Annotated in this window: 51 protein-coding genes (2 of these 51 cut by a window edge); 18 read left to right on the top strand and 33 right to left on the bottom strand. The window is 71.8% G+C overall.

Annotation, left to right across the window (positions count from 1 at the left end; all coding sequences use genetic code 11):
• The 3 genes from ACN28C_RS06055 to ACN28C_RS06065 all read left to right on the top strand — a co-directional run.
• Positions 1-113 carry the end of a hypothetical protein gene (locus tag ACN28C_RS06055; RefSeq protein ID WP_422772579.1) on the top strand. 1,195 nt of this gene lie to the left of the window's left edge, so the window shows 113 of its 1,308 coding nt (coding positions 1,196-1,308); its start codon lies off the left edge, out of view; the stop codon is at positions 111-113.
• Positions 113-742, top strand: a complete 630-nt coding sequence (locus ACN28C_RS06060) for a hypothetical protein (protein WP_422772580.1) — start codon at positions 113-115, stop codon at positions 740-742. The genes ACN28C_RS06055 and ACN28C_RS06060 overlap by 1 nt, the downstream gene beginning before the upstream one ends.
• 198 nt (positions 743-940) lie before the next feature.
• Positions 941-1,888 (top strand): DUF1963 domain-containing protein, encoded by a 948-nt coding sequence (locus ACN28C_RS06065; protein ID WP_422772581.1) that lies wholly within the window; start codon positions 941-943, stop codon positions 1,886-1,888.
• 699 nt (positions 1,889-2,587) lie between these two features.
• Here the strand turns inward: ACN28C_RS06065 and ACN28C_RS06070 are convergent.
• The 18 genes from ACN28C_RS06070 to ACN28C_RS06155 all read right to left on the bottom strand — a co-directional run bounded on the left by ACN28C_RS06070 (position 2,588) and on the right by ACN28C_RS06155 (position 21,712).
• Positions 2,588-3,493 (bottom strand): DUF5926 family protein, encoded by a 906-nt coding sequence (locus ACN28C_RS06070; RefSeq protein WP_422772582.1) that lies wholly within the window; start codon positions 3,491-3,493, stop codon positions 2,588-2,590.
• An 82-nt stretch (positions 3,494-3,575) separates the two neighbouring features.
• Positions 3,576-4,019 (bottom strand): ATP-binding protein, encoded by a 444-nt coding sequence (locus ACN28C_RS06075; protein ID WP_422772583.1) that lies wholly within the window; start codon positions 4,017-4,019, stop codon positions 3,576-3,578.
• Positions 4,020-4,074: 55 nt separating this feature from the next.
• The gene (locus ACN28C_RS06080) at positions 4,075-5,535 is read right to left on the bottom strand and encodes an ATP-binding protein (RefSeq protein WP_422772584.1); all 1,461 of its coding nucleotides are present in this window, start codon (positions 5,533-5,535) and stop codon (positions 4,075-4,077) included.
• Between the two features lie 71 nt (positions 5,536-5,606).
• Complete coding sequence (locus tag ACN28C_RS06085) at positions 5,607-5,942, bottom strand: rhodanese-like domain-containing protein (protein ID WP_422772585.1); 336 nt, start codon at positions 5,940-5,942, stop codon at positions 5,607-5,609.
• A 92-nt stretch (positions 5,943-6,034) separates the two neighbouring features.
• Positions 6,035-6,982, bottom strand: coding sequence for an LCP family protein (locus ACN28C_RS06090; RefSeq protein ID WP_422774545.1), 948 nt, complete (start codon positions 6,980-6,982; stop codon positions 6,035-6,037).
• Between the two features lie 245 nt (positions 6,983-7,227).
• Positions 7,228-8,481, bottom strand: coding sequence for an LCP family protein (locus ACN28C_RS06095; protein ID WP_422772586.1), 1,254 nt, complete (start codon positions 8,479-8,481; stop codon positions 7,228-7,230).
• Positions 8,482-8,635: 154 nt separating this feature from the next.
• Positions 8,636-9,901 (bottom strand): LCP family protein, encoded by a 1,266-nt coding sequence (locus tag ACN28C_RS06100; RefSeq protein WP_422772587.1) that lies wholly within the window; start codon positions 9,899-9,901, stop codon positions 8,636-8,638.
• 97 nt (positions 9,902-9,998) lie between these two features.
• On the bottom strand, positions 9,999-10,979 hold the full coding sequence (locus ACN28C_RS06105; protein ID WP_422772588.1) for a GDP-mannose 4,6-dehydratase: 981 nt from the start codon (positions 10,977-10,979) through the stop codon (positions 9,999-10,001).
• A gap of 192 nt (positions 10,980-11,171) precedes the next feature.
• The gene (locus ACN28C_RS06110) at positions 11,172-12,863 is read right to left on the bottom strand and encodes a solute symporter family protein (protein ID WP_422772589.1); all 1,692 of its coding nucleotides are present in this window, start codon (positions 12,861-12,863) and stop codon (positions 11,172-11,174) included.
• The gene (locus ACN28C_RS06115) at positions 12,860-13,243 is read right to left on the bottom strand and encodes a DUF485 domain-containing protein (RefSeq protein ID WP_422772590.1); all 384 of its coding nucleotides are present in this window, start codon (positions 13,241-13,243) and stop codon (positions 12,860-12,862) included. Before ACN28C_RS06115 ends, ACN28C_RS06110 begins: the two co-directional genes overlap by 4 nt.
• A gap of 204 nt (positions 13,244-13,447) precedes the next feature.
• A complete protein-coding gene (locus tag ACN28C_RS06120) occupies positions 13,448-14,677 on the bottom strand; it encodes a hypothetical protein (protein WP_422772591.1) in 1,230 nt (409 codons plus the stop codon).
• Entirely contained in the window at positions 14,670-15,155 is a 486-nt protein-coding gene (locus ACN28C_RS06125; RefSeq protein WP_422774546.1) for a sigma-70 family RNA polymerase sigma factor, read from the bottom strand. The genes ACN28C_RS06120 and ACN28C_RS06125 overlap by 8 nt, the downstream gene beginning before the upstream one ends.
• A 236-nt stretch (positions 15,156-15,391) precedes the next feature.
• Positions 15,392-17,035, bottom strand: coding sequence for a cation acetate symporter (locus tag ACN28C_RS06130; RefSeq protein WP_422772592.1), 1,644 nt, complete (start codon positions 17,033-17,035; stop codon positions 15,392-15,394).
• A 1-nt stretch (position 17,036) separates the two neighbouring features.
• On the bottom strand, positions 17,037-17,450 hold the full coding sequence (locus ACN28C_RS06135; RefSeq protein ID WP_422772593.1) for a DUF485 domain-containing protein: 414 nt from the start codon (positions 17,448-17,450) through the stop codon (positions 17,037-17,039).
• 84 nt (positions 17,451-17,534) lie between these two features.
• Positions 17,535-19,277, bottom strand: coding sequence for a DUF4153 domain-containing protein (locus ACN28C_RS06140; protein ID WP_422772594.1), 1,743 nt, complete (start codon positions 19,275-19,277; stop codon positions 17,535-17,537).
• Positions 19,270-20,358, bottom strand: a complete 1,089-nt coding sequence (locus ACN28C_RS06145) for a HAMP domain-containing sensor histidine kinase (RefSeq protein ID WP_422774547.1) — start codon at positions 20,356-20,358, stop codon at positions 19,270-19,272. The genes ACN28C_RS06140 and ACN28C_RS06145 overlap by 8 nt, the downstream gene beginning before the upstream one ends.
• Before the next feature lie 29 nt (positions 20,359-20,387).
• Positions 20,388-21,074: a response regulator gene (locus tag ACN28C_RS06150; protein ID WP_422772595.1), complete on the bottom strand. Its 687-nt coding sequence runs from the start codon at positions 21,072-21,074 to the stop codon at positions 20,388-20,390.
• Between the two features lie 86 nt (positions 21,075-21,160).
• The gene (locus ACN28C_RS06155) at positions 21,161-21,712 is read right to left on the bottom strand and encodes a phosphoribosyltransferase family protein (RefSeq protein ID WP_422772596.1); all 552 of its coding nucleotides are present in this window, start codon (positions 21,710-21,712) and stop codon (positions 21,161-21,163) included.
• A 204-nt stretch (positions 21,713-21,916) separates the two neighbouring features.
• On the opposite strand from ACN28C_RS06155, the gene ACN28C_RS06160 reads away from it, so the two are divergent.
• The 4 genes from ACN28C_RS06160 (at position 21,917) to ACN28C_RS06175 (ending at position 26,363) form a co-directional block, all read left to right on the top strand.
• Positions 21,917-22,555: a septal ring lytic transglycosylase RlpA family protein gene (locus ACN28C_RS06160; protein ID WP_422772597.1), complete on the top strand. Its 639-nt coding sequence runs from the start codon at positions 21,917-21,919 to the stop codon at positions 22,553-22,555.
• Positions 22,556-22,753: 198 nt separating this feature from the next.
• Positions 22,754-23,881 carry a PP2C family protein-serine/threonine phosphatase gene (locus ACN28C_RS06165; RefSeq protein ID WP_422772598.1) on the top strand — a complete coding sequence of 376 codons (1,128 nt, stop codon included), beginning with the start codon at positions 22,754-22,756 and terminating at the stop codon, positions 23,879-23,881.
• Positions 23,882-24,035: 154 nt separating this feature from the next.
• Positions 24,036-25,949, top strand: a complete 1,914-nt coding sequence (locus tag ACN28C_RS06170) for an acyl-CoA dehydrogenase (protein WP_422772599.1) — start codon at positions 24,036-24,038, stop codon at positions 25,947-25,949.
• 144 nt (positions 25,950-26,093) lie between these two features.
• A complete protein-coding gene (locus tag ACN28C_RS06175; RefSeq protein ID WP_421496141.1) occupies positions 26,094-26,363 on the top strand; it encodes a DUF6458 family protein in 270 nt (89 codons plus the stop codon).
• 32 nt (positions 26,364-26,395) lie between these two features.
• Here ACN28C_RS06175 and ACN28C_RS06180 read toward each other — a convergent pair whose 3' ends face one another.
• Positions 26,396-26,959, bottom strand: a complete 564-nt coding sequence (locus tag ACN28C_RS06180) for a SixA phosphatase family protein (protein WP_422774548.1) — start codon at positions 26,957-26,959, stop codon at positions 26,396-26,398.
• Between the two features lie 388 nt (positions 26,960-27,347).
• Here ACN28C_RS06180 and ACN28C_RS06185 point away from each other — a divergent pair, with 388 nt between their 5' ends.
• Positions 27,348-27,614: a DUF6458 family protein gene (locus ACN28C_RS06185; RefSeq protein ID WP_422772600.1), complete on the top strand. Its 267-nt coding sequence runs from the start codon at positions 27,348-27,350 to the stop codon at positions 27,612-27,614.
• A 138-nt stretch (positions 27,615-27,752) separates the two neighbouring features.
• On the opposite strand, the gene trhA is transcribed toward ACN28C_RS06185, so the two are convergent.
• From trhA to pdhA, 7 genes are all read right to left on the bottom strand, one after another.
• Complete coding sequence (gene trhA / locus ACN28C_RS06190; protein ID WP_421496139.1) at positions 27,753-28,430, bottom strand: PAQR family membrane homeostasis protein TrhA; 678 nt, start codon at positions 28,428-28,430, stop codon at positions 27,753-27,755.
• Between the two features lie 110 nt (positions 28,431-28,540).
• Entirely contained in the window at positions 28,541-30,379 is a 1,839-nt protein-coding gene (locus ACN28C_RS06195) for an NHL domain-containing thioredoxin family protein (RefSeq protein ID WP_422772601.1), read from the bottom strand.
• A 97-nt stretch (positions 30,380-30,476) separates the two neighbouring features.
• Positions 30,477-33,203, bottom strand: a complete 2,727-nt coding sequence (locus ACN28C_RS06200) for a hypothetical protein (RefSeq protein ID WP_422772602.1) — start codon at positions 33,201-33,203, stop codon at positions 30,477-30,479.
• A gap of 355 nt (positions 33,204-33,558) precedes the next feature.
• On the bottom strand, positions 33,559-33,696 hold the full coding sequence (locus ACN28C_RS06205; RefSeq protein ID WP_421496136.1) for a hypothetical protein: 138 nt from the start codon (positions 33,694-33,696) through the stop codon (positions 33,559-33,561).
• A 239-nt stretch (positions 33,697-33,935) separates the two neighbouring features.
• Positions 33,936-35,414 carry a dihydrolipoamide acetyltransferase family protein gene (locus ACN28C_RS06210; RefSeq protein ID WP_422772603.1) on the bottom strand — a complete coding sequence of 493 codons (1,479 nt, stop codon included), beginning with the start codon at positions 35,412-35,414 and terminating at the stop codon, positions 33,936-33,938.
• Positions 35,415-35,419: 5 nt separating this feature from the next.
• Positions 35,420-36,409 (bottom strand): alpha-ketoacid dehydrogenase subunit beta, encoded by a 990-nt coding sequence (locus ACN28C_RS06215; protein WP_422772604.1) that lies wholly within the window; start codon positions 36,407-36,409, stop codon positions 35,420-35,422.
• Positions 36,409-37,593, bottom strand: coding sequence for a pyruvate dehydrogenase (acetyl-transferring) E1 component subunit alpha (gene pdhA, locus ACN28C_RS06220; protein WP_422772605.1), 1,185 nt, complete (start codon positions 37,591-37,593; stop codon positions 36,409-36,411). Before pdhA ends, ACN28C_RS06215 begins: the two co-directional genes overlap by 1 nt.
• Positions 37,594-38,052: 459 nt before the next feature.
• On the opposite strand from pdhA, the gene ACN28C_RS06225 reads away from it, so the two are divergent.
• Entirely contained in the window at positions 38,053-38,823 is a 771-nt protein-coding gene (locus ACN28C_RS06225) for a hypothetical protein (protein ID WP_422772606.1), read from the top strand.
• Positions 38,824-38,949: 126 nt separating this feature from the next.
• Here the strand turns inward: ACN28C_RS06225 and ACN28C_RS06230 are convergent, their stop codons facing one another.
• On the bottom strand, positions 38,950-39,645 hold the full coding sequence (locus ACN28C_RS06230; RefSeq protein ID WP_422772607.1) for an NUDIX hydrolase: 696 nt from the start codon (positions 39,643-39,645) through the stop codon (positions 38,950-38,952).
• 390 nt (positions 39,646-40,035) lie between these two features.
• Here ACN28C_RS06230 and ACN28C_RS06235 point away from each other — a divergent pair, with 390 nt between their 5' ends.
• On the top strand, positions 40,036-41,571 hold the full coding sequence (locus tag ACN28C_RS06235) for a M28 family metallopeptidase (RefSeq protein ID WP_422772608.1): 1,536 nt from the start codon (positions 40,036-40,038) through the stop codon (positions 41,569-41,571).
• 151 nt (positions 41,572-41,722) lie between these two features.
• On the top strand, positions 41,723-42,337 hold the full coding sequence (locus ACN28C_RS06240; RefSeq protein ID WP_422772609.1) for a Uma2 family endonuclease: 615 nt from the start codon (positions 41,723-41,725) through the stop codon (positions 42,335-42,337).
• A gap of 12 nt (positions 42,338-42,349) precedes the next feature.
• Here ACN28C_RS06240 and ACN28C_RS06245 read toward each other — a convergent pair whose 3' ends face one another.
• The 3 genes from ACN28C_RS06245 to ACN28C_RS06255 form a co-directional block, all read right to left on the bottom strand.
• Positions 42,350-43,579: a hypothetical protein gene (locus ACN28C_RS06245; RefSeq protein ID WP_422772610.1), complete on the bottom strand. Its 1,230-nt coding sequence runs from the start codon at positions 43,577-43,579 to the stop codon at positions 42,350-42,352.
• A 135-nt stretch (positions 43,580-43,714) separates the two neighbouring features.
• Positions 43,715-45,430 carry a GTPase gene (locus ACN28C_RS06250; RefSeq protein ID WP_422772611.1) on the bottom strand — a complete coding sequence of 572 codons (1,716 nt, stop codon included), beginning with the start codon at positions 45,428-45,430 and terminating at the stop codon, positions 43,715-43,717.
• Complete coding sequence (locus ACN28C_RS06255) at positions 45,427-47,295, bottom strand: ABC transporter (RefSeq protein WP_422772612.1); 1,869 nt, start codon at positions 47,293-47,295, stop codon at positions 45,427-45,429. The genes ACN28C_RS06250 and ACN28C_RS06255 overlap by 4 nt, the downstream gene beginning before the upstream one ends.
• Before the next feature lie 269 nt (positions 47,296-47,564).
• On the opposite strand from ACN28C_RS06255, the gene dnaK reads away from it, so the two are divergent.
• From dnaK to ACN28C_RS06290, 7 genes are all read left to right on the top strand, one after another.
• The gene (dnaK, locus tag ACN28C_RS06260) at positions 47,565-49,457 is read left to right on the top strand and encodes a molecular chaperone DnaK (protein ID WP_422772613.1); all 1,893 of its coding nucleotides are present in this window, start codon (positions 47,565-47,567) and stop codon (positions 49,455-49,457) included.
• 57 nt (positions 49,458-49,514) lie between these two features.
• Complete coding sequence (gene grpE, locus ACN28C_RS06265) at positions 49,515-50,498, top strand: nucleotide exchange factor GrpE (RefSeq protein WP_422772614.1); 984 nt, start codon at positions 49,515-49,517, stop codon at positions 50,496-50,498.
• A gap of 146 nt (positions 50,499-50,644) precedes the next feature.
• Positions 50,645-51,832 carry a molecular chaperone DnaJ gene (gene dnaJ, locus ACN28C_RS06270; protein ID WP_422772615.1) on the top strand — a complete coding sequence of 396 codons (1,188 nt, stop codon included), beginning with the start codon at positions 50,645-50,647 and terminating at the stop codon, positions 51,830-51,832.
• 84 nt (positions 51,833-51,916) lie between these two features.
• Positions 51,917-52,312: a heat shock protein transcriptional repressor HspR gene (locus ACN28C_RS06275; RefSeq protein WP_422774549.1), complete on the top strand. Its 396-nt coding sequence runs from the start codon at positions 51,917-51,919 to the stop codon at positions 52,310-52,312.
• Positions 52,313-52,892: 580 nt separating this feature from the next.
• The gene (locus ACN28C_RS06280; protein WP_422772616.1) at positions 52,893-53,510 is read left to right on the top strand and encodes a DUF4360 domain-containing protein; all 618 of its coding nucleotides are present in this window, start codon (positions 52,893-52,895) and stop codon (positions 53,508-53,510) included.
• Between the two features lie 247 nt (positions 53,511-53,757).
• On the top strand, positions 53,758-54,405 hold the full coding sequence (locus ACN28C_RS06285; RefSeq protein WP_422772617.1) for a DUF4360 domain-containing protein: 648 nt from the start codon (positions 53,758-53,760) through the stop codon (positions 54,403-54,405).
• A gap of 187 nt (positions 54,406-54,592) precedes the next feature.
• Positions 54,593-55,231 (top strand): DUF4360 domain-containing protein, encoded by a 639-nt coding sequence (locus ACN28C_RS06290; RefSeq protein ID WP_422772618.1) that lies wholly within the window; start codon positions 54,593-54,595, stop codon positions 55,229-55,231.
• 366 nt (positions 55,232-55,597) lie between these two features.
• Here the strand turns inward: ACN28C_RS06290 and ACN28C_RS06295 are convergent, their stop codons facing one another.
• From ACN28C_RS06295 to ACN28C_RS06305, 3 genes are all read right to left on the bottom strand, one after another.
• A complete protein-coding gene (locus ACN28C_RS06295; protein WP_422772619.1) occupies positions 55,598-56,029 on the bottom strand; it encodes a hypothetical protein in 432 nt (143 codons plus the stop codon).
• Between the two features lie 192 nt (positions 56,030-56,221).
• On the bottom strand, positions 56,222-57,424 hold the full coding sequence (locus ACN28C_RS06300; RefSeq protein ID WP_422772620.1) for a cation:proton antiporter: 1,203 nt from the start codon (positions 57,422-57,424) through the stop codon (positions 56,222-56,224).
• 5 nt (positions 57,425-57,429) lie between these two features.
• Positions 57,430-57,443, bottom strand: the 3' end of a protein-coding gene (locus tag ACN28C_RS06305) for a cation:proton antiporter regulatory subunit (protein ID WP_422772621.1). 487 nt of this gene lie beyond the right edge of the window; only the last 14 of its 501 coding nucleotides appear in the window; its start codon lies beyond the right edge, outside the window; its stop codon occupies positions 57,430-57,432.

A 57,443-nucleotide genomic window follows, 5' to 3' on the forward strand; every position in this document is an offset into this window, starting at 1 on the left:
CGTCACCGGAAGCGCGAGAGTTGACCGCCATGAGCGCCGAGCAACTCGGCGCGTTCGTTCAGGTCAACCAGGAGTTGATCAGGTCGTGCCGTCTCTCCGCCGCACTCAGGTGATGCGAAGCCGCGTTGCAGGGCTGTGGCAGGTCCGTGGTGGCCCACTCGCGGCCACCGTCATCGTCGTCGCCCTGCTGTTCACGGTGTCGTTTCCCGAGCTGAGCCTCTCGGTGAGCGTCGTGTTCGACCTGCCACCCCGGGGCGTGGGCACCCCGGAGATCGTCGCGGTCGCACTGGCCAGCGTTCTGCCCGCCATCACCGTCCCCCGGTTCGACGGCCGTGAACTCACCGCCCGACTGTCGGCCCGGCTCGGGCACCTGGCCTATTCCGTGGCCGCGCTCGCCGCACCCCTGGCCGTCCTGCCGATCTGGTACTGGACAATCACCGCACGTCATCCCGACGAGCAGTTCCCACCCCTGCACGGGCTGATCGGCAACGTGGTCGCGTTCTCGTGCGTCGGTGCCATGCTGTGCCTGGCTCTCGGCCCGCTGGCTTCCGCCGTGGTCACGCCGGCTCTCTTCGCCGGCTTCGTGGTCGCCCAGCACGCGGTGCCGGACTCGGTTCTCACCGGCCACTTCGCCACTGGCCGTTCCTGGCACACAAACTACTGGGTGACCACCGCCTTGGCACTCCTCACCCTCGCTTTCACGTGGTGGCTACGAGGCATTCCCCGGCCTGAGCGCCCGTGACCTCCCCACTCAGAAGGCGATCCAGGAACAACCCGCGAAGCCCGACATCACGTGCTCGCTGCCGGCCCGGCATTGACCGATGTCGCGGGCCATGGCCAGGGGAGCGGTCCAGCACGCGACCCGCAGAGAGGCGACGTACGTCGCCGAGGTCGACGGACGCGAAGCCTTCCTGGTTGTCCGGCTGTGAACCATCCGCTCATGATCAAACGTGAAACGCTCCGTCGCAGGGCGGCCGAGGCCGGCATCCCTACGGAACAGACGGAGGCGTTCCTTGACCTCGCGCGGACCGCATTGTGCCTGACCCCGAAGCACGTCGGACCGTTGGTTGGCCGGTATGGTGGCGTGCCGCCGCTCCCGCCGGGGGTGGCCTGGCCAGTGCAGCACACCGAGTATGCCGAAGGAATCCCGCTGCGATTCCTGGCGGAGATCGAGTGCGCGAAGTTGCCACGCCCCGCCGACCTCGACGTCACCCTGCCCGCGACCGGCAGTCTGCTGTTCTTCTCCAACCTTGACGTCTATACACTGTATGAAGAGCCGGAGAAGGACCTCACCGCGGTTATGCACGTCGAGACCGACCCGGCGGCCGAACCGCCGGCCGTCCCCGTCATCGAACCGGACGAGGGCTACGAGGGCGCCCAGGGAATGGTCGTGATCGAGCCCACGCCGCTGTACGCGGCCGTGTTCCTCGACCTGCCCAACTGGGAAGCCTTCAGTTACCGATACAGAGATCTCGAAGGCGACGCCCTTCTCGCCGAGGCCCATGAGGACTACGACTTGCAGCGGGATTTCGTCCTGCGGGTACCTCGTTACGCCGAACTGATCGACATCAGCGATGACCTGTGGGACTCGCCACCTGACAGATATAACGGGGAAATGCCGAGCGCTCTCTACATAGGCGGTTACTCAACGCGGGAACAGGACCCCACGGAGTACGACGTTTCCCACGAGGCCGGGTTGGATCCGGGCAACACGATGTCGGAAGCCGAGTTGTTGAGAACCGTCCGCCGCGATTTCGCGCTGCTGGCCGAATTCTCCCTTCCGGGTCCAAATTCTGATTTCGTCAAGGCGCGCTACCACATCAGACGCGCAGACCTGGCGGCCGGACGTTTTGATCGCGTCGTGCCAGTGTCGATCTTCACGGAATAGGTCGTTCAGGCCAACCGGCCGGTGTCAGGTAGGCGGAGACCCCCGGACCGATACGGGGTCTCCCTCCTGACTTCTCGCCCTACAGAGCCGACGAACCTGCTCCGCTCTCCCGGCTTGGGCCATTTGGTGCGTGCCGTGGACGGCGTGCGGGCCGGCGGGCCTGCAACGCGTCTTCGAACGTGACTGAACTCGTGTCGCTGCCCGGACGCTGAACCTCCACCGCCCCCTGACCACCTCGCAGCGCCCACAATCTGGAACAGCCCTCAAGATTCTCGGTAACTTGTGGTTCGCCGCGAACCGCAGGTTACCAAGATTATGAAAATCTCCGCCGCAGGCAGCTCGCGCCCTGTGCCGCCCTCACCCGGGAACCGTCTTCATCCCCTGCGCCTACGCCGACAGAACCGCCCGTTAGTGCGTGCCATCTGACCCAACACCCCAGGTCACAGTCCTACCAGCCCGGAGATCAGCCAACCGTGGCCCAAGTCGGGTCAGACGCGCAGACCCGCCGGCCGGACGTTTTGATCGCGTCGTGCCAGTGTCGATCTTCACGGAATAGGTCGTCCAGGCCAACCGGCCGGTGTCAGGTAGGCGGAGACCCCCGGACCGACACGGGGGTCTCCCTCCTGACTTCTCGCCCTACAGAGCCGGCGAATCTGCTCCGCTCTGGCCGCAGCACCCTGGTGCAGCAGCCCAGGAGGGCTATCGCAGCGTGAGCTGGCGGCCGAGCAGCCCCTGCTTCGCCCGGCGCCCGGCGGCGTCCAGCGGGGCCGGGTCGGCGAGGGCGGCGGCGTACCGCTTCGCGAACTCGGCCAGCGGGGCCTCCCAGGACTCCGGCGCGGCGTCCCGGGGCAGGTCCCAGACGGGTACGAGCCGGCCGTGCGCCCGGAACATGCCGGCGAATTTCGTCTCCGCGCCGAGGGTCAGCTCGCCGGCCGCACTCAGCCGGGAGAGCGTGTCCAGGGCCGCGTCCTCGTCGTCGGGGAGTACCCACCGGACGTGGCTCTTGTCGCTGACCCGGCACCAGTACGCGGCCGGCGCGGCCGAGAGCCGGACCGTCGGATAGATCGAGGCGTTGGCGCGTTCGAGGGATGCCTTGACGTTCGGGTCGTCGTCAGCCCCCGGGTCGAGCCAGAACTCGAAACCGTCGTGCATGGTGATGTCGAGCGGGCTGTCGACCAGGACGTCCGGCAACCGGGGACCCTCTCCGGGCAGCGCCGGCACCGAGACCGTGCCACCCGGCTCGGTACGCAGCGCGCAGAGCAGCGCCTCGGCCAGATCCCGGGAGACGTCGCCGGACTGCACGTGCCGTTGCAGACCGATCATGATCCGCCCGTCCGGCTTGGTGATCGCGGGGGTGGCCATCGGCAGCACGGTGGCCAGGGTGACGGGCCGGTCGCCGTACTCCTCGATGAGCTCGGGGGTGAGGGTCAGCGGGGCGGAGGCCGCCGGCACCAGCTCGCGGAGCGCGATCCACTCCGGCTCGTCAGCCAACCCCTCGAAGGGACGCGGGACGAAAACGTCCCGGATCTTCTGCCGCTTCTCGGGCCGGCCCGCACCGCCGGCTTCCGCCACCCCGGACCGGGAACTCTTTCGACGCTTACCCACGACGAGACAGCCTAGGCCCAACCGGACCGACGCGGGGGACCGGTCGCGGCCACCGGCGGGTCAGCCCGCCCGAGCGGTGGCGTCACCGGACCGTGGCGAGCCGCTGCCCGACCGGATGGACCAGGCGGGCCCAGACGCTCTGGCCGAGCCCGTCGCGCTCGACGCCCCACTCGGTCGCCAGCGCGGCCACCAGGTGCAGCCCGCGACCGTCCGTCGCGTCCGGCCCGGCCTGCCGGACCCGGGGCGGGCCGGACGCGCCGCCGTCGGTCACCCGGATCTCGACCGAGTTGGCGCTCGGGCCGGCCCGCAGCAGCCAGGTCAGCCGGATCATGCCGCCGGGCAGCGGCTCCGCGTGGCGTACGGCGTTGCCGAGCAGCTCGGCCGCGACCATCTCGGCGTCGGCGACGAGTGCCGGCGGAACGGTGCCGTCGAGTTCGGCGCCGAGGCGGTGTCGGGCGGTACGGGCACCCTGGGCGTGCTGCGGCACCAGCAGGCACCACGATCGTTCGGTCGAGATGCTCGACAATCCAGGTGCCTCCTCGGCGGACCACCGGGGCGGGGCGCCACCGGGCGACCTCGGTTCAGCCTCGGGGCAGCCGTACCTCTGCGACCGTACCGCCGCCGTCGCGTGGGCGCAGTGAAACCCAGCCATTCTGTCGCTCGACGATCCGGCGTACGAGGTAGAGCCCCAGGCCGGCGCCGGGATAGCGACGCCGGTCGCCGGTCTCGCCCTGCCAGAACCGTTCGAATGCCCGCTCCACATGCTCCGGACGTACCCCGATTCCTCGATCGCTCACCCGGAACGCCACGGTACGCCGGTCGGCCTCGGCGCTCAGCAGCACCGGTGACCCTTCCGGTGAGTACTTGCCGGCGTTCGTGGTGAGTTCCGTCAACACGGTCGCCATGCTGGCCCGGTCGCCGAGCGCCTTCGGCAGGTGCTCGGGGAGCCGGATGACCAGCCGGTAACGTACTTCGGCCGGGAGGTCGTCGGCGGCGGCCCGGAGTGCGTCGACCAGGTCGAAGGGGACCGGCGGGGAACCGCCGACCGGGCCGGCGTCGTTGGTGGTGGCGAGCAGCCGGTCCACCAGCCGGGCCAGTTCACCGGCCCGCTGGCCGATCACCCCGGCCGCCTGCCGCCGCTCGGGGTCGGAGAGCGAGTCCCAGTGCGTGCCGAGCGTGTCGGCGTACCCCTTGATGACCGTGACCGGGGTACGGAGCTCGTGGCTGGTGACCGCGACGAAGAGATCCCGGTCGTGGTCGCGGGTGTGCTGGTCGCTGCTGTCGCGGAAGATCACCACCCGGGCCGACGCCGTGCCGGGCAGCTCGCCGGAGCTGACCTTGAGCCAGCGGCCGTCCGGGAGCCGGTGGTCGACCACCTGTCCCGGCGGCGGCACCGGAAACGGCAGCGGCCGGTCGAGGAGGTCGGCCGAGCGCAGCCCGGTGACCCGCTCGGCGGCCGGGTTCCAGAGCTGGACGGTGCCGTCCCGGCTGACCACCGCCAGGCCGTCGGCGAGCGCCGCCACAGCGGTGCCGTCGCCGTGCACCGGCAGGCCGGCCTGGTCGCCGTACATGTGTGCGGCGGTGGCGGCCAGGAAGCCGAGCACCGACCGGTGTTCGGGATCGTCGGGTCGCCCGGCGTCCGGGTAGATCGCGTACACGTTGCCGATCGTGAGCCCGCCGATCTCGACCCGGGCGGCGAGCAGGTGCCGCAGGCCGCGCCCGTCCAGCTCCTCGGCGAGGTCCGGGGGGAGGACGTCGACGCTCATCGCCCGGACCCCCGGGCCGCAGAGCCGGTCGTCGGACGGCTGGTCCAGGACCGGGATCGGCAGGCCGACCGCCCAGGCCAGCTCGCCGTGGGCGGCGACCACCCGGCCGCCGTTCGGGCCGAACTCGACGAACGACATCCCGGGTACGCCGAGCGCCTCCGCGCCGACCAGCAGCAGGTGGTTGAGGACCGGAAGACCCACCTCGCCCGCGTTGAGCATCTCCAGCACGCCGGCGTGGCCGGCGACGAGGCGGGGGTAATCGGGGCGTACCGGCATGCCCCGAGTCTGCCTTCTCGGCGTCTGTTTCGGCAGTCCCCCGGGTTCACGCTCCGCGTTCCCGGACGGGGTCAGATGACGCGGGCGGGTTGTTCGCCCTCGCTCTCGACGGGACGGCCGGCGGCGGCCCAGTCCCGCATCCCGCCGTCGAGGTTGCGGACGTTGTCCCAACCGTTGTTCATCAGGTAGCCGACGACCTGTGCGGACCGGCCGCCGGAGCGGCAGACCACCACCACGTCGCCGTCGGCGGGGATCTCGGACATCCGCGCGGGCACCTCCATCATCGGCAGGTGGTGGGCGCCGGGTGCGTGCCCGGCCGCCCACTCGTCCGCCTCCCGCACGTCGAGCAGGTAGGCGTCGGCGGGGACCTCGGCGGCGGTCACGGAGGGAAGGTTGGCTGCGAACACGGTTACCAAGGGTAGACCTCCGCCGTGCCGGCCGCCGGGTTGGCGCGGACCGGCCGCCGGGTTGGCGCGGACCGGCCGCCGGGCGGAGTGGACTAGAGCCGGTTGACCCACTGCGGGTGCTGGTGTGCCCAGGTGTCCAGGTCGGCCGCGTGCAGCGAGTCGAAGAGCGTGTCCGCCGGCTCCTCCAGCAGGACGTAGGAGACCTCGTCGATGGTCTCGGCGTGGGACGGGAGCTGGATCCCGCGCAGCGCGTCGGAGCGGATCCGGCGCAGACCGAAGATCAGGTCCTCCAGCGGCATGCCGTTGGTGTCGACGGTGAACGACGAGCCGACGGCCCGGATCACCTGGTCGAGCCGGATCGGGTTGCGCAGCATGTCCGTGGTGGTGACCTTGTCCATCATCGCCCGCAGCAGTTGCTGCTGGTGCCGTTGCCGGTCGAAGTCGCCGTTGGGCAGGTCGTACCGCTGACGGGCGTAGTCCAGCGCCCGGGCGCCGTTCATCTGGTGGCACCCGGCGGTGAACTCGTGCCGGGTGTGTATCGACCGGACCGGGGTGTCGACGCACATCCGCACCCCGCCCAGCAGGTCGATGGCGCGCTGGAACCCGGCGAAGTTGACCAGGGCGGCGCCGTCGAACCGGATGCCGGTGAGCCGGGTCAGGGTCGCGGAGAGCAGCCGGGTGCCACCCTGGCCACCGCCGCCGTACTGGAACGCTGAGTTGATCTTGTCGGCGCCGCCGGGCCAGCCGCTGGCCGGGGCCGGCGGGATCTCGACCAGCAGGTCCCGGGGGACCGAGATCAGGTAGGCCCGGTCCAGTCCGGCGGGCAGGTGCGCGATCATGATCGTGTCGGACCGCTGGTCGGTGCCGGGGTCGGCGCTGGGGCGCTCGTCGGAGCCGACCAGCAGGTAGTTGAGCGGGCCGGTGACGTCACCCCGGTCGCCCCGGGCGGCCGGGTCGAGGAGCAGTTCCTTGAGCACGCTGTTGTCATAGCGGTTGGCCAGCATGTGCAGCCCGGCGCCACCGGCTCCGGAGATCAACAGCAGGGTGAGGCCGAGCCCGATCGCCGCCTTCGCCCAGGTGGGCGCCGTACGCCGCCGCCCGGCCCGTCGCCCGGGAGCCGACCGCTTGGGTGTGAACGTGACGCCTCCCCCGACCCGGCTGAGTGATTCTCATCTCAGGCTAGGGGCCCGGTTTGCACGTTCAGTGGCTTTTGCGATTTTCCCTGCCGGTCCCGCCGCCGCCGGATCCCGCCGCCGGATCCCGCCGCCGGATCCGGTGGTGGCGGCTACCTGGTCGGTGCGAGGACCTCCGGGTTGTTGATGATGAACTCGTCCAGCCGGTCCGCCTTGACCGCGGCGAACATCTGCTGACTGATGGGCTTGAGGGTCTCCCGGCCGTTGCCGTTGCCGGCGAAGTTGCCGTCGTTGGTACGCAGCAGCACGAGGTCGTTGGCGGCCAGCCCGCGCATGGTGAAGATGAAGTCGGCGACCGGCGTGCCACCGGTGTCCAGGATCAGCGCCTCGCCCGCGGCCTTCATCAGGCGCTGGAGCTTGCCCAGGTCGGTCGTCACCCCGTCGGACATCGCCTTCTTGGCCATCGCCTTGATCAGTTGCTGCTGGTTCTGCTGGCGGTCGTAGTCGCCGTGGGTGAGCCCGTAGCGCTGGCGCGAGTAGTCGAGCGCCTCCCAGCCCTCCATCTGCCGGCAGCCCTTCTTGTGCACCACCGGCTTCTTGACCCCGCTGGTCTTCTTGGCGTCGTGGTTCCACATCGGCTTGCCGTCGACCAGCATCATGTGGTGTGACTTGACCTCCTGGCGCACGCACATCGGAATGGTGCCGAGGGCGTCGATGATCTTCTTGAAGCCACTGAAGTTGATGATCGCCGCACCGTCGAAGCTGATCCCGGTCAACCTGTTGATGGTCAGTGCCATCAACTGCGCGCCGCCGGCGAGCCCGCCGCCGTTCTGCGCGCCGTGGTAGAACGCCTCGGTCGCCTTGGCCGTGCCGCCGCCGTACCCGCTGGTCCTGAAGGCCGGCACCTGCACCTCGGTGTCGCGGGGGATGGAGAGCAGGTAGGCCTGGTCGTGGCTGGCCGGGATGTGCAGCACGATGATGGTGTCGGCGCGGACGTTGTCGTCGTCCAGTCGGGCCCGCGCGTCGATGCCGAGCAGCAGCAGGTCGATGGGGCCCTCGAGGTCCTCGCCGCCCTCGGCGGCGGACTTGCCCGCCGAGCCGAGCAGATTCTTCTGCTGGATGGTACTGGTGGCCTGGTCGATCACCACCTGCATGCCGACGATGGCCACGCCGCTGGAGAGCATCAGCACGGCGCCGAAGACCAGCGTGAGGCGGGCCCAGAGCGGGGCCCTGCGGCGCCGGGCGGCGGTCCTGCCGTCCCCACCCCTGCCCCCCGGCCCCTTCCCGTCCCTGCGGGTCGGCCCTTCCCGGTCGTCGTCGACGGCGGCGGCCACGGAGGCGCTCGCGCGGGGCGGTGGGACCGTCGCAGCGGGCCGTGGGGGACGTCGGCGGGACTGCACCGGCATGCCTGCTCCAGGATCAGGGGTGAGGGGCGGGACGCCGTGACATGGTACGGACACCCGCCAGTCGCCCCGAGTTAACTACGTTACCTTCTCCCGTTCATCTACGGGTGTGCGCTCTTTCCGGTGCAGAGCGCGGGATCCGAGGAGCGGGCCGGGTTCAGCGGCCGTTGCCGGGCGTGGGTGTGGGGGAGAGGTTCGCGGCGACCCAGTCGTCCATTGTGTCCGCCGCCATCGCGCGGTACATGGCGAGCGCCTTCTCCCGGTCCGACACCACCACCGACTCGCCGTTGATGGTCTGGCTGCCGTTGTGCGGGCTGGTGATGAATTGCAGGTTCTCGCCGCGCAGGTTGCGGAACTGGACGGCCATGTCGACCAGGGAGAAGCCCTCGTCGACCGTGACCGCGCCGGTGACCGCCTTGAGGAAGGCGTTCAGCTTGGCCGGGTTGGTGAGCGTGCCGGTGCTGGCCGCCTTGTCCATGAGCGCACGCAGGAACTCCTGCTGGTGGCGCATCCGGGCGAAGTCGCCGTCCGGGAACTGCTTGCGCTGCCGGATCCAGTCCAGCGCCTCCGCACCGTTCATGTGGTTGACGCCCTTGGAGAACTTCCGGTACGGCTTGTGGATCGAGGTGATGTCGCGCTCCACCGTCAGGTCGACCCCGCCCAGCGCGTCGGTGACCTCCTTGAAGCCGGCGAAGTCGATCGCCATCACGTGGTCGATGCGGACGTCGGTGAAGCACTCCACGGTGCGTACCGCCAGGGGCAGGCCGCCGAAGGCGAAGGCTGCGTTGATCTTGGCGCGGTCGCCGCTGCCGCACTCCGCCCCGGCGCTCTCCGGGATCGGCACGTAGAGGTCCCGGGGGATCGAGACGAGGTAGGCCCGGTCGTGGCTGGCCGGGATGTGCATCACGATGATGGTGTCGGCGCGCCACTTGCTGGCCTGGTCGACCGGGGCGTCCGGGTCCCGGGAGTCGCTGCCGACCATCAGGATGTTCAGCGCGCCACTGACCGACGTGGGGCGACCGCCGGCCAACTCGGCGAACGGGTCGGTCCGGGCCAGGTCCTTGTCGAGCCCTCTGACGTAGAGCCAGAGGCCACCGCTGGCGAGCAGGCCCAGCACCAGCACCGCAACGCCGACGACCAGGGCGATCCGGCCCCACCGGGGCCGTGGACCGCGCCGACCCGGAGAGCCCGGCAGTCCTGGACCGCCTGGACCGCCTGGACCGCCTGGACCGCCACCACCGGGGCCGGTCGGCGCGCCGTACGGTCGGGCCTGGCCGGGTATGTCCGAGACCTGGGCCCGGCCGGAGATCCGGCTCGACCCGCCGGCCCGACCCGGGCCGGGCACCGACGCCCGACCGGCGGATCCGCCCGCGGTCATCGGCTGGACACTGCGTGTCGCGTTCGGGGGAGGGCTTGCGAACATGCCCTCAGGGTACGTAGCGGAACCAAGAAACCGCTGTGTGCCACGGTCCGGCCGGCACGAACCCGGTATCCTCCGCTAGCCCGCCAACCGCTGGCCGCTAGCCCGCCAACCGCTGGCTGAAGTGCTCGATGGTCCGGCGCAGCCCCTCGGCCGGCGTGACCTCTGGCTCGTAGCCGAGTCGCTCCCGGGCCAGGGTGAGATCCGGCCGGCGCATCTCCGGGTCGTCGGCGGTGCGGGTGATGTACGTCACCTGGGAGCGGCTTCCGGTCAGCGCGGCGATCGTCTCGGCCAGCTCGCGCATCGACACCTCGTGCTCGGTGCCGCAGTTGATCGGGCCGGTCTCGGTGGAGTCGAGCAGCAGCAGGATCCCCCGGACCAGGTCGCTGACGTAGCAGATGGAGCGGGTCTGGGTGCCGGTGCCGTGCACGGTCAGCGGCTCGCCGCGCAGCGCCTGGGTGATGAAGGTCGGAATCGCCCGCCCGTCGTCCGGGCGCATCCGGGGGCCGTAGGTATTGAAGATGCGGACAATCCCGACGTCGAGCCCGTGGTAGCGGTGGTATGCCATCGTGCTCGCCTCGGCGAACCGCTTGGCCTCGTCGTAGACACTGCGTACGCCGACCGGGTTGACGTTGCCCCAGTAGGTCTCGACCTGCGGGTGCACCTGCGGGTCTCCGTACGCCTCGGAGGTGGAGGCCATGATGAACCGGGCCCGGTCGGCGACCGCCCGGTCGAGCAGGTGCAGGGTGGCAAGCGAACCGACCCGGAGGATCTCGATCGGCAGACTGGCGAAGTCGGTGGGGCTGGCCGGCGACGCCAGGTGCATGATGGCGTCGAAACGCTCGGCGATCGCCGGATGGTGCTCGGGAAGCCCGTCCGAGACATCCGCCTCGACCAGCGTGAACCGGGGATGGTCGGCGAGATGGGCGACGTTTTCCTTCGATCCGGTGACGAAGTTGTCCACCGCGACCACGGTGCAGCCGCGCGCGACGAGTGCGTCGACCAGGTGGGAAGGGACGAAACCGGCGCCGCCGGTGACGAGGATCCGGTGTTCCGCTCCGAAGCGCTGGGCTACCGCCATACAGTCAGCGTACCCAGAATGCTGATCTCCGGCTGGCCCAGGGACCCTGCCGGAGTCCGGCCAGTGGGGCGGCTGGGGCGGGTGGTGCCGGGCGGGACGACCGCCCGGCACCACCCGTCGTGCGGGATGTGCGGAGAGTGACCGGCTGCCCGGTCCGGTGCGCGGTCCGGTAGGTCCGGCCCCGCGTGCGGCTCAGTGCGCGCCGGCGCCGGTGAGCGAGCGCACCTCCAGTTCGGCGTACTTCTCCTCGTCGGTCTCCTTGGAGATGATCGTGCCGATCCAGCCGCAGAGGAAGCCGATCGGGATGGAGATGATGCCCGGGTTCGACAGCGGGAACCACTGCCAGTTCTGGTCCGGGAACATCGAGGTCGCCGCCCCGGAGACCACCGGGGAGAAGAACACCAGCCCGACGGCGCTGATCAGACCGCCGTAGATCGCCCAGACCGCGCCGGAGGTGTTGAACCTCTTCCAGAACAGGCTGTAGAGGATCGCCGGCAGGTTTCCGGACGCCGCCACCGCGAAGGCCAGAGCGACCAGGAACGCGACGTTCAGGTTCTGCGCGAAGATCGAGAGCACGATGGAAATCGCGCCGATCACCAGCGCCGAGATCCGGGCGACGTTGACCTCCTGGCGCTCCGACGCCTGCCCGCCCTTGACCACGTTGGCGTAGAAGTCGTGGGCCAGGCTGGACGAGGAGGCCAGGGTGAGCCCGGCGACCACCGCGAGGATGGTGGCGAAGGCCACCGCCGCGATGATCGCGAGCAGGGCTGCCCCACCCACCTCGCCGCCGAGGAAGTCGACCCCGAGCGCCTGGGCGAGCTGCGGTGCGGCGGTGTTGCCGGCCGCGTCCTGCGCCCTGATCGCCTCCTGGCCCACCAGCGCCGCCGCACCGAAGCCGAGGGCGAGGGTGAAGAGGTAGAACGTGCCGATGATGCCGATCGCCCAGAGCACGCTCTTCCGGGCCGCCCTGGCGGTCGGCACGGTGTAGAAGCGGATCAGGATGTGCGGCAGGCCGGCGGTGCCGAGCACCAGGGCGATGCCGAGGGAGAGTAGGTCGACCTTGTTGTAGAAGGTCTTCGTCGCGTCACCGGCCACCTCGACGCCGTACCGCAGTCCTGGTTCGAGGAACGCCGAACCCTGGCCGGAGGCGTTCGCCGCGTCGCCGAGCAGGGTGGAGAGGTTGAACCTGTAGTGCGCCAGCACCAGGATCGTCATCACCAGGGCGCCGCTCATCAGCAGGAACGCCTTGACGATCTGGACGTACGTGGTGCCCTTCATGCCACCCACGGTGACGTAGATGATCATGAGGGCGCCGACCATGATGATGGTGGCGATCTTCGCCGCGTCCGCGTCCATGCCGAGGAACGTGGTGCCCGGCCGGATGCCCAGCAGCAGCGCGACCAGCGCACCCGCGCCGACCATCTGGGCCAGCAGGTAGAAGATCGAGACGGTGATCGTGGAGACCGCCGCCGCCGTCCGGACCGGCTTCTGGCGCATCCGGAACGCCAGCACGTCGGCCATGGTGTAGCGGCCCGAGTTCCGCAGCAGCTCCGCGACGAGCAACAGCGCCACCAGCCAGGCGACGAGGAACCCGATCGAGTAGAGGAACCCGTCGTAGCCGTAGAGCGCGATGATGCCGGCGATGCCGAGGAACGACGCGGCGGACATGTAGTCGCCGCCGATCGCCATTCCGTTCTGGAAGCCGGAGAAGGAGCGACCACCGGCGTAGTAGTCGGTGGCCGTCTTGGTCTGCCGGCTCGCCCAGACGGTGATGCCCAGGGTCACCGCGACGAAGACCAGGAAGAGCGTGATGGTCAGGTTTCGGGCGGTGCTGTCCCCCGCCTCGGCGGCCAGGACGAACCCGGCCAGGACGTCCCGGCTCATGACGCCGCTCCCTTCGACTCGTCCACCGTGGTCGACCCGTCCGGCACGTCGCTCAGTTCCGCACGGATCCGGTCGGCGGTCGGGTCGAGCTTCCGCTCGGCGTAGCGGGAGTAGAGCCACGCGATCAGGAAGGTGGAGACGAACTGCAACAGGCCGAAGACCAGGGCCACGTTGATGTTGCCGACGAGCTTCGTGCCCATGAAGTCGCGGGCGTATGCGGAGAGGATGACGTAGAGGGCGTACCAGAGGAAGAACGCCGCGGTCATCGGGAAGACGAATCCGCGCAGCGCTTTGCGCAGGCCGGCGAACTCGTCCGATCGCTGTGCGGCGACGTACCGGTCCGAGGCTGCGCTGGCCGGCGCGGGAGTATCCGTAGACATGCTGTTCTCACCACCTTTGCAGGGGCAGGGGAGTTTCGCGCACCGTATGGAGCGGCCGGAGTATCGGAAAGCAGCGATCGGGAACCCGGTCGCCGCCTGCGCCGAACGGGCCGGTGGCTGCGCCCAGTGACCCCGGTCACGCCGCTCGGCGCTGCCGGAGGGAGCGCTGGTCGGAGCGACACCGGCGACCCGAGCGGCCCTCCGTCAGCCCAGCACGATCCGGCGCCGCACCGTGTTGTCCTCGTAGCCGTTGCCCGACTCCGGGTACGGGCTCCAGCCGATGCTGGCCGAGTAGTCCCTCGACCTGTCGAGGTCGAGCTGCTCCTCCTGCACCACCGTCCTGACCTCGAAGATGAGATCGACGCTCCGCCCGGCGTCGAGCGGCGCGAGTGTCCGGACGCAGGAGAGCTTGCCCGCGTACGCGGTGCAGCGCAGACCCGTGCCGGTCGCCCTCGTCTCGGGCGGCAGCGTGACGACCAACTCCGGCGCGGTGGCCCGCTGCGGCCCGGCGTTGCGGACGGTCAGGCTGAGCGTCCCGGTGTACGCGCCGTCCTCGCCACGGGTCAGCCGCAGCTCCTCGCCGCCGATGGAGAGGTCGGTGACCAGCGGGTGCGGCGGGAACGCCGTCGGGCCGCCGGACTGGACGAACCGCTCGCCGTTCCAGGAGTACGCCCGCCACTGGTACCGGATGGTCTCGGAGGGCAGGCCCTCGAGGTGGTAGTCCCGGACCCGCACCTCGACGGCCGAGCCGGCGGTCCGCAGTTCGTCGAAGCCCGCGACGTCTCCGCCCTGCTCGAGCACGATGCCGAGCCGGACGATCCTCCCCGCCCGGTCGCGGTCGAACGCCAGGGCGACCGCGGCATCCCGCTCCGGACCCTCGCAGGCGAGCCGCACCGCCGCCTCCCGGACCCCGTCCCCGTCGAGGTCGAGTTCGACCAGGTGGGTCAGCCGCAGTCGGATGTCGACCGAACCGCCGGACGCCTGACCGTCGTCGAACCGGATGGGGCCGGAGGGACAGGTCGACCGGAGTTCCGGACGTGACCATCGCGGCACGTCGATGACGCTGTCGCGGAGCTCCTCCGCGCCGATCGGCAGCTGCGGGGCGCCCGGCGTCGGGGTGCCCGGCGTCGGCGGTGCCGCCGGGGTCGTGGTGCTGGGCGACGGGGCCGGTGCGGTCGTCTGCTCCACGGCCGGCGGCGGGACGTGCCGGTCCGGCAGCGCCGCGGCCCAGACCACCGCCGGCACCGCGACTATCAGGGCGGCCAGGGCCGCCGTCGTCACCGTACGGTTCCGGCGGCGCCGGGCGACGACGGTCCGGGCGGCCTCCGCGCCGGCCGACACGACAAGCGGCTCGCCCGAGCGGAACGGCGTGAACGCCAGATGGAGGTCTGGGAACAGCCGGTCGAGGTCTCCGGTGCGGTCCGGCTCAGTCATCGTCATCCTCCCTCGGCACCTCCGCGAAGTGGGCGGCCAGTGCGGAACGGCCCCGGTGCAGCCAGGACTTGACGGTCCCCTCGGCGACACCCTCCTGTTCGGCGATCTCCCGTACGGGCATGTCGGCCACGTAGTGCAGCACCACCGCCCGCCGGTGCCGCTCGGGCAGCGTCGCCAGCGCCTGGGCCAGGACCACCCGGTCGGGGCTCGGTTCGGCGATCGGTTCCAGCCGGTGGTAGCGGGCGTGCGCCCGCGCGGCCCGAGCCCGCCGCCACCGGCTCCGCGCGACGTTCAGCGCCACCCGCCGGACCCAGGCGGCCGGATTGTCGTACTCGACGAGCCGGTCCCAGCGGGCCCATGCCCGGCTGAACGCCTCCTGCACCGCGTCCTGCGCCTGGCCGGCGTCGGCGGTGAACGCGTAGAGCTGGAGGGTGAGCGGATGGAAGCTGCTGGAGTAGAAGTCGTCGAAGCTGGTCACGGCAGCGCTGGTCGCGGCGACGGAAACGGCCCGTGGTGGGTCCGCCGCCGTCGCCGGCGGCCCGCCACCCGGTGGCTTCTCCTGCGCGATCACGTCGGAATCCCTCCCCGTCGGTACGCGCGGCCGTCCCCGCCGCGTGTGGTGACTACACCTGGCACGGCGCCGGAAGGTTGCAGCCCCGATCCGGTTAGGCGGGGGCCCTTCTACGACAGAAAGCGATAAGCGGGGGCCCTTCCTTACAACCGGAGCGTCTCGGGGGCGTGTAGTCGGAGCATGGTGGCGGCTACGTCGGTCGGTGCCCGGCGCCGGGTCGCCCAGGAGGCGGTGACCATGACGGTGAAGGCCAGCGGCACCGTCCAGGCGGCCGGCTGCGCGATCAGCACGGCCGGCCAGCCGGTCAGCTGCGGCCCCAGCACGGTGAAGAGCACCGCCCCGATCGCCGCACCGCCGCCGGCCAGGATCCCGGCCGCCGCCCCGGCGTCGGTCAGGCCACGCCACCAGATGCCGAGCACCAGCAGCGGGCAGAAGCTCGATGCGGCGACCGCGAACGCCAGCCCGACCACCTGGGAGACGTCCAGCCCGGAGACGTTCAGCGCGAGCAGCATCGGCACCGCCCCGGCCAGCACCGTGGCCAGTCGGAAGTCGCGTACCGAGCCGCGGCCCAGCACGTCGGTGGAGAGCACCCCGGCCACGCTGGTGAGCAGCCCGGAGGAGGTGGAGAGGAAGGCGGCGAACGCCCCGGCGGCGACCAGCGCGGCCAGTAGCTGCCCGGTCAGGCCGCCGCCGAGCGCCGCGCCGGGCAGCAGCACCACCACCGCGTCGGTCCGCCCGGTGAGCAGCAGTTGCGGGGTGTAGATCCGGCCGAGCACGCCGTACAGGGTGGGGAGCAGGTAGAAGGCGCCGACCAGGGCCAGCACCACCAGGGTGGTGCGCCGGGCCGCCGCCCCGTCGGGATTGGTGTAGAAGCGCACGAGGACGTGCGGCAGCCCCATCGTGCCGAGAAAGGTCGCCAGGATCAGCGAGTAGGTGGCGAAGAGTCCCCGGTCGTCGTCGCCGGCCGTGCTCGGCAGCAGCCAGTCGAGCCCGTTCGCCGCGTCCACGCTGGAGATCTCCGGCACCGGGTCACCGGCGTCGAACGTCAGCTCGTCGCCGGGACGTACCTGCCGGGAGGTGCCGTCCGGCAGGGTCAGCGTGGCCGATTCCTCGACCACCACCGTGGTCGCGGCCGGAAAGACCGAGCCGCCCTCCGGCGTCACCGCCGGCCGGGCGTCCGCCTGCCACTGCAACGCCAGGAAGATCGCGGGTACGGCCAGCGCGGTGAGCTTGAGCCAGTACTGGAACGCCTGCACGAAGGTGACCGCCCGCATCCCGCCCAGTGCCACGTTCGCGGTGACCACCGCCGCGACCAGCAGCGCGCCCAGCTCGTACGGCCCGCCGGCGACGGTGCTCAGGGTCAGTCCCGCCCCCTGCAACTGTGGCACCAGGTAGAGCCAGCCGATGAAGACGACGAAGAGGGTGGCGAGCTTGCGCAGCCGCCGGGAGCCGAGCCGCAGCTCGCAGAAGTCGGGCAGGGTGAACGCGCCGGACCGGCGCAGCGGTGCGGCCACGAAGAGCAGCAGCGCCAGATAGCCGGCGGCGAAGCCGACCGGATACCAGAGCACGTCCACGCCGTACTTGAGGATCAGGCCGGCGATGCCGAGGAAGGAGGCGGCGGAGAGGTACTCACCGCCGATGGCCGCCGCGTTCCAGGTCGGGCTGACCATCCGGGACGCGACCAGGAAGTCGGAGGTGGTCCGGGCCAGGGTCAGCCCGTAGAAGCCGATCCCGACGGTGACCAGGGTGACCGCGATGATCGCCGGGATCGTGTACGGGTTGGCCACCTCAGCGCTCCGGTCGCTGGACCACGTCGGTGAAGTCCTGCTCGTTCCGCTCGGCCAGCCGCACGTACGCCCAGCCGACCGCGACCAGGAAGGGGAAGGCGGCGACGCCGAGCAGCAGCCACGGCAGGTTGATCCCGAAGAGTTTCGCCGTGCCCACCTCCGGGGCGATGGCGAAGAGCAGCGGCAGGCCGCCGAGCCCGATCGCCACCACGAGGGAGAGCCGCAGCGCGAGGGCGAGCTGGGCGCGGACCAGGCCGCGGACCAGCGCCTCACCGACCTGGGTCTGCTGGGTCAGCTCCGCGCGGGTCCGCTCGGCGCCGGTGCCTCCCCGGGCCGCCTCGGCCAGCACCACCCGGACCCGCGGCTGCGGCCGGCGTGGCACCGGCGCAGGCTGCGGATCGACGGGGTTGGTCACCCCGGCAGTCTCACCGGCTGGCCAGGAATGTCAAGCATTCCGCACCGGCGGCCGACGCCCTCCGACCTCCCGCGCCGGCCGCGCTTACCGTCCGGTCGAGGGGCAGATCCTCAGGTCGTCCGGGGGACGCCGGGCGAGGATCCGCCGTGCCTCGCTCCGGGCGAGGTTGGTCTCGCGCCAGTCGTCGGCGGGCAGGTCGAGGCTGATCCTGCGCAGCGCGCAGGTCCGCTCCGGATCCGGTAGCCGGTCCAGTGCCGGCACCGCGTCGGTGGAGAGCGTGGAGAGGTAGTAGGCGTCGATCCGGCCGGTCCGCTCGTACCGGTCGATGTTGTGCTCGGCGATCAGTCGGTCCGGGTCGGCCATGGCGAGGGCGAGCAGGGCGAGCACCGCGGTGCCGACCGCCGCCCGGGGCAGCCAGCCCGCGGCCAGCCGCACCCCGGCCAGCGCGGTCAGCACGAAGAGCAGGCCCAGCCAGGCCTCGCAGACCGCGACCAGCAGCCGGAGCCGGGTCGCGCCGTACGCGTCGGCGTAGACATCCATCCGGAACAGTGCCGAGGCCACCACCACCAGGGTCAGCAGGGTCAGCCCACCGAGCAGCACCCGGACGAGTATCCGGTCGGTGCGGCTCTCCCGGGGCGCCCAGCGGGCGGCGGCGGCGATCACCAGCAGGGTCAGTACGGTGACGGCGAGCAGTTGCCAGAAGCCACGGCGGGCGTACTCGGCGTAGCTGAGGCCGGCGGTCCGCAGCACGTGCTCGGAGCCGCCGAAGAGGGTGGTGATCTGGACCGCGACGAAACCGGCGAAGAGCGCGTCGAGGGCACCTACCGGCAGCAGCCAGTCGGTGCGGCGCAGCCGGCGCTTCGGCGGAAGCGGGTTACGCGGCAGGTCCGGCGGGGCGGTGAGCACGTAGGCCGCGCCGAGCAGGCCCGCGCCGACCGCACCGAAGACGAAGATCCAGCGGAGCAGGGTCGGGACCGACAGCTCCGGCAGCCACGAGGTGAGTAACCGGGCGAAGGCGGCGTCGGCGGAGGAGAAGAGCAGGCCGAAGACGACGAGCAGGCCGAGCGAGACCGCGAGGCTGGCCAGCGTACGCCCCACGGGCCGGCCACCATCCGACTCCGCCGGCCGGGCCAGCCCCCTGACCAGCCACGGGATCGACCGGAACACCGCCGCCGGCGGAACGATCGTGGAGAGCAGGAGTCCGCGTACCGACCGGCCGTCGGCGACGGTGAGCATCGCGGTGCAGCCGGCGGTGAGCAGGCAGAGCGCGAAGAGCCAGCCCGCCGACCGGATCGCGCCGACGCCGAGCAGGGCGACGGTCGCCGCCGCCCAGAGCGGCCGGGTCCAACCGATCCGGCGCCAGCCGCCGGCCGGGACCCGTGCTGGCCCGGTCGACGGGGTCGGGCCGGGGGCGGTCGCCGGCGCTGCGGCGGGTCGAGCTTGCGGTCCCGTGCCGGGACGGGCGGCAATCGCCAGGGCCGCGGTTCCGGCGACTCCGCCGAGCAGCCAGCCGACTCCGGGGCGGGTCAGCGGAAGGCTCACCGCGCTGACCGCCGCGGCCGCCGTCACCCCGATCAGCACCGGCCGGCTCGCCCCGCCGGCCGGTCCGGGCCAGCGTTTCGAGATCCACGACGGTGTGCTGCCGGCCGATGCTGTCCAGCCGCTGCCGACCCAGGCCGGAAGGCGCGGCATCGGCGTGACCGGCGGGGAGGGGTGGACAGGCGTGACCGGCGTACCCGGCTGCGTGGGCACGATCGCCGGGGCGGGGTCTGCGTCGGACGGCGCCGGCGCGGCTCCGGACGGGGTCGGGTTCGGGTCGCTACCCATTCTTGTGCTCCCTCAGAAGTGCGGGTCCGGATGGGATGGGTGCGACCATCGGTAGGCTCACCCGGATCTGGCAGCCGACCGGCGGACCGGGGGCGTCGGGCGTACCGGAGTCGACCAGGGGGCGGTCGGCGACCGCGATCCGGCCGCCGTGCAACTCCACCACCCAGTGGGCGATCGCCAGGCCGAGTCCGGTGCCGCCGTCCCCGGTCCGGTCACCCCGGGTGAAGCGCTCGAAGACCTCCGGCCGGAGGCGCTCGGGAATGCCTTCGCCCTCGTCGGTCACGTCGAAGCGCAGCTCGTCGCCGACCTGTCCGGCGGTGACCAGCACGGTGCCGCCGGGCGGGCTGTGCCGGGCCGCGTTGTCCAGCAGGTTGGCGAAGACCTGGTGCAGCCGGCGGGGATCGGCCTGCACGGTCAGCGGCGCGGCGTGCTGGCGTACCTCGAACCTGACGTCGCGCCCGGCGCCGGCCGCGGTCACCGACGCCTGCTGGATCACCTCGTCCAGGAACTCGGCCACGTCGACGTCCTCGCGACGCAGCGGCAGCACCCCGGCATCCAGCCGGGAGAGGTCGAGCAGGTCGGCGACGAGATGCCCGAGCCGTTCGGTCTGGACCAGCGCGACCCGCAGCGTCGGCAGGTCCGGCTCGGCCACACCGTCGACGATGTTCTCCAGCACGCCCTGCAGGGCGGTGATCGGGGTACGCAGCTCGTGCGAGACGTTGGCGATCAGCTCCCGGCGGCGCCGGTCGGCCTCGGCCAGGTCTCCCGCCATCTGGTTGAAGGCGGCGGCCAGCGTGCCGACCTCGTCCCGTGAACTGGCCCGGACCCGCCGGGTGTAGTCTCCCCGGGCCATCGCCCGGGCCGCTGCGGTCATCTCGCGCAGTGGCGAGGTCATGCCGTGGGCCAGCACCTGCGAGGTGAGCAGCGCCAGCACCACCGCTGTCCCGGTCGTCCAGGGCGGCAGCCAGCCGATGCCGATGATGAAGACGGTCATTCCGGCCGCACCCGAACCGACCATCAGGATGCCGAGCTTCAGCTTGATCGACCAGATCGGGTCCAGCGGTCGGGGCAGGATGTCCATCGTCCGGTTCACGCCGGTCCAGAAGCTGGTCACGGCCGTACCTCCAACGCGTAGCCGACGCCGTGCACGGTGCGGATCAGGTCGGCGCCGAGCTTGCGGCGCAGCGCCTTGACATGGCTGTCGACGGTGCGGGTGCCCGAGCCGTCGGCCCAGCCCCAGACGTCGGCGAGCAGCCGTTCCCGGGGCAGCACGGTCCGAGGTCGGTTGGCGAAGTGGGTCAGCAGGTCGAACTCGGTCGGCGTCAGATGCGCCTCGACGCCGTCCCGGCGTACCCGCCGCTCGGCCTGGTTGATCTCGAGGTCCCCGATCCGGAGGACCTCGGCACCGCTGCGCGCCGCGCTCGCTGCCCGGTCGACCCGGCGCAGCAGGGCGTGTACCCGGGCGGCGAGTTCGCGCAGCGAGAACGGCTTGGTGAGATAGTCGTCGGCACCGACGGCGAGCCCGACCAACAGGTCCGTCTCGTCGTCCCGGGCGGTCAGCATCAGCACCGGTACGGGCCGGTCGGCCTGGATTCGGCGGCAGACCTCCAGGCCGTCGAAGCCGGGCAGCATCACGTCGAGTACGACCAACTCCGGTCGCCCGCGCCGGAACGCCTCGACGGCGCCCGGCCCGTCCCGCGCGACCTCCACCACGAAGCCCTCGGCCCGCAGCCGGGCTGCCACCGACTCGGCGATGGTGCGCTCGTCCTCCACGACCAGGATCCGGCGTTCCGTCATGTCCCTGACTGTAGAAAGCCGGCGTGCGGGAACCTGGATCGCGTTGTGAACAACATGTGGAGATCGGCGCACCGCTGCGGCGAGTCTCAGGAGGGCAGGTCCGCCGCGCTCAGCAGGCTGTCGAGCCGGAGTTCGGTAGCCATCTCCGGCGGACAGGCGGCGACCAGGCACGCCGCCCCGAGCGCGGTGGCGCCGCGTGCGGCGACGACCTCGTAGAGGGCGCGCAACTGGGCGCCGCTCGCCACCCAGTCGTCCACCACCAGCACCCGGTCGCCGGGGCCGAGGTGCCGGTCGCGTACCCCGAGGGTCAGCCGGCGCCCCCGGTAGTCGGCGCCGGTCCGGGCCCAGGTGGTGGGCTCGGCTATCCGCCGCTCGCCGAGGTCCTTGTGCGCCGGGACGAAGCCGGCGCCGAGCGCGGTGGCCACCAGCGGCCCGACCAGCACCCCGGCGACCTCGGGGGCGAGCACCACGGTGGGCGGGGCGGCCCGGTACGGCTCGGCCAGCGCCGGGCCGATCCCGGCGAGGATCGCCGGGTCCCGCCACCAGCCGGAGACGTCGCTGACCAGGTGGGTGCTCTCCGGCCCCGGATCGGTCCACCGGAACGCGTCGATCAGCCGCCGCCTCAGTTCAGCCCGCACGCCGACCATCTTGCGGGATCCGCGCCCGGCCCCGGCTCCGGCGCCCCCGGTCGTGGAGGCACACCCGACCCATCCGGGGTCGGATGATCGGCTACACGTTTCACCACATAACCGGGCGAAAGCAGATGATCACATTGACTTCCGAAGTGCCGCCCTAGTTACGGTCCGACACGATCTCTGGGGTTTGCACGAGGAGGAGGCTCCGTGGCGGGAAAGCATGCCCGAGCTCGGTTCTTCAGGACGCCGACCGGCCTGGCGGCAGCCGGCGCGGTCGCCGTGGTGCTGGTCGGCGCGGGTGCCGCCGGTATGGCCGGGCTCGGTACCGAGCCGGTCGCCAGTACCTCGCTGCCGGCCCCGGTCGACGCGACCACCCCGGGCCCGCCGGGCGGGTCCGCGACGGCAGCGCCCGGCCCGACCCCCGGGGCGACCACCGCGGCGCCGAGCCGGGCACCGGACCGCGCCTCCCGGGCCAGTTCCCGGCCATCGCCGAGCAGCACCCGGACGAGTACGAAGAAGCCCGCCGCCAAGCGGACGGCGACCACCCCCTCGGCCCGGGTGGTGGGGAACGGGTCGTGCGGCGCGTCCTACTACGACCAGGGACAGGTCACCGCGAACGGCGAGGCGTTCGACCCGAACGCGATGACCGCCGCGCACAAGACCCTGCCCTTCGACACCCGCGTCCGGGTGACCAATCCGGACAACGGCCGCTCCGTGGTGGTGCGGATCAACGACCGGGGGCCATTCATCGCCGGCCGCTGCATCGACCTGTCCCGGGCCGCGTTCGCGGCGATCGCCTCGCTGGACCTCGGCGCCGTCGACGTGCGCTACGAGGTCCTCGGCTGACCCGGATCGCGGCCGTCCGGCCGGGTGGCGGTCACCGGAGGAGTGCGCGGAGTGATCACAGGAATGTTCATTCGACCTGCAACGGCTGGCTGACCCGGCGACAAGATCCGGCGGATCCGGACCTGTGGAATGCGCCAGGTGGCCAGAACCCGATCGGACGAGGAGCCAACTTCGTACAATCGCGCTCGTCTATCAGGCATGCTGTTCGGCGTACCCATGCAACTGCTGCCGCCGGGCCGTCGCCCGCTGAGCCAAGGTTCCCGCGCCGGCCTCGGCGCGGCCCTCGTGCTGCTCGTGCTCGTCTCCGTGCTGGAGTTCGCGGACGAATCCGAGGTCAACTATGTCGGCCTCGTCGCGGCGGCACCGTTCCTGGCCGCCGCCCTCGCCTCCTGGCGGGTGGTGGTCGCGGTCGGGGTGATCGCCACCGCGCTGGCGGCCCTGCTGGCCTGGGGCGGGCACGTCGTACCGCTGGCCACCACGGTCAACCTGGTCGGCGTGGTGCTGGCGACGGCGATCGCGTCGCTCTTCGCGGTCATCCGGCAGCGGCAGGCCGACCGGATCGCCGAGCTCTCCAAGCTGGCCTCGGTGGCCCAGCAGGCGGTGCTGCGCCCGCTCGGCCCGCAGGTCGGCAGCCTGGCGGTGGCCGGGCACTACATCTCGTCGACCGCCGCCGCCGACATCGGCGGTGACCTCTACGAGGCGATCGACACCCCGTACGGGGTACGGATGATCATCGGCGACGTCCGGGGCAAGGGGCTGGACGCGGTCCGGCTGGCCAGCATCGTGCTCGGGTCGTACCGGCACGTGGCCTACGAGCGGGCCGACCTGCGGGCCATCGTGGCCGATCTCGACCGGGCGGTGGCCCGTAACGTCGGTGACGAGGACTTCGTGACCGCGGCCCTGGTCGAGGAACGGGGTGGCACGCTCACGATCGTCAACTGCGGTCATCCGGCACCGCTGCTGCTCCGTCGCGGCCAGGTGATTCCGATGGAGCCGCCGGCTCCCGCGCCGCCGCTCGGCTTCATGCCGGTGGTCCGGCCCCGGGTCGAACGGCTCGAACCGGGCGACCGGCTGCTGCTCTTCACCGACGGGCTCGGCGAGGCGCGCCGGGACGGGGAGTTCTTTCCCACGGTGGACCGGGCCTGGCGGCTGCTCGGGCACGGCACCGTCGCCGACGGGCTGGCCTCGCTGGAAACCGCGCTGGTCGAGTGGGTGCGGGGCCGGCTCGACGACGACATCGCGCTGGTCCTGATGGAATACCCGGGCCCGCACTCGGCAACCGCCGCGCCGGTGCCGAGCTGGGAGGTCGGCGCCGCCGACAACTGACGGTCGCTCCACCTCGCCGGTACGCAGCGTCGGCTTACCGTCACTGTGGTGCGGGTCACTGCAACGGATGCTCCCCGGTGACTTACTGACTAGTAATATTGGCTTCTGTTACTGCCGAGTAACCTGTGTTCGCGAGTCCGGGGAGCAGAGGCACATGACCCATTACAGGAGCAATCGGCGGGACCTCGAGTTCAACCTCTTCGAGGTCTTCGGCGTCGACCAGGCGCTCGGCACGGGCCCGTACGCCGAACTGGACGCCGACACCGCCCGGGACGTGCTCGCCGAGGTCGAACGGCTGGCCGGCGAGGAGCTGGCAACCAGCTACGCCGGGAGCGACCGCAACCCACCGGTCTTCGATCCGGCCACGCACACCGCTCCGCTGCCCGAGCCGTTCAAGAAGTCCTACCGGGCACTGATGGCTTCGGAGTTCTGGCGGATGGACCTCCCCGCCGAGCTGGACGGCACGATGGCGCCCCGCGCACTCTGGTGGTCGGCCGCCGAACTGGTCCTCGGCGCCAACGCGCCACTGTGGATGTATGCCGGCGGTCCCTCCTTCGCGTACACCCTCTACCGCGAGGGCACCGAGCTGCAGAAGAAGTGGGCCAAGCTCTTCGTCGAGAAGCAGTGGGCCGCGACCATGGTGCTCACCGAGCCGGACGCCGGTTCGGACGTCGGCGCCGGGCGCACCCGGGCCGTCCCGCAGCCCGACGGCTCCTGGCACATCGAGGGTGTCAAGCGCTTCATCACCAGTGGTGAGCACGACCTGACCGACAACATCATCCACTATGTCCTGGCCCGCCCGGTCGGGGTCGAGGGCGTCGGCGGACCCGGCACCAAGGGGCTGTCGCTCTTCGTGGTGCCCAAGTTCCACTTCGACTCCGAGACCGGTGAGTTGGGCGAGCGCAACGGCGTCTACGCGACCAACCTCGAGCACAAGATGGGGTTGAAGGTCTCGAACACCTGCGAGATGACCTTCGGCGAGCACGGTGTACCGGCGAAGGGCTGGCTCCTCGGCGACGTGCACGACGGCATCCGGCAGATGTTCCTGATCATCGAGTACGCCCGGATGATGGTCGGCACCAAGGCGATCGCCACCCTCTCCACCGGCTACCTCAACGCCCTCGAGTACGCGAAGAACCGGGTGCAGGGCGCCGACCTGCTCCGGTCGACGGAGAAGAACGCCCCCCGGGTCACCATCACCCACCACCCGGACGTGCGCCGGTCGCTGATGCTGCAGAAGGCGTACGCCGAGGGCCTCCGAGCGCTGGTCTGCTACACCGCGACCTGGCAGGACCGGATCAACCTCGCCGAGGCGAGCGGCGACGAAGCCACGGCCAAGCTCGCGAAGGGCGTGAACGACCTGCTGCTCCCGATCGTCAAGGGTGTCGGCTCGGAACGGGCGTACGAGCTGCTCGGTCACGAGTCGTTGCAGACGTTCGGCGGCTCCGGATTCCTCCAGGACTACCCGATCGAGCAGTACGTCCGGGACGCGAAGATCGACACCCTTTACGAGGGAACGACGGCGATCCAGAGCCTCGACCTCTTCTTCCGCAAGATTGTCCGGGATCGCGGTGCGAGCCTGATGGCGGTTGCCGGTGAGATCACGGCCTTCGTCGAGGCCGGTGGCGCCGATTCCGCCTCCGCCTCCTCCGCCTCCTCCGCCCCGGAGGGCTCGGCCGAACCGGGTGACGGGCGGCTCAAGGAGGAGCGGGCCGCCCTGGGACGGGCGCTCGGCGAGGTGCAGGCGATGGTCGGCACCATGACCGGATGGCTCGCCGAGGCGCAGGGAGGCGAGGCGCGCGCGATCTACAAGGTCGGGCTGAGCAGCCGGCGCTTCCTGCTCGCCGTCGGTGACCTGGTGGTCGGTTGGCTGCTGCAACGACAGGCCGAGGTGGCGCTGCGGGCGTTGAGCGGCGAGGTGAGCGACGCGGACAAGGCCTTCTACACCGGCAAGCTGGCCGCGGCCCGGTTCTTCGCCCGGGAGGTCCTGCCCCGGATCGGCGCCGACCGGCGGATCGTGCAGGCCGCCGACCTGGACCTGATGGAACTTCCCGAGGAAGCCTTCTGATCGGAACTGGACAAGCGGGATTTCGGCGGCCGGCGGAGCGATACCTCCCCGGCCGCCGCGCTATTGTTGAGGCGGTGCCAGGAGCAGTTTGGCCTGATCTGTCATGAAAGCCCACGACCCATCGCACGGGGGAGTGCAGCGGACATGGGCATCGGTACGGGAATTTTCCTCATCACGCTGGGAGCCATCCTGACGTTCGCCATCAGAGCGAACATCTGGTGGCTCGATCTTCGGGCGGTCGGCTGGGTGCTCATCCTGGCCGGGGTCGCGGTGCTGGCCACCACGATGTGGTATTGGCAGGACCGCAAGAAGCGGGCACGGACCCTGATCGTCGAGGAGAACCGGCTGTCGCATCCGACGGCGATGATGCCGCCGCCGCCGGATCCGCCACCACCGAGCGCACCACCCACCTGACGACGACCGGGGGCTCAACCCGGACGGTGCGTTCAGCCCCGGGCCGTGTGCCACTTGACGATCGGCCCGGCCTGGGCGCGTACCTCCGTCCACTCGCCCTCGATCCGGTGGATCACGATTCCGCTGGTACGCAGCCCGTCCGGGTCGGCGTGCACCGGATCGAGCAGAGTGGACAGTTCCGAGATGGTCGGATTGTGCCCGATCAGCAACAGGGTGGACGCTTCCGGATCCGTGCCCCGGACGAGGTCGAGCAGGTCCGCCGTCCGCCCGTGGTAGATCCGCTGGTCGTAGCGGACGGCCGGCACGGCACCGCGGCCGGTGGTCGTCGTCGGGTCGGCGGCGCCGGTGCGGCCCTGGCCCGTCGGGGCGCCGAGTGGGCGGATCGGCGGTGCGGCCATGCCGAGCGCGACATCGTGCCAGGTCTGCCGGGTGCGCTTGGCTGGCGAGCAGACCACCACACTGGGCAGGTAGCCGCCGTGGCCCAACCAGGCTCCCGCGGCGGCGGCGTCGGCGTGTCCACGCGCGGTGAGTGGCCGCTCGGCGTCCGGCGCGGCGGCCGGGCGTTCGGCCTTCGCATGGCGTAGCAGCACCAGGATCCGGCCCGAGCCGGCCGGTCCGCCTGGGCCGTCCGCTCCTCCGGAACCGGCCGGCCGCCCGCTCGCTCCGGTCGTGCCGGGGGCGCTGGTATCCGTCACGATGCTCTCCCTCCGGTCGGGTGGCGTGCCGTCCGTGCCAGATGGGGCTGGCCAGGTCGGGCTCGGCCGGGCAGGTCCGGGCTCGGCCGGGACGGCCAGCGGCGTTCCGTCCCGTTCCGTCCCGTTCCGCCCCCGTCCTGCCGGTCCGGCGCCGGTGGCGACGCTCCTTACAGCTTGCCGGATTCAGATCTGAAACGCCTGGGTATGTCGATGGGCGCCGCGACCCTCACGGACCGGGAGCGCGGCCGGTACGGCCGGTACCAGTCGACAGCCTAGGAGGAGCGACACAGTGGGCATCGGTGGAAGCATTTTTCTCATTGCTCTCGGCGCGATCCTCGCGTTCGCGGTGCACGTCGAGACGGGTTGGCTCAACCTGAGCGTCGTCGGCTGGGTGCTGATGCTCGCCGGCCTGGTCGGGCTGGTCATGACGACGTACCTCTGGCGCAATCGCCGCCGTACGGTCGTCACTCCCGTGGTGGATCCCCGGGTGCCGGGCCGGGAGGAGCAGGTCGTCGAGGAGTACCACGAGGTGCGGCGTCCCGGCCGTCCGCTCTGAGCCCGCTACCTCGGCTCGGCGGCGGCGTTCCGGTCCGTCCGGGGCGGTTCCCGGCCCGGCGATGTTCGCTCCCGTTCGGCCCGGCGATGTTCGCTCCCGTTCGGCCCAGGGGCGTTCCGGCCGGTCCGCGGGCGGGGCTCAGGCGAAGAGGGCGAAGTAGATGGCGATGTGGTGGCAGATCGCCGCCACCAGCGTGCAGGCGTGAAAGAGCTCGTGGTGCCCGAAGACCGTGGGCCAGGGGTTGGGTCGGCGTAGCGCGTAGCAGACCGCGCCGACGCTGTAGGCCGCGCCGCCGGCCACCAGCAGGGCAAGCACGGTGACCCCGCCCCTGGCCAGGATGTCCGGCAGGACCGCGACGGCGACCCAGCCCAGTGCCAGGTAGAGCGGCGCGGAGACCCACCGGGGGGCGTGCGGCCAGACGAGCTTCATCGCCACCCCGGCCACCGCGCCGGACCAGACGACCAGCAGCAGTGCGGCGGCGCTCGTCGCCGAGAGCACCAGCAGGCAGAACGGGGTGTAGGTGCCGGCGATGAAAACGAAGATCATCGAATGGTCCATCCGGCGCATCAGCCGGTAGCCGCGTTCGGACCAGACCCGGCGGTGATAGAGCGCGCTGGTGCCGAAGAGACCGCAGACCGTGACGCTGTAGATGGCGCAGCTGATCAGCGGCGTCCAGCCGGGCCGGGTCGCGGCGATCGCGCAGAGCACGACGCCGGCCGCCACCGCGACGAAGAAGGCGTACGTGTGCAGCCAGCCTCGCATCCGTGGTTTGCCCAGGTCGACGGGGCGTAGCCGGATCGGCGCGGAGGTACTCACAGGAACAGGTTACGGCACCGTAGGTTACTCAAGGGTAGTGTCCTGGCAGTGGTTCCGGTCACGTTGGCCCCTATTTTCTGATCGTCCCCCAGCCGGGCGTCGGCGGACGGTCAGCCGTCCAGGCCGCGCAGCACGAGCGGAAGCCGGTGCACGCCCTCCGGCGTGATCCGCACCGGCACTCCCCAGTCCTGGCGGCTCAGGTGGCAGGCGGCGTGCTCCGCCTCGGCGTCGCAGGTGGCGGCCTGCACCACCACCTGGAGCACTCCGGAGCTGACCGCCTCGTTCAGCACCAGTCGGCGGGAGAGTTCGGTGCCCACCCCGGCGCCGTCGAGCAGCAGTTCCGGCGGGGAGGCGGAGACCTCCAGCCGGGTGGCGGGGCCGAACGACTCGTCCAGCTTCTGCCCGGGCGGCGGCTCGAAGATCACATCCAGGGTCAACTCGCCCGCGGCGAGATCGGTGGGCGGCCGCTCGGTACGGTGCCGGTCGCCGGCGACCGTGCCGGCGCCGCCCGCGGTGAGCGCACCCGGTGCCAGCCTGGTCAACCGGTGCCCGGCAGACTCGACCACCAGCACCTCGCCCGCAGAGGTCACCACCACGTCGCTCGGCTCGGCGAGCCCGTCGGCGACCGTCGAGACCGTCCCCGTATCCGGATCGAACCGCCGGATCGCGCCGTTGTAGGTGTCGGCCACCAGGACCGACCCGTCCGGCAGCGCCCCGACGCCGAGCGGATGCTGCAACAACGCCTGCTCGGCCGGGCCGTCGACGTGGCCGAAGTCGAAGAGTCCCTGCCCGACGGCGGTGCTCAGCACCCCGTCGGAGACGAAGCGCAGCGCGCTGGTCTCGCTGTCGGCGATCCAGAGGCGGCGGCCGTCGGCGGAGACCGAGAGTCCCGACGGCTGTGCCAGCCAGACATCCGGCAGCGGACCGTCCCGCAGCGCCTCCACGGTGGTGCCGGCGAATACCCCCACGGTCCGCTTGACCGGGTCGAACCACCAGAGCTGGTGGATGCCGGCCATCGCGACGATAACCCGGTCGTCGTACCAGGCCAGGTCCCAGGGGGAGGAGAGGTCGGCGGCGAGTGCGTCGTGGGCGTGGTCGTCCACGGTGGAGCGCCACTGCCGGCCCGTACCCGCCACGGTGGTCACCTCACCGGTCTCCAGACGTACGCCCCGGAGCAGGTGGTTGACGGTGTCCGCCACCACGACGTCGTATCCGGCGATCTCGGCGGTGTGCGCGGGGAGCCGGCAGATGCCCTGCGGCTCGGTGAACCGGGCGACCCCGGCCGGGCCGTCCGTCCGGCCACGCTCACCGGCGCCGATGCGACGCAGCACCGTCTCGCCGTCCGGGGCCAACTCGACCAGGGAGTGCCGGGCGGAGTCGGAGACGAGCAGGTTTCCGCCGTCAAGTTCGGCGACCTTGCCGGGGAAGCGCAGCACCGTCTCCGGCTCGGCCGGCGGCACGTACGGGCCGTCGCCACGGTGCAGGGTGCCCTTTGCCCCGTGCCCGGCGATCAACTCGTCGAGCAGCCGGGAAAGTCCGTCGGCGTGGCCCTCGCCGGCCATCGTGGCGACGACGTAGCCCTCCGGGTCGATCACGTCGAGGGTCGGCCACGCCTTTGCCGCGTACTGCTGCCAGGTGACCATCTCCGCGTCGTCCAGCACCGGGTGGGCGACGCCGTACCGCTCGACGGCGGCGGCCAGGGCGTCCGGGTCACGCTCGTGCTCGAACTTCGGCGAGTGCACCCCGATCACGACCAGGACGTCGCCGTACTTCTCCTCCAGCGGGCGGAGCTCGTCCAGCACGTGCAGGCAGTTGATGCAGCAGAACGTCCAGAAATCCAGGATCACGATCTTGCCGCGGAGGTCGGCGAGGGTCAGCTCGCGCCCACCGGTGTTGAGCCACCGGCGCCCCCTCAGTTCGGGTGCACGGACGCGGGACGAGGTAGCCATACGCGCCACCCTGCCATGCCGGCACCGATGCCGTTACCGCCGCCCCCACGCGGGGGCGGGGGCGGCGGTAACGGCGTCTCTCAGGTCTGCCGGGCCGCTATCCGCCGGCAGCCGTCTCCACCGACTCCAGGCAGAGCACTTCCTGCCGTTCCGGGATGACGATGGTCTGCGGGGTCTCCGCCGGGCACTCGTTCTTGTCGGTCACCTTCGAGGCCACCTTGAAGACGCCCTGCTCGGCACAGTCCGCGACCACTGGCGTGCCACCGGAGTCCTTGACACAGGCACCCACCGCCGGGTTGAACGGCGGTGCCGCCTCCTCGCTGCCGATCTTGCCGAGCAGCCAGAGCATGCCCAGCGGGATCGCCAGCAACAGCACCGCGGCGACCAGCACCAGGAACAACACCTTGCCGTTGCGGACCTGCGGCGTCGGTGCCTCGGTCTTGGCCTCCGCCTCGGCCGCCTCGGGCTTGAACGCGTCGAACCGGCCCTGCTCGGCACTTCCTTCCGGCGGGGACGGCCCGTCCCAACTCGACGGAGCCGCGGACGGTGGCGACCCGTACGGTGCGGGGCTGCCCGGTGCGCCGTAGGTCGCCGGTCCCGGACCCGCCGGACCGGGCCTGCCGAATCCGGGCGGCGGCCCGCCGGGTGGAGGCCCGAAGTCGGGCTGCGCGGGTGCGGGCCCGCCGAACCGGTCGGTACCGGGCCCGCTGGCGGCACCGAACTGGCCGGCACCGACCGGACCGCGACCGTCGAAGCGGTCACCGTCGAACGGTCCCGCGCCGTCGAACTGGCCCCGATCGCCCTGGCCGGGGCCGCCGAAGCGGTCGGCTCCACCCTGGCCGGGGCCGCCGAAGCGGTCGGCTCCACCCTGGCCCGGGCCGCCGAAGCGGTCCCCGCCGAAGGACGCCGGTCCACCCGGACCCGACCCGTCCACTCCGATCCCGCCCGGGGCCTGCTCGGGTGCGCCGCCCGGGCCGATCAGATCGGCGAAGGGCGGCCCGCCGGCTGGACGGTCGGGAGCGTCGGCCTGCGGTGCCCTGGCGCCCGGAACGGCGCCTCGGGTAGCCGGTGGGTCGTCCGGGAATTCGGCACCGCGGTCATCCCGGCCGGGGTGGGCGGGCGGTGCACCGTAGACCGTCGGTCCCGGCCGGTGCTGGTTCGCGCCGGCCGGCCGGTCGCCGTCCCAGCCGTCCGAGGCGCTCGGACCCGGCTGCTCACCGTCCCGGCCACCGGGGGCGTCCGGACCCGGCGGGTCGCCATCCCAGCCGCCCGGCCCGGCGGGGCCCGGTCGGTCCGGTTCCTCGGCGCCGGCCGGGCGCCCGTACACCCGTGGCTTCGGTGCGGGTACCGCCGCCGAGGGAAGGTCGGCCGGCGGCAACACCCGGCTCGCCGCGGGTACGGCGGCACTGCCGGCGACGGCTCGCCCGGTGGGTCGGTCCGGCTCGGCGGGCGACTCCTGCCGGCTCGCGACTCCGGGTACGGAGACCCGCCCGGCGATCGCCGCGTCGCTCGGGGTTCGGGGCTGCGGTACGACCGCCGGGGCGCCGGGCGGTGCCGCGGGTGACTGCGGAGCCGCCTCGGACGCCCCCGGACCCCAGCCGGCCACCTCGCGGGGCGCCGGTTCGTATTCGTTCGCCGGCTGACGCCCCGGCCCTGGCGGATAGTCGGCCGGGGCATAGTCGGCCGGCGGTGACGCCGCGAGGCTGGCGCCGGGGATCCGTGTCTCCTGCGGAGGCAACGGCACCGCGTTCCCGGGCGAGATCCCCGGTGCCAACCCGGGCTGGTACGCCGGCCCGTCCGGCTGGCGCCGCTCGAAGTCGGGCTCGCGGCGGTCGAACGCGGGCTCGTGGCGGTCGAAGTCGGGTTCGCGCCGGTCGAAGTCGGGTTCGTGGCGCTCGAACTCTGGCCGGGACGGCTCGAACGGACCCGGCCTGGCGCTGCCGGGCCCGGTGGACCAGGTCGGCCGCTGTGGTGCCCAAGCGGACGCCTGTGCCGCACCGCCCTGCGGTGCGTCCGGCTCATCGGGCGGACGGTTGCCGGGTCGCTGCGGGAGGTCTCTCGGTGGCCCGCCGGCATCCGGGCGTGGCGCTGCCGCCCCCCATGCCTCGGCCGCCGGCCACGGTTCGCCGTCGGGGATGACCGGCCGGTTCACCGGCGAGTAGTTCGGCGGGTCGGCGTACGGGACAGGGCCGCCCGGGGCTGCCGACGAGGACTGGACCGGGCTGCCGGGAGCGGCCGGCGGATGGCTCGGCGCTCCGAACTGTTGGCCGGGGAAGCCCGGAGCACCGCCGGCCGGCTGGTCCGAATAGCCCTGAGGGTCGGCGGGGGAATGGGGCTGGTGGGGGTAGGCCGGCGGGCTGGCGGGGGAGCCGGGCTGGTTCGGATAGCCGGGCGGGCCGCTCGTCGGCTCGGCGGGCTGGCCGGCACCGGACCAGCGAGGTGGGCCGGACTGGCCCGGCGGGCTGCCCCACTCGGGAGGGAAGCCCGGCCCCGTGGAGGGGCCTCCGGCGGACTCGGGGGACGGCCCCCAGGGGCCGTCCGGGCGTGGCGCGGGTGCGCCGCGTTCGTCGCCGGGCGATCCCCAGCCGGGTTGACCCGGCATGCTGCCCGGCTGCTCGTGCCAGGCCGCGTGCGGGCCGGCCCGCCCGGCGGCCGCGGGTGGTGCCCAGCCGGGATCGGCGGGCGGGGTCGTACCACCGGGGCCCTGCGGTGGGAACCGGTCGTCGTGGTGTGGTGCGGGATTGCCGTACGTGGCTGGGCCTGCGGCGCCCGGCGCAGCCTCGTCCGGCCACCGGCCGGGGTGCTGCGGATCCTCGGACGTCATGCGCGCGCCTCCTCCATCACATGTCGGCCGCGCCGGTCATGCGCACCGATCGCCGGCGGGTTGCCGGCGACTCCGGCGTGACACCGGCTGGGCAAGCTCCCCGCACGGTAGCCGGTCCAGGCCGGCGCCGCCCGGGCAGCGCGGGTCGTCGGACCGGTCGTTCGGGCGGGCCGAACCGAGTTCTGCTCGGCGCATTTCCTACCGGCCGGTCGGTCGACGACCGAGCCCACCGTACCGGGCGGTGACGCAGGGACGGAACTCCGGTGTGGCCCGGGTGGGAAACGCCGACGGCCCGCCCGGAGCGCCCCGGGCGGGCCGTCGATCTGGTGCGGAGGAGGTGAGGAGTCTGTCGAGGTCAGCCGTAGTAACGCTGCGCGGCGATGAGGATCTCGTCACGGACAGCCGGCGAGTTGCTCGCCCGCAGTGCCCGTCGGATCGCCCGCTCGCGGCGCGCGGTCTCCCGGCGGCTGCGGATCCGGTTGATCATGCTCATGGTCTTGCGCCCCCTGGCTTATTCGGTTGTGGTGGCCGTCTGATGTGTCCATTGAACCTCGCGCCAACGGCGGCTGCCAGTGATTGTTAGGTGAGTTGCACCACCAACCGAAGAATCAAAGGTAAGACAGCAACCTGACCGACGGTTCTTCGTAAGCAAATGTAAACGGCCGGTGTGCCCGGGAGTAACCCGGAGCACACCGGCCGCCTCGTCCGCAGGTGGTGCGGGCGCCGTCCGGGTCAGGTCCAACCCAGCAGCGCCGCCTCCGGATCGGTCAGGAAGTCGCCCACGTCACGCAGGAACTTCGAGCCCAACTCGCCGTCGATGATCCGGTGGTCGAAGGAGAGCCCGAGCGTGGTCACCTGGCGCACCCTGACCTTGCCCTTGTGCACCCAGGGCATCTCCCGGACCGCCCCGAAGGCGAGGATCGCCGACTCGCCCGGCGGCAGGATCGGCGTACCGGTGTCGACGCCGAAGACGCCGACGTTGGTGATGGTCAGGGTGCCGCCGGACATGTCGGCCGGAGCCGTCCGACCCGTCTTGGCGGTCTGCACCAGTGCGGTCAACGCGTCCGCCAGCTCGCGCAGGGTGAGCCGCCCGGCGTCCTTGATGTTCGGCACGATCAGGCCGCGCTCGGTCGCCGCCGCGATGCCCAGGTTGACGTACTCCTTGACGACGATCTCGTCGCCGGCCCAGGTCGAGTTGACCATCGGATGGCGGCCGACCGCCAGCAGCACGGCCTTGGCGACCAGCAGCAGCGGCGAGACCCGGACGTCCCGCCACTCGCGACGCCCGCGCAGCCGGTCCAGCGCCTTCATCGCGCGGGTCACGTCGACCGTCAGGAACTCGGTGACATGCGGGGCGGTGAACGCCGACGCCGCCATGTTCTGCGCGGTCAGCTTGCGCACGCCCCGGACCGGGATCCGCTGCTCCCGGTCCGGCCCGAAGGCCGGTGCCGAGGTGCTCGTGCCGGCCGTCGCCGGCTCCGCCTCCGTCGTCGCTCCGGCCGCCGCCAGGTGTACGTCGTCCCGGGTGATCGACCCGAGCGGCCCCGACCCGCTCAGGGTGCGCAGGTCCACCCCGAGATCCTTGGCGAGCTTGCGCACCGGCGGCTTTGCCAACACCAGTGCACCCGGGGCGGCGGCGGTACCACCGGTCCGGGGCCCCGGTGTGGCAGTCGCCGCCGGTCGTGCCGGCTCGGCAGCCGGCGCCGCGGTGGGCGGCGCGCCCGACGCCGCGACCCCGTTCGGCGCCGCAGGAGCGCTCGCCGCCGGTACGCCGTTCGGCGCCGCCGCACCCTTGCGGGGTCGTCGCTTCGCGGCGCCCGTACGCGGGCCGTACCCGACCAGCACCGCCGTCCGGCCACCCGGGGCGGGCCCGCCGATCAGACCGGGCTCGACGGCGCCCTCGGCGGGTGCCACCTCGACGGCGGCCAGCGAGGCCGCCGACGGCTCCGGCAGGTCACCGGCGCCGGGATCGGTGTCGACGGCGAAGATCGGCGCGCCGACGTCGACCACCGTGCCCTCGTCGTGGAAGATCGCGGTGATCTTCCCGGCCCACTTGGCCGGGATCTCGACGGCCGCCTTCGCGGTCTCGACCTCGACCACCGGCTGGTTCAGCTCGACCGTGTCACCGACCTGGACCAGCCACTTGAGGATCTCGCCCTCGGTCAGCCCTTCGCCGAGGTCCGGCAGGGGAAACTCGCGCACCCGTGACATCCGGCTCACCACCCGAAGGTGCGGTCGACGCCGTCGAGCACCCGGTCGAGGTTGGGCAGGTAGTCCTCCTCCAGCCGGGCGGCCGGGTAGGGCGTGTCGAAGCCGGTGACCCGCAGCACCGGGGCCTCCAGGGAGTAGAAGCACTCCTCGGTGATCCGCGCCGTGATCTCGGCGCCGAGGCCGAGGTTGCCGGGTGCCTCGTGCACCACCACGCACCGGCCGGTCCGCTTCACCGACTCGTAGACCGGGGCGAGGTCGAGCGGGGAGAGGGTACGCAGGTCGATGACCTCCAGGTCCCGACCGTCCTCCTCGGCGGCGGTCGCCGCCTCCAGGGCGGTACGCACCATCGGCCCGTACGCCAGCAGCGTGCCGTCCCGGCCCGGCCGGACCACCCGGGAGGCGTGCAGCGGGTACGCGTCGCCGACCGGCGCGTCCAGCTCGACCTGCCCCTTCTCGTGGTAGCGCCGCTTCGGCTCCAGGAAGACGACCGGGTCGTCGGAGGCGACCGCCTGCTGGATCATCGTGTACGCGTCCTGCGGCGACGAGCAGGCCACCACCTTGAGCCCGGCGGTGTGCGCGAAGTACGCCTCCGGGGACTCCGAGTGGTGCTCGACCGCGCCGATGCCGCCGCCGAACGGGATCCGGATGACCATCGGCACCCGTACCTTGCCCTGCGAGCGGAAGTGCATCTTCGCCACCTGCGACACGATCTGGTCGTAGGCGGGGTAGACGAAGCCGTCGAACTGGATCTCGCAGACCGGGCGGTAGCCGCGGATGGAGAGGCCGACGGCGGTGCCGACGATGCCGGACTCGGCGAGCGGGGTGTCGATCACCCGGTTCTCGCCGAAGTCCTTCTGCAGGCCGTCGGTGATCCGGAAGACGCCGCCCAGCTTGCCGACGTCCTCGCCCATGATCACGACCTTGGGGTCCTGCTCCAGGGCGCGGCGCAGGCCGCGGTTGATCGCCTTGCCCAGGGTGAGGGTCTCGGTGGCCATCAGTGCACGCTCCCCTCGAACGAGTCCAGATAGCGGGCCATGAACTCCCGCTGGGCGTCCACCTCGGGCGAGCCGTTCGGGAAGACGTTGTCGAAGAGGGTCAGCGGCTCGGGGTCGGGCATCTCCAGCACCCGCTCGCGCAGCCGCAGCGCCTCCTGCCTGGCCTGCTCCTCCACCTCGGCGAAGAAGGTGTCGTCGGCGATGCCCTGCTTGCCGAGGAACGCCCGGACCCGCGCGATCGGGTCCTTCGCCTGCCACGCCTCGACCTCGCTGGCGATCCGGTAGCGGGTGGGGTCGTCGGTGGTGGTGTGCGCGCCCATCCGATAGGTGTACGCCTCGATCAGGGTGGGGCCCTGACCGTGGCGCGCGTTGTCCAGCGCCGCCCGGGTCACCGCGTACGTGGCCAGCACGTCGTTGCCGTCCACCCGTACGCCCGGGAAGCCGAAGCCGGCCGCCCGCTGGTAGAGCGGGATCCGGGTCTGCCGCTCCAGCGGCTCCGAGATGGCGTACTGGTTGTTCTGGCAGAAGAAGACGATCGGAGAGTTGAAGACGGCCGACCAGATGAAGGCCTCGTTCACGTCACCCTGCGCGGAGGCGCCGTCGCCGAAGTAGGCGATGACCGCCTCGCCGTCGTCGGTGCCGGTCTTGCCGTCCATGTTCACGCCCATCGCGTAGCCGGTGGCGTGCAGCGTCTGCGCCCCGATGACGATGGTGTACATGTTGAACTTGAACTCGTTCGGGTCCCAGCCGCCGAGGTCGACGCCGCGGAAGAGGCCGAGCGGCATGATCGGGTCGATGCCCCGGCAGTAGAGGACCCCGTGCTCCCGATAGGTCGGGAAGGCCATGTCCTGCGGTCGCAGCGCGCGACCGGAGCCGACCTGGGCCGCCTCCTGGCCGAGCAGGCTCGCCCAGATGCCCAGCTCGCCCTGGCGCTGCAACGCGGTCGCCTCGGTGTCGAGCCGGCGGACCAGCACCAGGTCGCGGTAGAGCCCGCGGTATTCCTCGTCGGTGAAGTCGACGCGGTATTCCGTGCCGTCCGACCAGGTGACCTTGTCGATCCGGTCACCCTCGGGCGTGAGTAGTTGCACCAGGTCACCGGTGCCTGGGGACGTGCCGCCAGACCGTGCGGACCGGGGTGTGGCTCGCCTGCCGCGGGCCGTGCCCGCGGGATCGCCCTTCGCCATCCCTATCTCCCTGTCGTTCGTGCGTCGGCACCGGGGGTGTCCCGACCGCGCAGCTGGTGCGCCCGTCCGGCTGGTGCCGGACCGGGGGTGGCTGCCGCGCCTGTCCCCGGTAGGGGCAGCCACGCGGCGCGGACCAGTTCCGGCCGCTCCTGGCCGAGCTGGTCCACCGAGCGCCGGCACCACGTCCTGCCTGCCGCGGGGGTGCGCGAAGGTCGCGGCCGCGTTGCCGTCGGCTCCATATTCGCAGAGCAACCGGGTACCGCTACAGGTCGGCCTCGGCCGTCTCCGGAACGCCGCCGGCTTCGCACCACATCAACCCATTTGATCGGGTACGGAAACCGCCGCGACCGAAACTCGGCAACTGACACGCTGTGTGACGCTGGCCAACACAGAGTTACTCCGCCACTGTAGGTAGCGGCGAAATCACGCGACCGAGATCCTGTCCGGGAGGAGTTTCCCGTGCCCAACCACGGTTCCGAGCCTCCGGCTCCGGTGCTGCTGGCCCGGCACCGCCGGTCCGGGGGTACGCACGTCGCGTACCGGAGAGTGACCGGCGTGCATCGGGCGGAAGGGCTCGGTCGGCCGGCCCGCCGTTACCTGCTCACCGTCGCCCTGCTGGCCGGTACCTCCTCGCTGCCCATCCTGGCGGCCATCGGCAGCGGTTCGGCGACCGTCTCCGACGGGATGCGTCCGGCCGACGCCACCCCGTTCGTGCCACCGCCGGCCGGCGCGTCGCCGCTGGTGGCGCCTCTTCCGACGGCGCCGCCGGTGGCGGAACCGGGCCCGGCCGGTAGCGGCGACCGGTCCCGGCAGGCCGGCTCCCGACCGCTCGCCGTCCCGCCCGGCGCCGTCGCCGAGCGGCCCGGTTTCGCCGTGGGGGAGCCGGGCCCGCCGCCGGTCGGTCGGCCGGCACCGACGGACGGACCGGAGATCCCGAACGTGCCGACGCCGCCCACGACCGGCACGCCGACCCAGTCCCCGGTACCCTCCCCGCCGCCGGCCACGCCCCCCTCCCCCTCTCCCTCCCCGTCCCCCTTCCCGAGCCCGCCGTCGCCGTCCCTGTCGCCGTTCCCGTCGCCGTCGTCGGAGCACCCGACCGGGACGCCCCCGTCGTCCGGGCCGAGCGGATCGCCCACGCCCACGGGCGTTCCACCGTCCGGCACCGCCACCACCCCGGCACCAACCCCGGTGCCGGTGCCGGGCACACCGCCGCCGGCGACCGATTCCTGAGTTGCCGCGGTGACGGTCCCTGAGTTGCCGCGGTGACGGGCTCGTAGTTGCCGCCGGGCGACCGCCTGGCGGATCGCGGCTGATGGAGCGGCAGTGGATCACGGACGGGTCGGAGCGGTGTGTGGGTCAGCGGCGGGTCACGGACGGGCGGAGCATCGGTGGGTGCAGCACCTCGGCCGGACCGCGCCGGAAGAGCTGGGCGGGTCGCCCCCGGTCGCCCTCGGTGACCCGGCCGGCCGGCTCCACGAACCCGGGAGTGCTGGTGACCTTCCGATGGAAGTTGCGCGGGTCGAGCCGGCTGCCCCAGACGGTCTCGTAGACCGCACGCAGCCGGGCGATGGTGAACTCCGGTGGGCAGAACGCGGTGGCCAGCGGGGTGTACTCGAGCTTGGCCCGGGCGCGTTCCAGCCCGTCGGCCAGGATGGCGTCGTGGTCGAAGGCGAGTCGGGCGTCGGCGATCCGGGAGACCGGGAGCCAGTCGGCCGCCGCCGCGTCGGTGCCGGCGACCGGGTGCGGCAGGTCCGGCATCAGCGCCAGGTACGCCACCGTCACCACCCGGCCGCGCGGGTCGCGCTTCGGTGAGCCGTACGTGCCGAGTTGTTCGAGATGGCCGATCGGCTCGGGGACCCCGGTCTCCTCGGTCAGCTCCCGGGCGGCGGCCTCCGGCAGGTCCTCGTCGAAGCCGACGAAGCCGCCGGGGAGCGCCCATCGGTCCTGGTGCGGGGGGACACCCCGGCGGACCAGCAGGATACAGAGGTCGTCCGCGCGCACGGTGAGGACCACCAGGTCGACGGTCACGGCGAACGGCGGAAATTCGGCCATCTGAATTATCACCACCTTGACGAGAAGCTATCACAGTGGTTATCGTCAACAGGACGAGAAAGGATTCGGTTCCGGACCACCGGCCGGGACCGATCTACCGGACGAGGTCGTCGACCGGCAACGACGGCCTCCGGCGGCGCTGGCCCGGCGGGTCGGCGCCGCCGCCCGATCGGCTGGCGGGGGGCCAGACCGGTCACCGGCGGTGCCGGCGGGCCACACCTGCTCTCCCAGGTCGTGGTCCGCCGGCCACCGGTGCCCGCGGAGGCGCCCGTCGCGGCACCACCGTCCGGTGAGCGCACTCGTCCGGACTATTCACCGGCCATGCACGCCTGGCTATGCTGACCTCCCTCGACAAGACCGGTAACCCCGGTGACCCGACAGGGAGGCAGCGTGGGGCGCACCAACAATCGGTGGAGCCGTGGCCTGCTGGCCACCACACTCGTGACGGCGCTGGCGGTGGTGGCGGCGCCCTCGCCGGCACAGGCGAGTTCCGGCCTCGGGAGCCTCGGCTCCTGGGTGTTACGCAAGGCGGTCACCGCCAAGGGCGTGCAGCAGCATCTCAGGGAGCTGCAGAAGATCGCCGACCGCAACAACGGCAACCGGGCGTCGGGCGCACCCGGATACGACAGGTCGGTCGACTATGCGGAGAAGGTGTTCCGGAAGGCCGGCTACCGGGTCACCCGCCAGGCGTTCGACTTCCAGACCTTCCTGATCAACACACCGTCCGAGCTGGAGCGCGTCTCGGCGCCCGCGGGTGACCTGCCACATCGGATCATGAGCTACTCGGGCAGCGCCGACGTGACCGCACCGGCCAGCGTGCCGGCCGGCGACTTCCAGGGCTGCAACCCCGGGGACTTCGGCCCGGCCAACGTCGGCACGATCGTCGTGATCAGCCGTGGCACCTGCCCCTTCGGGCAGAAGGCCAGCACGGCGGCGGCGGCCGGCGCGGCCGCGGTGGTCATCTACAACAACATCCCGGGCGACCTCTCCGGGACGCTGGGCAACGCGTACACGCTGGACTTCGCCGCCGTCGGGGTCTCGCAGGCACTCGGCCAGGAACTGGCCGGTCAGGTCGCGGACGGCCTCACCCTGCGGGTCTTCACCGACACCTACCGGGGGCAGGCCACCACCGAGAACATCTTCGCCGAGTCGCGTTGGGGCGACCCCCGCAACGTGGTGATGGCCGGTGCGCACCTCGACTCCGTGCCGGAGGGACCGGGGATCAACGACAACGGCAGCGGCAGCGCCGCCCTGCTGGAGATCGCCGAGCAGATGCGCTGGTTCCCCACGAAGAACAAGGTCCGGTTCGCGCTCTGGGGCGCCGAGGAGGCCAACCTGGTCGGCTCGACGTACTACATCGCCAACCTGCCGGAGGCGGAGCGGGACAGGATCGCGCTCTACCTCAACTTCGACATGGTCGGCTCGCCGAACTACGTCCGGTTCGTCTACGACGGTGACAACTCGGCCTTCCCGCCCGGCACCGGCTCGGCCGCCGGCCCGCCCGGGTCCGGCGCGATCGAGAAGCTCTTCCACGACTACTTCCGGTCGCAGCGGCTGGCCTCGGCCGAGACGCCGTTCTCCGGTCGCAGCGACTACGGGCCGTTCATCGCGGAGGGGGTCGACATCCCGTCCGGCGGCCTCTTCACCGGGGCGGAACTGGTCAAGACGGCCGAGGAGGCCCGGGTCTACGGCGGCACCGCCGGGGTGGCCTACGACCCCTGCTACCACCAGGCCTGCGACGACATCGACAACATCAGCCTGAAGGCGATCGACGAGATGTCCGACGCGGTCGCGCACGCGGTCATCACGTACGCCTACGACACCCGCAGCCTCACCCGGCCGCTGACCGGCCCGACCGGCGGCACCACCGCGCCGGCCGGTGGCGGGGGCGGACTGCACGACGACCACCACGAGGTCGAGATCTGACCGACGGACCCGTAACCCCGGGGGTGGCGCACTCGCGCCGCCCCCGGCGTCGTTACGTGAAACTGTCGGTGCTCTCCGTTAGCGTGGCGCCCGTGAACGTCCCACCCGTAGCCTTGACCTCGTGGCTTCCCCGACCGATCCCGGAGGTCCGATGACCGCCGCCCCGATCGCCCTCGACCGGCCCGGCCCGCACGGCTACACCACGGCAGACCTGCACGCCCTGCCCGATGACGGCCGGCGCTACGAGCTGGTTGACGGGAGCATCATCGTGTCCCCCTCGGCCACGATCGACCACAACACCATCGCCCGGTGGATCGCCAACATCCTGGAGGATTCGTGTCCTTCGGAGGAGTATGCGGTCGGCACCGACCAGTCGACCACGGTCGACGCGCACAACGAGCCCCGGCCGGACGTGGTGGTGACCCGGGTGGAGCACCTCCGGCGCACCCCGTTCCCGATCACCGACGCGCTGCTGGTGGTCGAGGTGGTCTCGCCGACCTCCGCACTGCGGGACACCGAGACCAAGCGGGCGCTCTACGCCCGGGCCGGGGTGCCGGCATACTGGATCGTGGTGCCGGAGGAGGAGAAGCCGACGATCTCCCTGGCCGAGCTCCGGCTCGACGCGGGGAGCCGCAAATACCGCTACGTCACCCACTACACGACGGAGCCGTTCGGCACCGCGCACCCGTGGCCGCTCCGGGTGGACCTGCCCGCGCTGACCGCCCGCCGCGCCCGGCTGCTGGGCCAGCCCGCCGAGCAGGACTGACGGGCGAGGCCGTCACGTCGGGTCGTCGTCCAGGCGCTGCCGGTTCGCCTCGATCCAGGCGTCCAGCGCCGCCGGGTCGTCCGGGTCCACGCCGTCGGCGATGAGCTGGGCCACCGCCGCCGTCGCCGGGCTGCGCCGCTCACCGGTGGTGTAGAGCCGGACGAATTCCGGCACCATCTCCTCGACCGAGTTGTCGGTCTGGGCCGCCGCCTCCGCCGGCAGTCCCCGCCGCCGCGCGGCGTACGCGCACCAGCTCCGGACCACCCGGGGCAGCATCGCGGCGTCGTCCATGTCGAGTACGGCCCGCCGGTGCACCCAGTCGAGCAGGAAGAGCCCGGCCACCGCCGGACTCCAGCGCAGCGGGTCCGGGTCCGGGAACGTGGCGGAGTGGTCGAGCACCAGGCTGAGGCAGAAGTGCAGGGAGGCGAGGTCGGTCTCGGGGACCTCGGGCAGCCCGAAGCGGGCCGCCTCCGGCGAGGCGAGGAAGGTGCGGACCAGCCGGTCCCGCTCGGCCGCCGAGATCGGCTCCGGCCCCGCCCCGATCGTGGCGACCGGTGCCGGCGGCGGGAGCAGCGCCAGGCGGGCACCGACCAGGGTCCGGTCGGTGGCGAGCGAGCCCTCGCCGGGCAGGTCGCCCAGCTCGTCGGTGATGTGCAGGTGGCGGTCCACCTCGCCACGGAGCCGAGCCGGATCCTCCTCGCGGAACCAGGTCAGGGCGTCGCCGTCACACATCTGCCGGACCTGGCCGAGGATCCGTTCGGCGGGACCGCCCACGAAGACGTCCTTGGTGATGCCGATGTTGTGGTCGACCAGGGCCACCACGGCGTGCTCCGGGCCGCCGGCCGCGCTGTCGTCGTAGGCGAAGGTGGCGAGGTAGGAGGTCTGGTCACCGTACACGTCGCCGTAGGCGTAGCTGCCGGTCAGCCGTACCTTGCCGAGCTGGTCGGACCAGGACGGCGCCTGTGCGCCCGGCTTGACGGCGGCGGCGCCGGCGGCGTCCGGCACCAGGGCCGCGAAGACCGTCCGGATCGTGGTCGCGGCGGCGGTACGCCGGCGGGAGGTCGCGGAGAGGAAGTCGCTCACGAAGTCCCGGACGGCGCTGCTGCGGTCCTCCTCCGCGATCGCGTAGACGCTGCCGAGTAGCGCGGTGCCGAGCATCTCGGCGTCGAGCGCGCAGTCGAGCTTGGTCACGTCACGGGCGGCATGGAGCACGGCTTCGATGGGGGTCCGAGGCGGGGCCATGGACCGACCCTACGCCCGGAGGCACCGGTCCAGCACCAGCAGCGCGCCGGTACCGGCCGGGCCCAGCGGCGGCGGGGCGCGGCCGGCGGGCGGATCGGCGCTGGTCAGGTCGGGAGCGTGTGGGGCGTACGGGGGTCATCGGGATTTCGCGGCCACGGCCAGCGCGGAGCGTGCCTCGGCGTACGCGCGCAGCACCTCGCGGACCGGTGCCACCACATACCCCCGGGCCGCCTCGGCCACCGCGTCGTGCATCCGGCCCTCGGCCCGCCACCGTGCGCGGCGGGCGGCCCACCTGATCACGGGTTTGGCCAGCAGGGAGAGGAGCGCGCCGAGGAGCAGGCCGCCGAGGAGCAGGACCGTGGGCAGCGGCACCACCCCGACCATCGGGTAGTCGAGTTCCGGCAGCCCAAGGGCGCGTACCGCGTAACCGAGGATCAGCCAGCCGAGGCCGACCGTGGCGGCGACGGTCACCAGCCACTGCACCGCGTTGACCACCCGCCACCAGACCGGCCGGCGCTCCACCCCGAGATCGGTGCCGGCCACGGCGCGGTCCAGTGCGTCGGGAAGGTCGGCCAGCCGGGAGCGGGCCGCCGTCGCCACCGCCGCCGACCAGGGGGCCGGCAGGGTCGTGCCGGCCCGGTCGGCGACCGCCCGGAGGGCCAGCCCGACCGCGGAGCGCTGCGCGGCGGTCGGTTCCGGGACCGAGGTCGCCGCCAGCGGCGGTCGCTGGATGCCGAGCCCGGCGCTGGCGGGCAGGGGCGCCGGGTCCCCGTCCACGCCGTCGCCCAGGTGCAGCCGGCGCAGCGGGTCGGGGCGGAGCCGCCGCAGCCCCCGGGCCAGCGGCCAGCCGGTCGCCGCCACCGCCCGGTGCCGATACGCCTGCTCCGTCGCCTCCGCCACCGCCGGTACGCCCGCCGCACCGGCGAGCGCGTCGATCAGCCGGCGGATCGTCGGCCGGTCCACGTCGCCGTCGGCCCGATCGGTGCCGACGAGGTCGGCGAGCCCTTCGACGACGGTGTCGACGTCGCCGGAGAGGCGCCGCAGCGCCGCCTGCCGCTCGGCGACGGCCTGTTCGAGAACCGACCGCAGCGGTGCCGTGCCGGTGTCGCTGAGCGCCGAGGTGGCGAGCACCGGCACCCCGCTGAGCTGGTCGGCGTCGACCAGGCGGCGCAGGTCGGCGAGGACCCGGGGCAGCTCGTCCGGCTGTAGCCGGTCCGCCTGGTTGAGCAGCACGACGGTGACGTCCCGGTGGCGGTGGAGCTCCCGCAGGTAGCCGCGGTGCAGCACCCGGTCGGCGTATTTCTGTGGATCGACCACCCAGACGACCAGGTCGACGAGGCCGAGCAGCCGGTCGACCTCGGTGCGGTGCGACCACTCGACCGAGTCGAAGTCGGGCAGGTCGAGCAGGACCAGGCCGTGCAGGGCGGCCTCGTCCGCACCGTCCAGTGCGCTCTCCCGGACGAACCGGTGCCGGGGCAGGACGCCCACCCAGTCGAGCAGCCGGGTCGCGCCGTCCAGCGGCCCCCAGACGCAGGCGTGGGTGACCCCGGTCGTCGGCCGGCGTACCCCGACCGGCGACATCTCGAACCGGGCCAGCGAGTTGAAGAGGCTGGACTTGCCGCTGCCGGTGGCGCCGGCCAGCGCCACCACGGTGTGGTTGAGCGAGAGGGCCAGCCGGGTGCCGGCCCGTTCGACGAGGGTGTGCGCCGCGACCAGCCGCTCGTCCGGAAGGTGACCGTCGACGGTGTGCAGAAACCGGTTGATGGCGTGCAGGCGCTCGACCAGCCGGTCCGGGTCGGCCCGCTGGTCGGTGCGGAACGCGTCCCGGACCCTGCCCAGGATGTCGGTCATCGGGCTGCCGCCTCCCCTCCGACCGGCCGGGCCTCCCCGACCAGCCGGGCCGCCGTGCGCAGCTCGTCGCCGTGGCTGGCGTCGACACCGGCCGCCGCCGTCCGGGCCAGGTATCGGGCCGCCTCCTCGTCGAAGAGATGGTCGACCATACCCAGAAGCTCCGCCCGGGCCCGGTTGGCCAGGCTGCGGATCGCCTGGTCGCCGAAGACCGCTTCGAGGACCTTCTGGGCGGCGACCGTGGTGCCGCCCGCGGCAGCCACCTCCAGGCCGGTCGGGATGAAGGCGGTGCTGGCGAAGACCGCGATCATCACGGCCAGTCCGGTGGCATTCACCGCGTACGCCGCGCTGCGGGCGACGAAGCGCTTGTCGCCGCCGGAGGAGCGGACCAGCTCCAGCACGCTGCGCTGCCAGTCCCGGACCAGGCGCTCGGCGCGTTCCGTCAGGTCGTCGCCGGGCCGGGACAGCTCCGGGGTGAGGAGTGCGGCGCCGGCCGGATGGGTCTGCCAGGCCGCGGCGGTCTGTTCGGCCGCGGTCGCGGCGGTCTCGCGCAGCAGCGTGACGAGTTGGGACTCGATCGCGGTCCGGAGCTGGACGTTCGGGGCGGGCCGGCCGGTCACCGCCGCGACGATCCGGTCGCGGAGCTGGCCGACCCGTGCCTCCAGGGTGCGGAACAGCTCGCCGGTGCCGACGAACTCCTGCCACCGGGCCAGCACCTCGCCCCGGAGCAGCCGGCCGTCCCGCAGCGCCTCCTCCACCGAGCGGCGGGCACCGCGATAGCCGCTGCGGACCCGTTCGTCGAGCGCCTGCGCTGCGGTCGCCTGCTGGTCGGCGGCGGTGGCCAGCGTGTCCACGGCCGGGCCGAGCGCGCCGACCGCGCCGTCGAGGGTCTGCCGGATCACCGCCGCACGGGCCTCGGAGTCGGCGGCGAGCCGACCGAACCAGGCGCGCAGCGGCTCGGTCAGCCGTCCCGGCAGCAGCCCCTGGCCGTCGACCACGGCCTCCGGCAGGACGAAGAGCGGCGCGGCATCGAGTTGGTGTGCGGCCAGCATCTCGGTGAGGTGCGCGGTCACCTCCTCGGCGGCCGCCGGGGGCACCCGGTCGAGGACCAGCGCGATCGCGGTCCCGCGCAGCCGGGCGGTGTGCAGCAGTTCCCAGGGCACCGCATCGGCGTAGCGGGCGGCGGTGGTGACGAAGAGCCAGAGGTCGGCGGCGGCGAGGAGCTGTGCGGCGAGTGTCCGGTTGGCCTCGACCACGGAGTCGATGTCCGGGGCGTCCAGGAACGCCAGCCCGGCCGGCAGGGCGGGCGCGGTGACCAGGTGCAGTTTGTCCGGCCGATCGCCCGGTGTGGTGGTGCGGGTGAGGGTGGGCAACAGCTCGCCCTGCCGGAACCACGCCGAGTCGAGCGGGCTGCAGACCAGCACCGGCGACCGGGTCGTCGGCCGGAGCACGCCGACGCTGCTGACCCGGGCCTGCACCAGGCTGTTGACCAGGGTCGACTTGCCGGCACCGGTAGAGCCGCCGACCACCACCAGCAGCGGGGCGTCGAGCCGGGCGAGCCGGGGCAGCAGGTAGTCGGCGAGCTGGGCGCGGAGCGCCGATGCGAGCTGGCGGGCCTCGTCCGCTCCCGGCAGGGTCAGCGGGTAGGCGGTGACGTCGATCGCGGCGCGCAGCCGGGTCAGCGCCCAGCGCAGCTCGGCGGCGGCGTCGCCGGAGGGTGGCGGCGTGGTGTCGCCGGAAGGCGGCGTGGTGTCGGCGGCGGGCGCCGGGGTGGTGTCGGCCGGCTCGGAGCCGGTGCGGTTGATGCGGGAGACTGGACCGACCGGGGGCGTGTCGAGGCCGGTGGCCGGTTCGCCGTGGGTCGTCACGGGTAAAGACTGCCCGATCCCTGCAACACAGACAACAGGCACGGTTGCTTATGGATCAGCGCGTCGCCGGCCGCCGGTTCTCGGACCCCTTGTCCGGATCGTCGTAAACCCTTGTCGATGCCCCAAAGGGGGTTGCGTCGATGTGGCTCAACTCCGACTTTGCACCTCCCGGAGATCGTGGCACTATTGAGTCCGGTCCACTCAACTTGCGGTGGGTGCGCTGCGGGCGGTGCCCGTCACCTGCCTTGTAACGAAGCGAGGAAGCGAAGATGGCACGTGCGGTCGGAATCGACCTCGGCACGACGAATTCCTGCGTCAGCGTTCTCGAGGGCGGTGAGCCCACCGTCATCGCGAACGCCGAGGGCTCGCGGACGACTCCTTCGATCGTCGCGTTCGCCCGCAACGGCGAGGTGCTCGTCGGCGAGGTCGCCAAGCGCCAGGCGGTGACCAACCCGGACCGGACCATCCGGTCGGTCAAGCGGGAGATGGGCACCAACTGGTCCGTCGACATCGACGGCAAGAAGTACACCTCACAGGAGATCTCCGCCCGGACGCTGATGAAGCTCAAGCGGGACGCCGAGGCGTACCTGGGCGAGCGGATCACCGACGCCGTGATCACCGTCCCGGCGTACTTCAGCGACGCCCAGCGGACCGCCACCAAGGAGGCCGGGGAGATCGCCGGCTTCAACGTACTGCGGATCGTGAACGAGCCGACCGCGGCGGCGCTGGCGTACGGGCTGGACAAGGGTTCCAAGGAGCAGACCGTCCTGGTCTTCGACCTCGGCGGCGGCACCTTCGACGTGTCGCTGCTGGAGCTCGCCGAGGGGGTCATCGAGGTCAAGTCGACGAGCGGTGACAACCACCTCGGTGGCGACGACTGGGACGAGCGGATCATCGACCACCTGGTGAAGACCTTCCGGGGCCAGCACGGCGTCGACCTCTCCCAGGACAAGATGGCGATGCAGCGGCTGCGCGAGGCGGCCGAGAAGGCCAAGATCGAGCTCTCCGCCGCCACCACGACCAGCATCAACCTGCCGTACATCACGGCTGGTCCGGCAGGCGGCGACGGTGCGCCGTCGGCGCCGCTGCACCTCGACGTGACGCTCTCCCGGGCCGAGTTCCAGCGGATGACGCAGGACCTGCTCGACCGCTGCAAGGGCCCGTTCGACCAGGCCATCAAGGACGCCGGGGTCAAGGTCTCCGACGTCGACCACGTGATCCTGGTCGGCGGCTCGACCCGGATGCCGGCCGTCTCCGACCTGGTCAAGCAGCTCACCGGCCGGGAGCCGAACAAGGGCGTCAACCCGGACGAGGTCGTCGCCGTCGGTGCCGCGCTGCAGGCCGGCGTGCTCAAGGGCGAGGTCAAGGACGTCCTGCTGCTGGACGTGACCCCGCTGTCGCTGGGCATCGAGACCAAGGGCGGCATCTTCACCAAGCTGATCGAGCGCAACACGACCATCCCGACCAAGCGCTCCGAGGTCTTCACCACCGCCGACGACAACCAGCCCTCGGTGCTGATCCAGGTCTTCCAGGGCGAGCGGGACATCGCGGCGTACAACAAGAAGCTCGGCACCTTCGAGCTGACCGGCCTGCCGCCGGCGCCGCGCGGCGTGCCGCAGGTCGAGGTCACCTTCGACATCGACGCGAACGGCATCGTGCACGTCAACGCGAAGGACCTCGGCACCGGCAAGGAGCAGTCGATGACCATCACCGGCGGCTCGGCGCTGCCGAAGGACGACATCGAGCGGATGATGCGGGACGCCCAGGACCACGCCGACGAGGACAAGCGGCGCCGGGAGGAGGCGGAGACCCGCAACCAGGCCGAGCAGCTCCAGTGGCAGACCGAGAAGTTCCTCGCCGAGAGCGGTGACAAGCTTCCGGCCGACCAGCGTGACAAGATCAATGAGGCGCTCGGCGACCTGCGCTCCGCGCTCGGCGGGACCGATCTGGAGGGTGTGAAGACGGCGCACGAAAAGCTGCTCAAGGCATCCCAGGAGGCGGGTTCGCTGCTCTACGCGCAGCAGCAGGCCGAGCAGGGTCAGCCGGGTGCGGGCGGCGGTGCCGCCGGTGCGGGTGGTCCGCAGGCCGGGCCGACCGGCGCCAAGGGCGGAGCCGACGACGTGGTGGACGCGGAGATCGTCGACGAGGACGACAAGAAGTGACCACCAGCTCCTCCCGTACCCGGGCTGGCCGTACGCACGACGGATCGAGGTAGTTGTATGACGGAGAAGCCACGAGCCGCTGATCCGGAGACCACCGGGTCGGCGCCGGGTGGCTCCACGCCCGGTGGCCGTGCCGAGGGCACGGCCGGGGAGGGCGTCGTCATCCGGAACAACCGGAAGATCAACTTGACCGGTGGTGCCCCGGACTCCGATCGGGAGGCCGGGGCCGCTACCCCGGAGGGGGTCGAGCTGGCGGCGAAGGACCCGAATCCGGACCCGGAGCCGCCGGCCGGAGAAGCCGAGCAGGTCATGTCGGCCGGCGAGGTCGACGACACCGGCTCCACCGGCGCCGCCGGTGCGGTCGACGATGCGGAGTCGGTCGAGGGCGGGCCGGAGGTGGTCGGCGGCGCGACGACCGATCCGGCCGGGAACGCCGCTGCCACCGACCCGGGCCCGGCCGCTCCGGTTGTCGACGACGCCGAGCTCGCCGAGGTGCTGGCGGCGGAGCGGCCGTCGGAGACGGACGGCCCGGTGGTGGACGCCCCGGCCGAGCCCGTCGTCGAGGGCGGCGCCGCCGAGGACGACGGACCCGGCCCGCTCGGCGCCGAACTGGGGGCCCTCCGGGCCGAGCTGGACGAGCGGACCAGGGACCTCCAGCGGGTGACGGCGGAGTTCGCCAACTATCGCAAGCGGATGGATCGGGAACGGGCCCGGGACGCGGACCGGGCCACCCGGGTGGTGCTGGCCGCGCTGCTACCCGTACTCGACGACCTGGACCGGGCCCGCGAACACGGTGACCTGGTCGGGCCGTTCGGCACCGTGGCGGAGCAGCTGACCACGGCGCTGGCAAAGTTCGGACTGACCCCGTTCGGTGAGAAGGGCGACCCGTTCGACCCCAACCAGCACGAGGCGGTCGCGCACCAGACCTCGGCCGAGGTCACCGAGCCGACCTGCGTCGACGTGCTGCGCCGTGGCTACCAGGTCAACGACTCGCTGCTGCGGCCCGCACTGGTCGCGGTGGCCGACCCGGAGCCGGAGTGAGCGCGCCGGTGCGCCGGAGGGGCCAGGGTGAGCCGGAGCGGATTTGAGCCGGTGGGTCGCGGTCGAGGTGCCATCCGGGTCCCGTCCGTCGGGCGGGCCGGGAGCGGCACCTCGACCGCGCCACGGGGAGAGGAGGTGGACGACCGATGAGTTCCAAAGACTGGCTGGAGAAGGACTTCTACGCCGTGCTGGGGGTGGCCAGGTCCGCCTCCGCTGACGAGATCAAGAAGGCGTACCGCAAACTGGCCCGCGAATCGCACCCGGACCACAATCCGGGCGACACCGCCGCCGAGGAGCGGTTCAAGGCTGTATCCGAGGCGTACGACGTGCTCGCCGACCCCCGCAAGCGCAAGGAGTACGACGAGATGCGCTCGCTCTTCGGATCGGGCGCGTTCCGCCGCAACGCCCGGGCCGGCGGGCCGGGCGGCTATCCGTTCGACGTCTCCGACCTCTTCGGTGGGATGGGGCAACCGGGTGGCACGGACGGCGGCGACCGTCGGTTCGGCGGTGCCGGCTTCTCCGACCTGTTCAGCTCGATCTTCTCCGGCGGCGGGCCGACCCGGACCCGTGGCCCGGCCCGTGGCCGGGACGTGGAGGCCGAGGTCATGCTGGACTTCGACGATGCCGTACGCGGCGTCACGGTGCCGCTGACGCTGCGCGCGCCCGGCGTCTGCGACACCTGCCACGGTGACGGCGCCAAGCCGGGAACGCTGCCCCGGACCTGTCCGCAGTGCCGCGGCGCCGGGGTCGTGACCCGCAACCAGGGCTCGTTCAGCTTTTCCGAGCCGTGCCGGGAGTGCCAGGGCGTCGGCACGATCGTGGACGAGAAGTGCCCGGAGTGCCGGGGCACCGGCGGGGTGACCAAGTCCCGTACGCTCAACGTCCGTTTTCCGGCCGGCGTCGCTGACGGCCAGCGGATCCGGCTCGCCGGCCGGGGTGAGCCCGGCGACCGGGGCGGGCCGCCCGGTGACCTCTACGTGCTGGTCAAGGTCCGTGGGGACGACCTCTTCGGGCGCAGCGGGGACGACCTGACGCTGACCGTGCCGATCACCATCGCGGAGGCGGTGCTCGGGACGGACCTGCGGGTGCCCACCCTGGACGCCCCGGTGACCCTGCGGGTGCCGCCGGGCACTCCGAGCGGCCGTACGCTGCGGGCCCGGGGCAGGGGTGTGGTCCGCCGCGACGGCCAGGCCGGTGACCTGCTGGTGACCGTCGAGATCGTGGTCCCCGAGCAGCTCTCGGCCGAGGCGCGCAAGGCGCTGGAGGAGTTCGCCGCGCAGACCCCGGCGGCGGGCCGGGAACATCTGGACGCCCGGGTGCGTCGTTTCAACTGAGCTGTTGGCATCGCGGAGGTGATCAAGGTGGCTGGGGAGTACGTCGTCGTCTCGATCGAGCAGGCGTCCGACGCCAAGGTTCTGATGATCTCGGTCGCGGCGAAGATGGCCGGCATGCACCCGCAGACCCTGCGCCAGTACGACCGGATGGGGCTGGTGCAGCCCGGTCGTGCCCCGGGCGGTGGCCGTCGGTACAGCGCCCGGGACGTCGCCCTGCTCCGCGAGGTGCAGCGGCTCAGCCAGGACGACGGGGTCAACCTGGCCGGCATCAAGCGGATCATCGTCCTGGAGCAGATGGTCGACGACCTCCAGCAGCGGGTGGCCCAGTTGGAGGCCGAGTTGACGGCCGCCTACCGCCGGATGGCCGAGCTGGAGGCACTGGGCGGCGGTCTGCCCCGACGGGACCTCGTGCCGACCACCCGTCCGTCGACGGCGCTGGTCGTCTGGCGCCCCCGCCGCACCGGCGAGCCGTCCGCCTGATCTCCGGCGCTGGCGCGCCGTCTCGCCTGGCCGGCGGCCTCGCGGGCGGCCCGCAGCTTTGCGCCGAGGTCGGCCCGGCGCCGCCGGTCGAAGGGTTTGCCTCGGCCGCGGCTGTCACCAATCAACCAATCGACGCGTTACCGCCGGCAACTCACCGGATGCTCCGAAAACCATTACTGCGGGTGTTTCAGGCACGTTACGTCCGAATCCTGGAATCCGGCGCGAGAAGACGTCCCGAAACCATTACCCCGGGATCACCGCCGAGGTTGCACCGTCTATGGCGGGTGACGTCGGATCCGGAGCCCGGTCGGGTCCCGGACCTTTCCGTCGCACACCCTTGAGGTCATGAAGCTTCTTGTCGCCGTGGGCCGGTGCGGACGCGGTCGACGAGATGCCGAGTAGTGCTTCCGGGCGCCGCGCTCCAGGCGTGGCCCCGCGAATGCCTGCAATGTGAACGAGTTAATGATCGTCTTTCTCGAAAATGTGGATGGGACCAAGATTACTTAATTGACGGATATCAATGCCTTGACTATGGTGGGCTGCGGGCGCGACCGCATCGCGACGACCGGAAGGAATTACCATGTCCAACGTGATGGCTGTCGGCGGCGTACTCGCGGCACTGCTTGTCCCGATGGCACCCACCCAGCCTGTGGCGGTCCCGAACGAGAGGATCACCATCAGCGTGGAGACCGTCAACGGCTCAGGCTGCCCCGCGGGGACGGCCAAGGTGAACACCGCAGCCGACAACACGGCCTTCACGATTAGCTACAGCGACTACTTCGTCCTGGCCGGTGCCGGAGCGAAGCCGACCGAATCCCGCAAGAATTGCCAGCTCAGCCTCCGCGTGCAGATCCCGCAGGGCTTCACCTTCGCGGTGGCCCAGGTGGACCACCAGGGCTTCGCCTACCTGCAGCGGGGGGCCGACGGCTCGCAGCACTCGCACTACTACTTCATGGGGACCTCGCCGACCACCTCGGTGGCTCACGAGTTCACCGGCCCGTACACCGGCGGATGGCAGACGACGGACCGCGCCGCAGGGCTGGTCTACGCGCCCTGTGGCCAGGAACGCAACCTCAACGTCAACACCGAGCTGCGGGTGGACGCCGGGGGTTCCGAGAGTGGCACGAGCTTCATGGCGATGGACCAGAGCCGAGGCAGTGTGCGCAGTGTCTACCACCTCAGTTGGAGGGAGTGCTGAGCCAATGCCGCGCCTCGCCGCTCGGCGACGGCCTGCGGGTTAGCGCGAAATAAGGCCCCCCGGGGCGGTCGATGGAATTGTAGTGTCCATCGACCGACCCGGGGGGTCTTAGGCTTTCGGTGCCCCACTTCACATCATTCCCGTCGATCGTCGCTGCATTTATCACAAACATATTGACGCTGATCAATATGAGGCGCTAAAGTTAATGCACGCGCGCGACATTATCGCAACGATCGGGAGGGAACCCATGATCAATGTGCTGGCCATTGGCAGCCTCGTTGCCTCGATGCTTGCCGGCCCGATTGTCATCCCGACGGATCCACCCGTAGAGCCTCCGGACCAGAAGATTGAAATCGACGTCATCACCATCAATGGTTCGGGTTGTCCGGCCGGGACCGCGGCCGTCGCCGTCGCTCCCGACAACACGGCCTTCACGGTGACCTACAGCGACTACCTGGCCCAGGTCGGCGTGGGGGCACGGCCGACCGACGCCCGGAAGAACTGCCAGTTGGCCCTGCAGGTGCACGTGCCGGAGGGCTTCACCTACGCGATCCTCCAGGCCGACTACCGCGGCTACGCATATCTGGCGCCCGGTGCGTCCGCCGTGTCCCGGGCGAACTACTACTTCCAGGGCTCGTCGCCGACGACGTACAAGAACCACTCGTTCAGCGGCCCGCTGGACGACAGCTGGCAGACGACCGACACCTCCGAGCTCACCTCGGTGAGTTACGCACCCTGCGGCGAGATGCGCTTCCTCAACATCAACACCGAGCTGCGGGTGAACGTCGGGACCTCCAACCCGGCGACCACCACGAGCTTCATGACGATGGACTCCACGGACGGCGGGATCAGCACGATCTACCACTTCGCGTGGAAGGAATGTGACGAGGACTGACGCGGTGCCTCCGGGTCGGGACGCGCAGGCTCCGTCCACGGCGTCCCGGCCCCGGAAGCGGGCGCCCGAGCGGCCGGCTCGCCGGCCTGCGGGTGCCGGCAGGGAGGGTCATCCAACCGACGGTTGGAGTTGGGAACAGCCGCGCGGGCAACAGCCCGCGCGACGGTGATCGAAGGGAGCACCGGAAATGCTGCACACGTTACTCATCGGCACGCTGGCGGCCTCGTTGATGGGCATGCCGGTAATCGACGACCCCGAGCCCACCACGAACCCCCCGTCCGAACGCATCACTGTCGAGATCAAGACGGTCAACGGATCGGGCTGCCGGCTCGGAACCGCGGCGGTCGCCACCGCCCCCGACAACACGGCCTTCACCGTGACCTACAGCGACTACCTCGCCCAGGCAGGGGCCGGCGCCGCGCCGACCGACTTCAGGAAGAACTGCCAGCTCGTCCTGGAGGTCAAGATCCCCGGTGGCTTCACGTACGCGATCCGGCAGGCCGACTACCGCGGCTTCGCCCACCTCGAACGCGGCGCCAGCGGCATGCAGCGGACGAGCTACTACATCCAGGGCACGTCACCGACGGACGCCCGGACGCACTCCTTCACCGGCCCACTCAGTGACAGCTGGCAGACGACCGACCTCACCGACATGGCCGAGCTGACCTACGCGCCCTGCGGCGAGATCCGCTACCTCAACATCAACACCGAGCTGCGGGTGAATCGCGGTACGTCGAAGCCGACGACCACCAGCTTCATGATGATGGACTCCACCGACGGCAGCGTGAGCACCACGTACCACTTCAACTGGCTGCACTGCGACTAGGCCGCTCCGCCCGACCAGGTCCCGGCGCCGACCTGCTGAGAGGCCGGCGTATGTCGGCACGGTGCTCGCCGGCCGGCGTCGCGACCGCTCACGTGAGGATCACCGCTGGCGCTCGTCCACGGATGGTGCGAGCGCCAGCTCTTCCTGGCGACCCCGCCGACAACGCTGCCGACTGCCGAATTCCACCGCGTCCGCCCGATGCGGTCAGTACCCTGACCGGTGGTGCGGACTTCCGCCGCGGTCGCCGGCCGGACGGCGGTGGCCATGGCGGCACGGGGCTTCCAGTACGTATGCCAGACATCCCGTACTCCGCGCCGGCGGTAACTGGTGGCCCGGGGTCCACGGGGGGTCCCGGCCCATCGCGGGTCAGCTCAGCCGGCGGCCCTGGCGGACGAGGCCACCTTCGCACCAGTCGTGGTAGTCGAACAGCTCCGGCCTGGCCTGGAGCATCCGGGTGTTGTGTGCCCAGGTGGTCATCGGCTCGTCACCGATCCGCTCGGCCTGCTCGACCAGCTTCCGCAGGCGCCGCTTGGGATGGGCCTGGAACTTGGTCCGGATGCCGTCCGCCGCGTAGATGTAGAGGCAGTGCAGCGCGAAGCGCCGGGCCGGGCACGACCGGTCCATCGCCAGCTCGAACAGGGTGTTGATCAGCCGGTCGCCGGTGACGAGCAGGTCCCAGTCCTTCGGCATGGTGTGCAGCGGTACCGCATCTGGCTCGTAGGCCCACGCCCGCAGCTCGGCGGGTGATGGATCCACCGGGTTGGCAAAGCCCCGGAACGCGGAGTCTTGCACGCTCAACGGGCCGCCTTTCCGCTCGCGCGGCTGCCGGGCACCCGGCCCCCGCAAGACCTCTGGCTATTGCGGCGACACGGTAACGCGCTGTCGCCAATCTGCGAAAGAGTCGCCATGTGTCATTTCATCAACCCGTTACGGTTAGGGGGCATTGGCCGGACAGCGATCCCGACATGTGGAGCACGACGGCCGCCCGGCTCACTCCGTCGCGGTCGCCGGGGTCGGCCCGCCCGCCGCGGCACGGCGCAGCCACCGCTTGAACCACGCGAGGTCGGGCAACCGGGCCAGCATCGGGCCGGTCACCACGGTGATCAGCACGTACGCGGTGGCCAGCGGGCCGAGTTCCGGGTTGACCACACTGGTGGCGACCGCGAGTCCGGCGATGACGATGGAGAATTCGCCCCGGGGCGCCAGGGCCAGTCCGGCCCGCCACCGGCCGGGCAGTCCGATGCCCACCCGTTTCGCCGCGAGATAGCCGGTGAGCACCTTGGTGGCCATGGTGATCACGGCCAGGGCCAGCGCCGGCAGCAGCACCGGCGGGATCGCCCGGGGGTCGGTGACCAGCCCGAAGAAGACGAAGAAGACGGCGGCGAAGAGATCCCGCAGCGGCGAGAGCAGCTCCGTGGCGTTGTGCGCCACCGGCCCGGAGAGCGCGATGCCGACCAGGAACGCGCCGACCGCCGCCGACACCTGGAGTCCGGCCGCGATGCCGGCGACCAGCAGGGTCAGCCCGAGCACGCCGAGCAGCAGCGCCTCCGGATCCTGGGCGGAGAGCAGCCGGGAGATGAAATGGCCGTACCGAATCGCCACCACCAGCACCAGCATCACGGTGAAGACGGCGACGGTCAGCGCGATGCCGCCGCGGAGCAGGGTCTGACCGCCGAGGATCGCGGTGACCAGTGGCAGATAGAGGGCCATCGCGAGGTCCTCGATGACCAGCACAGACAGGATGACCGGGGTCTCCCGGTTACCGACCCGGCCGAGGTCGGAGAGGACCTTGGCGACGACGCCGGACGAGGAGACCCAGGTGACTCCGGCCAGCACCAGCGCGCCGATCCAGCCCCAGCCGAGCAGCAGCCCGAACGCCGCGCCGGGCAGCGCGTTGAGCAGGCCGTCGATGAGGCCGGCCGGTGCCGCGGCCCGCAGGTTGCCGACCAACTCGGTGGCCGAGTATTCGAGGCCGAGCATGACCAGCAGCAGGATCACACCGATCTCGGCACCGACCTGGAAGAACTCCTCGCTGGCCGAGAGGGGCACCAACCCGCCGTGCCCGAAGGCGAGCCCGGCGAGCAGATAGAGCGGGATCGGCGAGAGCCCGATCCGCCGGCTGAGCCGGCTGAGCAGTCCCAGAGCGAGCAGCAGCGCGCCCACTTCGATGAGCAGGACTGTGGTGTGGTGCATCCGCCTCAGCCGTCCGGGT

Origin of the sequence: Plantactinospora sp. WMMC1484 (assembly GCF_049315195.1) — a bacterium.
GTDB lineage: Bacteria > Actinomycetota > Actinomycetes > Mycobacteriales > Micromonosporaceae > Plantactinospora.

Bases quoted from the DNA above. Each gene is read 5' to 3' on its own strand.
- ACN28C_RS06095 (WP_422772586.1), bottom strand. From the start codon at position 8,481: ATGCCGGTGCAGTCCCGCCGACGTCCCCCACGGCCCGCTGCGACGGTC.
- ACN28C_RS06120 (WP_422772591.1), bottom strand. From the start codon at position 14,677: ATGACTGAGCCGGACCGCACCGGAGACCTCGACCGGCTGTTCCCAGAC.
- ACN28C_RS06205 (WP_421496136.1), bottom strand. From the start codon at position 33,696: ATGAGCATGATCAACCGGATCCGCAGCCGCCGGGAGACCGCGCGCCGC.
- dnaJ (WP_422772615.1), top strand. From the start codon at position 50,645: ATGAGTTCCAAAGACTGGCTGGAGAAGGACTTCTACGCCGTGCTGGGG.
- ACN28C_RS06150 (WP_422772595.1), bottom strand. From the start codon at position 21,074: ATGACGGAACGCCGGATCCTGGTCGTGGAGGACGAGCGCACCATCGCC.
- ACN28C_RS06115 (WP_422772590.1), bottom strand. From the start codon at position 13,243: ATGTCTACGGATACTCCCGCGCCGGCCAGCGCAGCCTCGGACCGGTAC.
- dnaK (WP_422772613.1), top strand. From the start codon at position 47,565: ATGGCACGTGCGGTCGGAATCGACCTCGGCACGACGAATTCCTGCGTC.
- ACN28C_RS06290 (WP_422772618.1), top strand. From the start codon at position 54,593: ATGCTGCACACGTTACTCATCGGCACGCTGGCGGCCTCGTTGATGGGC.
- ACN28C_RS06210 (WP_422772603.1), bottom strand. From the start codon at position 35,414: ATGTCACGGGTGCGCGAGTTTCCCCTGCCGGACCTCGGCGAAGGGCTG.
- ACN28C_RS06110 (WP_422772589.1), bottom strand. From the start codon at position 12,863: ATGAGCCGGGACGTCCTGGCCGGGTTCGTCCTGGCCGCCGAGGCGGGG.
- ACN28C_RS06105 (WP_422772588.1), bottom strand. From the start codon at position 10,979: ATGGCGGTAGCCCAGCGCTTCGGAGCGGAACACCGGATCCTCGTCACC.
- ACN28C_RS06300 (WP_422772620.1), bottom strand. From the start codon at position 57,424: ATGCACCACACCACAGTCCTGCTCATCGAAGTGGGCGCGCTGCTGCTC.
- ACN28C_RS06250 (WP_422772611.1), bottom strand. From the start codon at position 45,430: ATGACCGACATCCTGGGCAGGGTCCGGGACGCGTTCCGCACCGACCAG.
- ACN28C_RS06245 (WP_422772610.1), bottom strand. From the start codon at position 43,579: ATGGCCCCGCCTCGGACCCCCATCGAAGCCGTGCTCCATGCCGCCCGT.
- ACN28C_RS06145 (WP_422774547.1), bottom strand. From the start codon at position 20,358: ATGGACATCCTGCCCCGACCGCTGGACCCGATCTGGTCGATCAAGCTG.
- ACN28C_RS06275 (WP_422774549.1), top strand. From the start codon at position 51,917: ATGATCTCGGTCGCGGCGAAGATGGCCGGCATGCACCCGCAGACCCTG.
- ACN28C_RS06195 (WP_422772601.1), bottom strand. From the start codon at position 30,379: ATGGCTACCTCGTCCCGCGTCCGTGCACCCGAACTGAGGGGGCGCCGG.
- grpE (WP_422772614.1), top strand. From the start codon at position 49,515: ATGACGGAGAAGCCACGAGCCGCTGATCCGGAGACCACCGGGTCGGCG.
- ACN28C_RS06170 (WP_422772599.1), top strand. From the start codon at position 24,036: ATGACCCATTACAGGAGCAATCGGCGGGACCTCGAGTTCAACCTCTTC.
- ACN28C_RS06175 (WP_421496141.1), top strand. From the start codon at position 26,094: ATGGGCATCGGTACGGGAATTTTCCTCATCACGCTGGGAGCCATCCTG.
- ACN28C_RS06285 (WP_422772617.1), top strand. From the start codon at position 53,758: ATGATCAATGTGCTGGCCATTGGCAGCCTCGTTGCCTCGATGCTTGCC.
- ACN28C_RS06230 (WP_422772607.1), bottom strand. From the start codon at position 39,645: ATGGCCGAATTTCCGCCGTTCGCCGTGACCGTCGACCTGGTGGTCCTC.
- ACN28C_RS06080 (WP_422772584.1), bottom strand. From the start codon at position 5,535: ATGCCGGTACGCCCCGATTACCCCCGCCTCGTCGCCGGCCACGCCGGC.
- ACN28C_RS06240 (WP_422772609.1), top strand. From the start codon at position 41,723: ATGACCGCCGCCCCGATCGCCCTCGACCGGCCCGGCCCGCACGGCTAC.
- ACN28C_RS06060 (WP_422772580.1), top strand. From the start codon at position 113: ATGCGAAGCCGCGTTGCAGGGCTGTGGCAGGTCCGTGGTGGCCCACTC.
- ACN28C_RS06100 (WP_422772587.1), bottom strand. From the start codon at position 9,901: ATGTTCGCAAGCCCTCCCCCGAACGCGACACGCAGTGTCCAGCCGATG.
- ACN28C_RS06165 (WP_422772598.1), top strand. From the start codon at position 22,754: ATGCTGTTCGGCGTACCCATGCAACTGCTGCCGCCGGGCCGTCGCCCG.
- pdhA (WP_422772605.1), bottom strand. From the start codon at position 37,593: ATGGCGAAGGGCGATCCCGCGGGCACGGCCCGCGGCAGGCGAGCCACA.
- ACN28C_RS06140 (WP_422772594.1), bottom strand. From the start codon at position 19,277: ATGGGTAGCGACCCGAACCCGACCCCGTCCGGAGCCGCGCCGGCGCCG.
- ACN28C_RS06280 (WP_422772616.1), top strand. From the start codon at position 52,893: ATGTCCAACGTGATGGCTGTCGGCGGCGTACTCGCGGCACTGCTTGTC.
- ACN28C_RS06215 (WP_422772604.1), bottom strand. From the start codon at position 36,409: ATGGCCACCGAGACCCTCACCCTGGGCAAGGCGATCAACCGCGGCCTG.
- ACN28C_RS06200 (WP_422772602.1), bottom strand. From the start codon at position 33,203: ATGACGTCCGAGGATCCGCAGCACCCCGGCCGGTGGCCGGACGAGGCT.
- ACN28C_RS06065 (WP_422772581.1), top strand. From the start codon at position 941: ATGATCAAACGTGAAACGCTCCGTCGCAGGGCGGCCGAGGCCGGCATC.